The organism is Shewanella sp. SM71, from assembly GCF_025653905.1.
Lineage (GTDB): Bacteria > Pseudomonadota > Gammaproteobacteria > Enterobacterales > Shewanellaceae > Shewanella > Shewanella oncorhynchi.
Genome location: NZ_JAKKRW010000006.1, coordinates 173,014 through 230,684, shown reverse-complemented (window position 1 = coordinate 230,684; position 57,671 = coordinate 173,014). Strand labels below are relative to the sequence as shown.

Genomic DNA, 57,671 nt, shown 5'->3' with positions numbered 1-57,671 from the left:
ATACAGACACTCTCGATGTCACAATTAAATCGCCAAGAAACCATGCAAGTTCAGTTGTCATTGCGTCAAGGAGTAGAACAGCAAAACCAAATGCAGGAGATGATCCAACGATTTTCACCTGTGATGAAGCAGCAATTGATTACTATGGTGAGTCAAGGCATCCAACATGCGGAAATCCGGCTCGATCCCCCTGAGCTTGGGCATATGTTGGTAAAGATCCAAGTGCATGGCGACCAAACCCAAGTACAGTTCCATGTTACTCAGCCGCAAACGCGTGATCTGGTTGAACAAGCTATGCCAAGATTACGTGAGTTATTGCAAGAGCAAGGGATGCAGTTGGCTGACAGCCATGTTTCTCAAGGCGATCAAGGTGAGCGTCGTGAAGGTAGTTTCGGTGATGGCGGCAGTTCAAATGCGGCTGATATGGATGAAATCTCGGCAGAAGAGTTACATTTAGGTTTAAATCAAGCGATTAGTGTAACTTCAGGTATAGATTATTACGCTTAAGCAGGTAACCTATAGCAATGACTGACATAATTACGTTTCAAATAAAACAGTAATGAGTTTCCGCCTAAATTAAAGAGAATAGTGATGGCTAAGGAAGAATCGTTAGAACTTGAAAGTACTGCAGAGCCTAAGAGTAAGAAGAAACTATTTATTTTTGCTGGTGTAGGCGTTTTAGTCGCGCTGTTAATCGGTGGCGGCGTCTGGTTCTTTATGGGAAGCAGTACCGAAGAGGTTCCCGCCGTAGCAGCAGATAGTGCTGTTCAGGCTGAAGTACCAGCATCAGGAGAAGTAGCTACCGCATCATATGTGCCTATGCCGCGTCCTTTCTTATTCAACTTACCTGGGCCTGATAGGGCTCGTTTAGTTGAGATTAAAGTGCAGCTGATGGTGCGTGGTACCGATGATGATGTGCTAACACAAAAACATATTCCGCTGATTGAAGATGCGCTTTTAACGACCTTTAGTGGTGCAGATGTGCAAAAGCTCAGCACGCAAGCGGGGAAAGATGAGTTACGGCAGTTAGCACTTTTGAGTGTGCAAAATACTCTACAGTCAGTAACTGGGCGTAAGGTTGTCGAGAAAGTACTATTTACCGGTTTTGTAATGCAATAATCCTTTAACTTCAGCACCAAAAGAGGCGAAGGCAATATAGTGAGTGATTTATTAAGCCAAGACGAAATTGATGCGCTATTGCACGGGGTTGATGACGTCGATGATGACGAAATTGACGCTGTTGGAGAAGATGCCCGTTCCTACGATTTCTCTTCCCAAGATCGAATAGTTCGTGGGCGTATGCCGACGCTGGAAATCGTGAATGAGCGTTTTGCGCGCCATTTGCGCATTAGTATGTTTAATATGATGCGCCGAGCGGCCGAAGTGTCGATCAACGGTGTACAGATGCTCAAGTTTGGTGAGTACGTACATACGCTTTTTGTTCCTACTAGCTTGAATATGGTGCGTTTTAGCCCACTCAAAGGCACAGCATTGATCACCATGGAAGCGCGACTGGTATTTATCCTAGTGGATAACTTCTTTGGTGGCGATGGGCGTTTCCATGCCAAGATTGAAGGGCGAGAATTTACGCCGACAGAAAGACGAATAGTGCAGTTACTGCTTAAGATTATATTTGAAGATTATAAAGATGCTTGGGCGCCCGTAATGGATGTTGAGTTTGATTATTTGGACTCTGAAGTCAATCCCGCCATGGCGAACATTGTTAGTCCTACCGAAGTTGTGGTGATTAATTCATTCCATATTGAAGTCGATGGAGGCGGTGGTGATTTTCATATCACTATGCCTTACTCCATGATTGAACCTATCCGAGAGTTACTCGATGCGGGTGTGCAAAGTGACAAGCAAGATACTGATATGCGTTGGTCACAGGCATTGCACGATGAAATCATGGATGTGAAGGTTGGGTTCGATGCCAATATTGTTGAACATGAATTAACGCTCAAAGAGGTCATGAATTTTAAAGCGGGCGATATTATTCCGATTGAGTTACCCGAGTTTATCATGATGAAAATCGAGGATTTACCGACATATCGTTGTAAAATGGGCCGTTCTAGAGATAACCTAGCGCTTAAAATATGTGAGAAAATCCCTCGGCCAGAGACAGTTAAATCTGAGCTGCAATTGGTGACGCGTAAGGGTAAATCTCGTGATATATCAGAATTATAAGGTGAAGTAAGATGAGCACAGACGATACGGATGATTGGGCTGCAGCAATGGCAGAACAAGCGTTAGAAGAAGCCAACGCAATTGAACTCGATGAGCTGGTTGATGATTCAAGACCTATTTCTAAGGCTGAAGCGGCTAAGTTAGATACAATTTTAGATATTCCTGTCACCATTTCGATGGAAGTGGGCCGTAGCTATATTAGTATTCGAAACTTATTACAACTTAACCAAGGTTCTGTGGTTGAGTTAGATAGAGTCGCAGGTGAACCGTTAGATGTGATGGTCAATGGCACGCTTATCGCTCACGGTGAAGTGGTGGTGGTAAACGATAAATTCGGTATTCGCTTAACGGATGTGATCAGTCAAACTGAGCGAATTAAAAAGCTTAAATAATTCGAGATGTAAAAGTCGTTGGAACTTTAAATGAGCACATCGGTAATACAGAGTTTAGTGGTAGCGGTTCAAGCGAGCGCCGATAGCCTCGGTGGGGAAGGCGCAGCTAATATTGCTTCAATAGCGCCTGCTGCTACAAAAATGGCAGAACCTTCTCAAGTTGCGACCTTAGCAAGTATGTTAGGCGGCTTGATTCTGGTTTTATTATTAATTTTCGCGTTAGCTTATTTACTGAGAAGGTTTAATTTAGTCCCCACGACCAATGGCGTGCTAAAGACTATTGCTGTGACTTCCCTCGGTCAAAAAGAGCGTTTAGTCTTGGTTCAGGTGGGAGAACAACAATATTTACTTGGGGTTAGCTCGCAGCAGGTGAGTTTGATTGATAAGTTAGCTGAACCTATCCATCTAGAAGCTGATTCGTTTGCGAGTCGATTACGCCAGGCGAAATTAAAACAATGACAACACGTATCCTCGCGTTAGTTGGGTTCGTTATGCTGCTATTGATGCCGTCAGCATGGGCCGCAGATGGCGTCTTACCTGCTGTAACAGTAACAACGGCGCCAGACGGCTCAACGGAATATTCGGTCACAATGCAGATTTTACTGCTGATGACATCGCTGAGTTTTTTACCTGCGATGCTCATCATGTTGACCTCTTTCACGCGGATTATCATTGTCCTGTCGATATTACGCCAAGCCATTGGATTACAACAGACTCCATCTAATCAAGTCTTAATTGGCATGAGTTTGTTCATGACTTTTTTTATCATGGCACCGGTATTCGACCGGATTTATGATGAAGGGGTGAAGCCTTATATCGATGAGCAATTAACCTTGCAGCAAGCGTTTGATAAAGGGAAAGAGCCGCTGAGAGGCTTTATGTTGGGCCAAGTAAGAACGACGGATTTAAAGACCTTTATTGAGATTTCTGGCTATAAGGATATTAAGTCTCCCGAAGAAGCACCCATGAGTGTGTTAGTGCCCGCTTTCATTACCAGTGAGTTAAAAACCGCATTTCAGATTGGCTTTATGCTATTTGTGCCTTTTTTAGTACTCGATTTAGTGGTGGCGAGTATCTTGATGGCTATGGGTATGATGATGTTATCTCCCATGATAGTGTCGCTGCCGTTTAAGATCATGTTGTTTGTGCTCGTAGATGGTTGGAGCTTAGTCCTCGGGACATTAGCGAATAGTTTCGGATAGCCAAGGGAGAGTAAACACATGAGTCCTGAGGCGCTAATTGATATTTTTCGTGAAGCTCTCGCTGTTATCGTCATGATGGTGTCTGCTATTGTGTTGCCTGGGCTGGGAATTGGGTTAATTGTTGCTGTGTTTCAAGCGGCTACTTCTATTAACGAGCAGACCTTAAGTTTCCTTCCGCGTTTGTTAGTGACACTTTTTGGCCTAATGTTTATGGGGCACTGGTTAGTTGAAACCCTGATGGACTTTTTCATCGAGATGGTGAATCGCATTCCTCAAGTGATAGGCTAACGCGATGGAGCTGCTGCTCGATACCTTAATGCAAACCATTGCTGCTTATATTTGGCCAATGTTTCGCGTCGCGAGCATGTTGATGGTCATGGTAGTATTTGGGGCGGCAACGACACCAACTCGAGTGCGTTTATTATTGGCGATGGCAATTACCTTTGCGATAGCACCCGTTCTTCCTCCAACTAAAAATGTGGATTTATTTTCGTTAAGCGCAGTGTTCATCACGGCGCAGCAAATTATTATCGGTGTTGCCATGGGATTTGTGACTCAAATGGTGATGCAAGTCTTTGTGCTCACCGGACAGATCATTGGTATGCAGACTAGTTTAGGCTTTGCCTCTATGGTTGATCCCGGTTCTGGCCAACAAACACCCGTTATTGGTAACTTTTTCCTTTTATTGGCGACATTGATTTTCTTAGCTGTGGACGGCCATCTTTTGATGATCCGTATGCTAGTGGCGAGCTTTGAAACTTTGCCGATTTCTAATCAAGGCTTAACACTGACAAGTTATCGATCGCTGGCTGATTGGGGGTCGTATATGTTTGGTGCGGCACTCACTATGTCGATATCTGCGATTATCGCCTTGTTATTAGTCAACTTGTCCTTCGGGGTCATGACCCGCGCCGCGCCGCAATTGAATATTTTCTCTATTGGTTTTCCGATCACTATGATTGGTGGACTGTTTATTCTGTGGTTAACCCTAACACCGGTAATGGCACACTTCGATGAAGTATGGTCGACGGCTCAAGTGCTGCTTTGCGATATGTTAGCGCTCCAATGTAACGCTGATGGCTTGATATGATGGGATTAGGAGAAGCCCATGGCTGAAGAATCAAGTGGCGAACGTACAGAGGAACCCACGGGGAGGCGTCTAGAACAGGCGCGGGAAAAAGGACAGATTGCACGTTCGAAAGAACTCGGGACTGCAGCGGTATTGATTTCGGCGGCATGTGGGTTTTATATGCTAGGCCCGAGTTTGGCCATTAGCCTAACTCGGGTGTTTGAAATTGTATTTACCATGGATAGGGCGCAAATTTTTGATACTAATGAAATGTTCAACGTGTGGGGTGTTGTTGCGAGTGAAATAGCCTGGCCCATGGCTAAAATTATGCTACTGATTGTGGTTGTTGCGTTTATCGGTAACGTCTCTCTTGGAGGGATCAATTTTTCGACCCAAGCTATGATGCCAAAAGCCAGTAAAATGAGTCCCCTTGCTGGTTTTAAACGCATGTTTGGCGTACAGGCTCTGGTTGAACTCACCAAAGGCATTGCAAAATTTTCGGTAGTAGCGTTTTCTGCTTATTTTTTATTAAGCTTCTACTTCAATGACATCATGTTGCTGTCTAGCGACCATCTTCCTGGTAATGTTTACCATGCATTAGATTTGTTGGTTTGGATGTTTATCCTGTTATGTTCCTCGATTTTGTTTATTGTCGTCATCGATGTGCCGTTCCAAATTTGGAATCACAACAAGCAACTTAAGATGACCAAACAAGAAGTAAAAGATGAATATAAAGACACTGAGGGTAAACCTGAGGTGAAAGGGCATATACGGCAGATGCAACGTGAACTAGCACAAAGGCGTATGATGGCTGAAGTGCCAAATGCCGATGTGATTGTCGTTAACCCTGAGCATTTTGCTGTTGCGATTAAATACGATGTGCAGCGCTCTGCGGCTCCCTTTGTGATAGCGAAAGGTGTTGATGATGTGGCCTTTAAAATACGTGAGATTGCCCGCGCGCACAATATTGCGATTGTCTCGGCCCCACCACTTGCAAGGGCTATTTATCATACGACTAAGTTAGACCAGCAGATCCCTGAAGGTTTGTTTACTGCTGTCGCACAGATTTTGGCTTATGTATTCCAGCTGCGCCAGTACCAAAAAGGTCGAGGTCGCAAGCCTATCCCAATACCACTTAATCAACCCATTCCCGATGAGTTAAAATATTAAGATCTAAGCTAAAAATTCTTTGAAGTCGTGATATTATTGGCGCCAATACGCTATTGGCGTATTTTTTGCTTTCATGCTGTCATACGTCAAAGTTTAGGTAAATATGAATGGATGTTAGAGCGACCTTAGGTCAAGTAAAACAAATGCGCTTGAGCACGTTTAAAGGTATAGGCACTCCTATACTCGTACTCGCAGCATTGGCCATGATAGTTTTACCTATCCCTCCATTTCTATTAGACATACTCTTTTCATTCAACATAGCCTTAGCGCTCATCGTATTATTAGTCGCAATTTATACTGATAGACCGTTGGATTTTGCTGCTTTCCCAAGTGTCCTGCTAGTGGCGACATTATTACGTCTTGCGCTTAACGTTGCCTCTACTCGTGTGGTTTTACTCGAGGGTCATAATGGCGGTGATGCCGCAGGTAAGGTGATTGAAGCCTTCGGTTCTGTGGTGATCGGTGGTAACTATGCCGTTGGTCTAGTGGTATTTATCATTTTGATTATCATCAACTTTGCGGTGGTGACTAAAGGTGCTGGTCGTATCGCTGAAGTTAGCGCCCGCTTCACCTTGGATGCTATGCCTGGTAAGCAAATGGCAATTGATGCTGACTTAAATGCTGGAACCTTAAATCAAGACCAAGCGAGAATACGCCGTGCCGAAGTGACCCGTGAAGCCGATTTCTATGGTGCGATGGACGGTGCGTCCAAATTCGTTAAAGGGGATGCGATTGCCGGTATCATGATCTTAGTGATCAATATCGTAGGTGGTTTCATCATAGGGATTGTGCAGCATGGCTTAAGTTTCTCTGAAGCGGTTGAAATTTATACCTTACTGACTATCGGTGATGGTTTAGTAGCGCAGATCCCTGGTCTATTATTGTCAATCGCCGCAGCCTTGATGGTGACCCGTCAAAATGAGTCAGGTGATATGGGCCAAATGATGATGAGTCAGATGTTTGACAGTCATAAGTCATTGGGTATCGCCGCCGGAGTCCTGTTTGTCATGGGTATTGTTCCTGGTATGCCACACATGGCGTTTTTAAGCTTTGCCTTTATGACTGCTGGTGCAGCTTATTTTGTTTATAAACGAAATGAAAACAAACGTCTTAAAGCGCTAGAACAAGTGAAATCGGGTCCAATAGAAAGACAAGATAAAGAGCCTAAAGAGCTAGGTTGGGACGATGTACATCATGTTGATACTATTGGTCTTGAGGTCGGATATCGTTTGATCCCTCTGGTAGACAAGGGCCAAGGTGGCGAGTTACTAAGCCGCATTAAAGGCGTGCGTAAAAAGTTGTCTCAGGAACTAGGCTTCTTAGTGCCCGCGGTGCATATTCGCGATAACTTAGATTTATCACCTAATGCTTATCGCATTTCATTAATGGGCGTCGTCGTCGGAGAGGCAGATATTCGTCATGATTGCGAATTGGCGATCAACCCTGGTCAAGTCTATGGCAAACTCGATGGTATCGAAACGCGCGATCCCGCCTTTGGCCTTGAAGCCGTATGGATCGCCCCTGAGTTACGTGAGCACGCACAAACATTAGGTTATACCGTCGTCGATGCCGCCACTGTTGTTGCAACTCATATTAGTCAATTACTCACAAATAATGCCGCTAAGTTGTTAGGCTACGAAGAAGTGCAACAACTGATGGATATGCTTGCGAAACACTCACCTAAGCTGGTTGATGGCTTTATTCCAGATATCATGCCACTAGGACATGTCGTAAAAGTGATGCAGAACCTATTAAATGAAGGGGTTTCAGTTAGAGACTTGCGTACTATAGTGCAAACTTTGTTAGAATATGGCACTAAGAGTAATGACACTGAAGTCTTGACTGCCGCTGTGCGTATCGCTTTGAAACGTATGATAGTTCAGGAAATCTCAGGCCCAGAGCTCGAAATCCCCGTCATTACTTTGGCGCCAGAGTTGGAACAGATGTTGCATCAGTCAATGCAAGCAACCGGTGGTGATGGTCCTAATATTGAACCCGGTCTTGCAGAACGCATGCAGCAGTCCCTTGCCGATGCGGCTCAGAAGCAAGAAATGGTCGGACAACCCGCCATATTGTTGACGTCAGGTATGTTACGCGCGACGCTGTCACGCTTTGTTAAACATACTATTCCTAATCTCAGAGTCATTTCATATCAAGAAATACCTGATGAGAAGCAAATACGTATCGTATCTGCAGTCGGCCAGTAGAGGACGCATAAGTGAAGATTAAACGATTTTTTGCCAAAGACATGCGCGCCGCACTGGCCCAAGTGAAAGAAACACTCGGCTCAGATGCCGTCATTATGTCAAATAAAAAAGTGAACGGTGGCATCGAAATTGTCGCTGCCGTTGACTATGACGAACCTAAAGCGAAAACTGCAGCCACTGCGCCAGCACCGACCTTTATGGACGTGAGCGACGATCTCGTGTCCCTGGGTGCTAAGCAGCCAGTTCGTGTAGAAACTCGCGCTAAGCCAGCCGCACCTGCAGACTCATTACAAGCCTTACTTGAGAAGCAGCAAAGCCGTTTGAATCAACAAATGTCACATCAGCAAGTTGATGCCGAGTTACCAGCATGGGCTAAGGGCTTACAAGCCCCTACTGCTGTGAAACCAGAACGTCGTGAAGCACCTTCCTCGTTTGATAAAAAACCACAAACATCACAGAAACAAAGTGCTGATATTGAGGCTATGCGGGATGAATTAGCATCACTTCGTAATTTACTGACACATCAAGTATCCTCCTTGATGACGGAACATAAAAAACGCATCGATCCCGTCGGTGCTATGCTCGAAGCCAAATTGCTTGAGGCTGAATTCTCCCCTGCGGTTGCGAATAAATTAGCCGCGCTGAGCCAGCATTATACGCCGGCTGAATTAGTCAGAGCATTACCACAAAGTCTCGCTAATATGCTTGACAATCAGGGTGATGACATTGTGAAACAGGGCGGGGTGGTTGCATTAGTTGGTCCTACTGGCGTTGGTAAAACAACGTCATTAGCTAAACTTGCTGCCCGTTTTGCGGCACATCATGGTGCTGAACATGTTGCTTTAATTACCACAGATCATTATCGCATCGGAGCCTATGAGCAATTAGCAACTTATGGCAAAATAATGGGCTGCCCAGTAAAGCAAGCTCATGATCTAAATGAATTAGAGCAAATTCTCTATCAGTTTAGGAATCGCAAGCTAGTATTGATAGATACGGCTGGCATGGGACAGCGAGATATGCGCCTTTACCAGCAACTTGATAATTTAACTGCAAATAGCAGGATACCTATCCGCAGTTATCTGGTACTGTCTGCGACAGGGCAGCGCCGTGTGCTGCAAGATGCAGTCAATCATTTTAAACGCATTCCCCTATCTGGTGTCGTTCTCACAAAACTCGATGAATCTGTGTCGTTAGCAGGGGCATTAAGTGTGTTGATCCAAAACGGATTACCATTAAGTTATATTACTGATGGACAAAGAGTTCCTGAAGATATGAAAGTTGCGGATACCCTAGATTTAGCCCAGCAGGCACTCGCAGCGTTAGATAGTACAGAACAACAATCATTACAAGACACAGCGTGGTCAGATAATATGGCCTGTGCATTTGAGTAGATTTATGACCCTGGATCAAGCAAGTGGTTTACGTATGATGAATCAACCCTATAACGAAAAAGTGAAAGTAATCGCGGTCACTGGTGGTAAAGGAGGCGTGGGTAAAACCAGCGTTTCTATTAATACTGCTGTGGCATTAGCCGAAAAAGGCAAGCGTGTCTTGGTACTTGACGCTGACCTTGGCTTAGCAAACGTCGACGTCATGCTGGGTATTCGTGCCGAGCGTAACCTCTCCCATGTTCTCTCTGGTGATGCAGAGCTTGACGATATTATCGTTCGTGGTCCAAAGGGGATAGGCATAGTACCAGCCACCTCTGGAACACAGGGGATGGTGGAATTAAGCCCGGCGCAACATGCTGGATTAATCCGTGCATTTAGTGAGATGCGGACTCAGTTTGATATTCTAGTCGTAGATACTGCTGCTGGGATCTCAGATATGGTGCTCAGTTTCTCACGTGCTTCGCAGGATGTGCTAGTAGTTGTTTGTGATGAACCCACTTCGATTACCGATGCCTACGCCCTGATTAAAATTCTCAGCCGTGAGCATGGCGTGTTCCGTTTTAAAATAGTTGCCAATATGGTGCGTAGTTTACGCGAAGGTATGGAATTATTTGCTAAACTCAGTAAAGTGACCGACAGATTTTTAGATGTTGCACTTGAATTAGTCGCCACGATTCCATTTGACGAAAACTTACGTAAATCTGTTCGTAAACAAAAATTGGTGGTTGAAGCTTATCCTAAATCACCAGCGGCAATTGCTTATCAAGGATTGGCAAATAAAATTTTGAGCTGGCCTGTGCCGCAGCAACCTGGTGGGCATTTGGAGTTTTTCGTTGAGCGTTTAGTACAACGACCAGATTTTCAAGAGGAAAAAACGAGTGAATAAAGCCGCTGCGTATACTTGTTTAGACAATAAATCGTCGATCGTTGAACAGTATGCTCCGTTGGTTAAAAGAATTGCGCATCATTTACTCGCCAGACTACCTGCATCTGTGCAGTTAGATGATTTACTCCAAGCTGGGATGATGGGGTTACTAGAAGCATCATCCAAGTTTGATGGTGGCAAGGGTGCGAAATTTGAAACCTTCGCCGGCATACGCATACGTGGAGCCATGTTAGATGAAATTCGTCGTGGCGACTGGGTCCCTCGTTCCGTTCATCGTAACAATCGTAAGGTTGCACACGCTATTGATGAGTTAGAGCAAGAACTGGGCCGTGATGCACGCGACACAGAAATTGCAGAAAAACTTGATATGACGCTCGATGAGTACCATCATATTCTTAACGATGTTTCTGTCGGAAAAATCATAGGGATAGAAGATTTAGGCGTATCTCAGGATATACTTACAGTGAGTGATCGGTCCGATGATGATTCATTTGAAGCATTAGCTGAGAACCAATTTCATTCTGCTCTGGTTGAGGCAATTAAATTATTGCCTGAAAGAGATGCATTAGTGTTATCCCTGTACTACGATGAAGCATTGAATTTAAAAGAGATTGGCGCCATTCTTGAAGTCAGTGAATCGCGGGTTAGCCAGATATTAAGTCAGGCAATGTTGCGATTGAAAGCTAAACTCAAGCACTGGACATAAGTATAATTATTAATCGAGCACAGAATGTCAGCTCACCGGAGGAAACCTTGGACAAGAATATGAAGATTCTCATTGTTGACGATTTTTCGACAATGAGGCGTATCATCAAGAACTTGTTGCGAGACTTGGGGTTTAATAACACCCAAGAAGCAGACGATGGCTCAACAGCCCTGCCGATGTTGCAAAAGGGGGATTTTGATTTTGTTGTTACAGATTGGAATATGCCTGGTATGCAAGGAATCGATCTGTTAAAAGCAATTCGCGCTGATGATTCGCTAAAGCATTTACCCGTATTAATGGTAACTGCTGAAGCAAAACGTGAACAGATTATTGCTGCCGCTCAAGCGGGAGTGAATGGTTATGTGGTTAAGCCTTTTACCGCTGCAACGCTGAAAGAGAAGTTAGATAAAATATTCGAACGACTCGCTTGAGCAAGGATGAGCTATGAAGTCACAAACATCAGGGCTCATCACGCTCGAGCAAGCTCAGCATTTAGTTGAATTATTAAGTGCAGGTGAGCAAAGTCAGGCAGATGATTTATTTCGGGAGCTTGCTGCTCCACTGCAACGAGAATTATTCGAAGAAGTAGGTAAATTAACTCGGCAACTTCATAGTGCGCTGATGGATTTTCAAGTTGATAATCGTCTTGCTGAATTAGCCAATACAGAGATCCCCGATGCCAAGCAACGTTTAAATTACGTTATTGACATGACCGAACAAGCTGCAAATAAAACCATGGATGCGGTTGAAGAATGTTTACCTTTGGCTAATGCCGTGACCGTAAATATTCAAAATGTCATGCCATCTTGGGACAGATTAATGCGACGCGAGATAGCGCTGACTGAATTTAAGGGCCTTTGTCACGATGTACAAGACCTTATGTCTCGTAGTGCAAATGACTCGACTCGATTACGTGAATTGCTTAATCAAATTTTGATGGCGCAAGATTTTCAAGACTTAACAGGACAAATAATACGTCGTGTTATTGATCTAGTAATGGAAGTAGAAAGTAATCTGGTTTCTATGCTGACGGTATTTGGTGAGCAACCTATGATTGAAAGTCAGATTGCTCAGAAAAATAATATTGAAGCAGAAGGCCCGATAATGAATGCCGAGCTTCGTCAAGATGTGGTAACGGGTCAAGACGAAGTGGATGATCTTCTATCGAGTCTGGGTTTCTAACTGGGAGTCAATTTGATGGCCTTTGATGTAGATGAAGAGATACTCCAGGACTTTTTAATCGAAGCCGGTGAAATTTTAGAGCTTCTGCAAGAGCAACTCGTTGCGCTTGAAAATAATCCTGATGATACTAACTTGCTGAACGCCATTTTCCGTGGTTTTCATACCGTTAAAGGTGGTGCTGGCTTTCTTAGCTTAACTCCCATGGTTGATGTTTGTCATGAGGCTGAGAATACCTTCGATTTATTGCGGACAGGCAAGCGTAGCGTTAACGCAGAGTTGATGGATATTATTTTGCAGGCTGTTGATGCAATTAATACCATGTTTGCGCAAACCCAGCAGGGCGAGCAACAAGATCCCGCCGATTCAAGTTTGTTAGCGAGACTTAAAATGCTCAGTTCAGGTGCGCCTTTGCCATCTGAAGTCGCTTCTGCCAAGGTTGCAGAGCCAGAACCTGTTGTTGAAGTCATTATTGATACTCCTACCCCTCAAGAAATCCCTGCTGATATAAGTGATAACTCATCTTCCATTGAAAATACGTCTTCAAGTATCGATGATATCAATGATGCTGAATTTGAAGCTTTATTGGATGCGCTTCATGGTTCAGGAAAGGGACCTGCGGTCGCTGCTACCACATTTGTATCTGAACCAGTTGCTGCAAAGCCTGCTGCACCAATTAAAACACCTTCAACATCAGGTGATGACATCACTGATGATGAGTTCGAGGCGTTACTGGATGAACTTCATGGCTCAGGTAAATTTAAAGCTGAGGCTGAAGTGCCTGTTAAGCCTAAGGTTGTGGCAACACCTGCGCCTCAACCGATTGTAGATGCTGATGAAATTACCGATGATGAGTTTGAACGATTACTCGATGAACTCCATGGGAAAGGCGGAGCACCTGCGAAAGCCGAAGTTAAAACGCCTACGACACCCATTTCGACTGTAGCACCTACTGCTGCACCACATGCTCCTGCGCCAGTTAAAGCCGCAGTACCAGCTCCTGCTCCAGTCGTTGCTGCAAAACCTAAGGTGGAAATTGCGGTTGTCGATAAAGCACCTGCTAAGGCTAGCTCTGCGAATGTGCCTCAGGGTGAAACAACAGTACGTGTAGATACCGCACGACTCGACCAGATCATGAATATGGTGGGTGAGTTAGTGTTAGTGCGTAATCGATTGGTGAGCTTAGGCATCAGCCGTGATGATGAGGAGATGTCGAAAGCTCTCGCGAACTTAGATCTCGTTACTGCCGATTTGCAAGGCGCTGTGATGAAAACCCGTATGCAACCGATCAAGAAAGTGTTTGGTCGTTTCCCTCGGGTGGTACGTGATCTTGCTCGTACACTAAACAAAGAAATTGATTTGATCATGGTCGGTGAAGAAACTGACTTAGATAAAAACCTCGTTGAAGCGCTTGCCGATCCACTCGTCCACTTAGTGCGTAACTCTGTGGACCATGGTATCGAGATGCCAAATGAGCGTGAAGCTAGTGGTAAGCCAAGAACGGGAACGATTACCTTATCTGCAAGTCAGGAAGGCGACCATATACTGCTGAAAATCGAAGACGATGGCGCAGGCATGGATCCTGAAAAACTCAAAAAAATTGCCATAAACCGTGGTGTGCTCGATGAAGATTCTGCTTCGCGGATGACAGACAGCGAAGCCTATAATTTGATTTTTGCACCAGGTTTTTCAACTAAAGTTGAGATTTCAGATATTTCAGGCCGTGGTGTTGGGATGGACGTGGTAAAAACTCGTATCACCCAGCTGAATGGCACTGTACATATTGATTCCATGAAAGGTAAGGGAACGATACTTGAGATTAAAGTACCGCTAACACTGGCGATTATGCCAACCTTAATGGTCGATGTCGCTAAACAAGTGTTCGCATTACCTCTATCTAGCGTGAATGAGATTTTCCATCTCGATCTCACAAAAACCAATATTGTTGATGGGCAATTGACTGTCATAGTGCGTAATAAGGCCGTACCTTTGTTCTATTTGGAACACTGGCTACATAGAAACAAAACGACCTTTAAACATGGCGATAAAAAGCATGGTCATGTGGTTATCGTGCAATTAGGCATGATGCAAATTGGTTTTGTAGTGGATGCCTTAATAGGACAAGAAGAGGTCGTTATTAAGCCTCTTGGCGCTATGTTACATGGCACACCTGGGATGGCTGGTGCGACAATTACATCGGATGGTGGTATTGCACTGATCTTAGATGTTCCTGGATTGCTAAAGCATTATGCGAAAAGTAAGAATTAGTTTCCAAGCTAAGGAATGGAATGGCCATTAAAGTATTAGTCGTTGATGACTCAAGTTTTTTCAGACGACGTGTTAGTGAAATAGTCAATCAAGATCCTGAACTGGAAGTTATCGCGACGGCCTCAAATGGGGCCGAAGCGGTGAAGTTGGCTGCTGAGCTTAATCCCCAAGTTATCACTATGGATATTGAGATGCCTGTAATGGATGGTATTACTGCTGTTCGTGAAATCATGGCTAAGTGTCCGACTCCGATCTTGATGTTTTCTTCTTTAACCCATGATGGCGCTAAAGCAACGTTAGACGCTTTAGATGCTGGTGCATTAGATTTTCTACCTAAACGTTTTGAAGATATTGCGACCAACAAAGATGATGCCATTTTATTGTTGCAACAAAGAGTTAAGGCATTGGGACGACGCAGAATGTTTCGTCCGATTGCACGTCCTGTGGTTGCGCCAACACCTAGTGTGCGTCCAACAGGTAGCGTTTTAGGTACAACCAGTATATCGGCTCATACGCCTGTCGCAGCTCCTGTTAGAACCTCAACGGCAACGACGATTCGTGCAAGTGGTAAGCAGTATAAATTATTGCTGATCGGTACATCTACTGGTGGTCCGGTTGCGCTGCAAAAAATACTCACGCAGTTTCCAGCAAACTATCCGCATCCTATTTTATTAATCCAGCATATGCCTGCTGCCTTTACCCCTGCATTTGCGAGTCGTTTAAATGGCTTATGTAAGATTGAAGTAAAAGAGGCCGCTAATGGCGATCTGCTTAAACCGGGTTGTGCATATTTAGCGCCGGGTGGTATGCAAATGATGGTTGAACGTACTGGAACAAGTGGCCGATTAAAAGTTATCGCTGGCAGTGCTGATATGAATTATAAGCCCTGTGTGGATATCACCTTTGCTTCTGCTTCTAAAGCCTTTAGTGGTGATGTGCTTGCTGTTGTATTAACTGGCATGGGGGCGGATGGCAGAGAAGGCGCACGGATGTTGAAAGCTGTAGGCGCTACCATTTGGGCGCAAGATGAAGCCAGTTGTGTGGTTTATGGTATGCCACAAGCCGTTGCGAGTGCAGGGATTGCCACCCAGTCGATAGCCTTAGACAACATGGCCGAATGTATTTTAAAAGAGTCTGTTCGTGTCTAAAAATCAATATCCGATGAGCACAAATAGTGTGCTCATCATCTTGTTGATGGGCATAGCCATTTTGGTTCTTGGTGCCTTAAGCCTTGATTACAAGCGTAAGAATAGTTTGCTGCAGGCGGATATAAAACGTTTGGAATCGACTCAGGTGCTGTTAATGGTACCTGACGAACAGGCTGAAGCCATTGCAACTTGGTTAGCGTCTCATCCCGATCAGACTAAAGCAATGTTGCAATTAGCGGCTCCTGGTGAGCAGAAGGCTGTAGCGATTGGTCCTGAGCCGGTACAAAATAGCATTCCGCCTTTGCTGGGCAAACCAGATACTGAAATAGATACGGCGAAGGAAAAAACTAATCTGGAATCCTCTATTCCTAAACAGCTTCAAGCGCCAGAAAAAGAGGTTAAAGTTGTTTCTCAGACAATTGCCCCCCAAAATGCAGAGATGCTGCCCGTGGTGATATCTGAGAATGCCGATGGTGTCAAAGTGATTAGTTTGCCCAATGGCGGCATTCGTGTCACGACCAGAAAAGATCAGTAATTTTTAGAATTTGTGAACTCACAATTTTCTAGTTCATTAGCATATTAACCAGTATAGGTAGGGGTCACTTCTTGAAAGTCTGGACCATAGCGAATCAAAAAGGTGGCGTAGGTAAAACCACGACGGTAGCGAGTTTAGCGGGAACATTAGCTAAGCGTGGCAAGCGTGTTCTTATGATAGATACCGATCCACATGCTTCGTTAGGTTATTACTTAGGTATTGATTCTGAAGAGGTTCCAGGCTCGTTGTTTGATGTTTTTCTTGCCCATAAAAACCTTTCTAAGGAACTCGTTTTATCCCATGTTGTGCCAACCTTAGTCGATGGTTTGGATTTATTGCCTGCAACTATGGCATTGGCTACCTTAGACAGAGCCTTAGGTCATCAAGAAGGAATGGGATTAGTACTACGTAATTTATTAGCACTGGTTGCTGATGATTATGATGTTGCTATCGTTGATTGCCCACCCGTACTCGGGGTATTAATGGTCAATGCGCTTGCGGCAAGTCAGCATATCATTATTCCTGTGCAGACGGAGTTTCTTGCCATTAAAGGGCTAGAGCGGATGATTAAAACAATGGAGTTAATGGGGCGATCTAAGAAGACGCGCTACAGTTACACTGTTGTGCCAACCATGTACGATAAACGCACCAAAGCATCACCTGCGGCTTTGCAAGTTCTTGGTGCCGAATACAGTGATACTTTGTGGAAAGACGTTATTCCAGTAGACACTAAGTTTAGAGATGCCAGTTTGGCACATTTACCAGCATCGCATTATGCGAGTGGTTGCCGCGGCGTTAAAGCCTATGAAAGATTATTAGATTTCTTATTAGTTGGGGAGTTTGGCCATGTCAAAATCGGTTGATGAAACTGTTTTTGATTTTTTCGCATTATTGCTGCAGGAAGACGACAGTCCAAACCAGATTGTTTCCCCTCAAAGCATTGTAAAAGCAGACTCAAATCAAAATGTTGCCGTTAATCAAACGGAGGCAGCATTGCTCGATGCGGCTATTTTGGCTGAAAATGGTCGCACTGCCGCACCGCAGAATGTAGAGAAGGCCATAACGCCTACTGCGCAGTTGCAGCCAAAAGCTGTGCCGAGACAACATGAGTTTGTTGCTCCGGTAAGCCAGGTTGTAGCTCAAGTGAATAAGCAAGCGTTAGAGAAATTACTAGCGCCAGTACTAAAGACTGCAAGGTTAGAACCGATACCACCTTCAGTAGAGATAGCGCCACCTATTGATGTTCAACCTGTTGTGGTAGAAGTACCACAAGCTCAGCCTGTTGTTAATGAAACCGTTGCTGATGAAATCGTTGAGCCAGTGGTTGTGCCAGAAACACAAGTCGGCATTACGCCTCCTAGTGTGACAAAAGATTTGCAAGAAGTGCTCGATGATGAGTTTCAGGTACTATTCTTTAAAGTAGCAGGGCTGACATTGGCTGTGCCTTTGGTGAGTTTAGGCGGAATAGTAAAAGTTGAGCGGATAAACCACATCTTTGGTCGACCCGCATGGTTTCTTGGTGTACAGACGCATAGGGAGGAGCAATTGAACATTGTTGATACTTGTGCGTGGGTTATGCCAGAAAAATACACAGATAAACTGGCGCAATCAGTAAATTATCAATATCTTGTATTATTAGAAGGCAGTAACTGGGGATTGACTTGTGAGTCCTTGGTCAATGCGGTAAAAATTAATAAGTCGCAAGTCAACTGGCGTAGTCAAGCGGGTAAACGCCCTTGGTTAGCGGGTGTAGTGAAAGAACAGATGTGTGGCATTTTGCACGTACAAGCCTTAGTTGAAATGCTTAATGCGGGTTTAGGTTGTCAGGACTCAATTGGTTGAGGTAAACATGAAAGATACAAGAAATGTAGCAGCAGTCGCTGCAAGTAAAGATGATGCAGTATTACAATGGGTTACCTTTAAGTTGGACCATGAAACTTACGGTATCAACGTAATGCAAGTGCAGGAAGTGCTGCGTTATACTGAAATAGCTCCTGTACCCGGTGCCCCCTATTATGTACTAGGCATCATTAACTTACGTGGTAATGTCGTTACTGTAATTGATACCCGCTCACGTTTTGGATTGCAGTCTGCTGAAGTTGATGATTCAACTCGAATCGTTATCATCGAAGCTGAAAAGCAGGTCATTGGTATCTTAGTTGATAGTGTTGCAGAAGTGGTTTATTTGCGCCGCTCTGAAATTGACAATGCGCCTAATGTTGGAACGGAAGAGAGTGCTAAGTTTATTCAAGGCGTGAGCAACCGCGACAATGAATTACTTATCTTAGTTGATCTCGACAAATTATTGTCCGATGAAGAATGGGCTGAGTTGACTCAGATCTAATCAATGAGTGTGATAAGGCTGAATGATTAGAATTCATTCAGCCATTTTGTTTATTTGCGAATAAATCGATGATGTTGAGTATTTACGATTTATGGATAGACGAAGTCTTTTTTTATCATAGTTTGAACAATGGCCAATGATATTGGTGACGTCAAGTGAAGCACTTTGGAATAGATAACTTAATTGTAAGCCAGCTCCTAATCTATGGCTTTGAGTGAGTATAAGGATTTTTGATGGGCGATGAATTTTTGATCGCAGCGTTAGTCTATGTCATCGCATGCTTAGGGTTAGTACTCTTTTTACAAAAGCAATTGAGTAAATTAAGAAGCAAAGTTGATGCATTGACTGTGTTAGTTAAAGAGGGCGATCGGCAGCGAGAGTCTTTTAAACGTGAATTGCAAGAATTACGCAGTGGCACAATCGGTGTAGGCCGTCGTGTTATTGAATTAGAAAAACGCATACTGCAACAGTCTGAACGGATTGAAGAGACGACTCAACAGGATCCACAGGCAAAACTTTATACTCGAGCCATGAAGATGGTCGCGCTTGGTGCTGGCGTCGACGAATTGATTAAGGAATGCGAATTACCTAAAGCTGAAGCCGAGCTGTTGATCCGTCTGCATCGTAAGTAATCGGTAGCCAATTGAACACTAAAAGCTAATTTTTCTGAATTAGCTTTTTTATTTTATGCTTTCTCGACAATTTTTTTATGCATATTATTCCATTGCTCAGGAAATTTACCGTCGAGCATATACACAAATGCAATCAGTTCGGCGATAAGCAGGTAAAGCTCCTTGGGAATTTCCTCTCCTAACTCTAGCAATTGCAAAAAATGGCTCAGATGGGGATCTTGATGGATATAAACGCCGTTAGCCTTAGCTAAGGCAATAATTTCTTCTGCGATAAGCCCTTCACCAGTCGCGACTATTTTAGGAGCGTTACGGCCATCGTAGCTCAGTGCGACAGCTTGTTTAGGTTCACTCTCTTCGCTCATATCGTTATTTCCAATGTTTTGTATAATGAACTCAATATTAGTGTTGGAACATTGTCACTCATTAAGCTTTTGTCTTTACGAGGAAATGATCACCAGGTAATAAGGTTGCTGGTACTTGCGCTATTTGAGTTGATAGTTCACCAGGCGTAAAACCCAGTTGTGATAGTTTTTGGCTTAAGGGCGTTAAAAAGTTATTAACCTTATTAAGTAGTATCTGACTATTGCCTTTAAACTGGATATCTAATTGTTGATTGTGGTTTTGGGCTGAAATCAGCAGAGGTCCTTGTGCTAGATTAAACTTCAGTTGTAAACGCCATCCCATTTTTTTATCTGGGTCATCAGGATCGGCTTCTTGCTCAAATTTCCCTTCCAGTTGCTCCTGTCGTTGGTTAATGCCATAGGGCAGGGCGAAGAACCACACCAAATTGCCAGCGCTCTCATTACTTGCCTGTTGGTATAAATGCAGGTTAGAGGCTAATAGTCCCATGCTATCAAGGCCTCCTGCTTTGCTCAGTTGCCCAAGTAGTTTAGTGGAGAAGCCCACTTTAGCTTGTAACTGATCAAGGTAGTCGGCAAGCTTTTTGCTAACGGAATTCGAATTGTTATTGGCTTTAAAGCCAAGTAGCAGCTGAAAAAGTGAGGTAATTGCACTCCCATTCATGAGCATTGAGGCTTGATTTGATTGAGGTGTAGCAAGATTTAGACTCGCTAGACCGAGAATATTGGCTTTGAGTTCATCGATATCATTCAATTGGCTCAGTGGTGGTAGCCCTAAATGCGGTAGGTGTTTCAATAACTCAGATGCTAAATTCGAGCTGCTATTAGAACGAGATAGCTCAATAGGAAGTGCCCCCGCTTTATTGAACGCTTTTTGTAAGACATCAGCCACTTTTACCGAAGTGTCAGTCTTAGCATCATTGCCTTGTTGTTCACTCTTTTGGCTACTGGATCCTAAAATATTATTAAGTTTGTTTATGTCTGTAGGACTCACACTTAGGATTTCTTGTGACGTTTTTGAGCCTTGAGATAATCCGTTTTTGCTATTTACGTTTTCACCCATTTGTGATGTTGGTGATTGACCCACAAGCCGATTTTCAAGGGCTGAGTTTTGGGTGCTGATCTGACCTAAGTCTTTAGTTGTTGGCGTTATGACTTGCGCGTTAGAGATATTCTGTGAGCCAGTCGCATTAGGCGATGATGGAACATCTACTTTATTTTGAAGCTGCATAATACCGACTTTAGCCGTGACAATTTGTTTTGTGGGCTCAGGTAGAAAGTTGATATTTTCGAGTTTTTTTAGAAAGGAGGCAATGATCTGGGCTGGTTCAATTTTCGCGATCACAAGATCAGAAGATGGTTTATTTGTGGGAACCTGAGTTTCATTTACTGGCGCCCCAATCATGATTTCGAGTTTGCTCTGTATTGGGGTGAGTAATAAAATAGGGCGCCCTTGTTGAAAGGCTATTTTCGCGATGAATTCACCTTGATTCAGCTGGGGTCCAGGATCTTGTGCTACAACGGTACCATTAGCAAATTGAAGCTCCTTGTTAACTATAGTGACGTTGGGTAATGGATAGCCCTGTGTGCGAGCCGCAAGCGCTGAAAGCTGCGTCTGAGATATGCCATTTTGTTGTGCCAGATTGATCACTGCCTCAGGAATTTTCAGTACGAGAGGTGTAGCTAAGGCAAGCAGTTGGCTAGTGGAGTTTTGCACTATCGTAGTTGGAGTTGAGCTGTTCTGCGCATTGGGCGTGACTAAAAAGCTATTAGCAGTCAACAATATTTGCCGCTGTTGAGCATTAACTAGCTTTAAATTATATTCTGTACCGTTTAGAATAATACTATCTCCCTCAGGTGATGTTTGCACCTGAGCTGGAATGGGGCGTGGAGTAGCATTGAGGGCATCAGTGTTAGCCATCGCAGTGTGTAACTGCGAATTTTGACTGCTGACAAGTGGAATCGACTCCATTTAATGACCTTATATAGTTTATCCTGCGATACATTCGTTTAGTAAAATTAACAATTGACCAATTTTTTTTGCCAAGTAAGCTTATGCGCCTTGTGACAAAGGAACTGTCATACTGGATAGTATGCCACTAAGACGAATTATCTTTATATCGTCATTTTTGTATTGTCACTTTAGCGAAAATTTGATGTCTAAACTGTACATTTATATTAAGAGAGCGATATGAAGTTAAAATGGATGGGATTATCTTTGGGGTTAATGCTGTTGCCTAAAGTGCAATCGGCTGAAGTATCCCTATCAGATACCATTCAGCAGGAAACACCTGCTAAGGTACAAATTACCTATGATGATCCCCGCGATCCGTTCGAAGGCTTTAACCGAGCTATGTGGGACTTCAACTATCTCTACCTAGATAGATATTTATATCGTCCTGTAGCCCATGGTTATAACGATTATATTCCTACGCCTGCTAAAACAGGTATCAATAACTTTGTACAGAATTTAGAGGAACCTAGCAGCTTAGTAAACAATGTGCTGCAGGGTAAGTGGGGCTGGGCAGCTAATGCCGGTGGACGCTTTACAATCAATTCTACTGTCGGCTTATTAGGTGTCATTGATGTTGCTGACATGATGGGTATGAGCCGCAAGCAAGATGAGTTTAATGAAGTGCTGGGTTATTATGGGGTGCCTAATGGACCTTACTTCATGGCGCCATTTGCGGGTCCTTATGTTGTGCGAGAACTCGCGTCTGATTGGGTTGATGGTCTATACTTTCCATTGTCTGAGTTAACAATGTGGCAATCCATTGTTAAATGGGGACTTAAAAACCTTCATTCTAGAGCATCAGCAATCGATCAAGAGCGACTTGTTGATAATGCACTCGATCCCTATGCCTTTGTCAAAGATGCATATTTACAGCACATGGACTATAAAGTCTATGATGGTAATGTCCCTCAAAAGCAAGATGATGATGAGTTGCTCGATCAGTATATGCAGGAGCTTGAGTAACCCTATTGGCCGTACTTGACAGCATTTGTCTTTAGTCATCAAATGCTAGCCTTGTTAAATTTTGTTATTGGCATATTCACTTGAGTAATGGCTATGCGATGAACTTTATTCGGGAACCTTTATGGCGTTAAATGGTGTTGCGGTTCTTTTAGTTGAAGATGACCCCGTGTTTAGGCAGATTGTTGCAAGCTTTCTCTATAGCAGAGGTGCGCAAGTCACACAAGCCTGTGATGGTGAACAAGGATTGTCAGTTTTTAAATCGCAGCGCTTCGATATTGTTCTTGCAGACTTGAGTATGCCTAAGCTCGGTGGGCTCGATATGCTTAAGGAAATGACAAGGTTAGCACCTTTAGTGCCTTCTATCGTGATCTCGGGTAATAATGTCATGGCTGACGTCGTAGAAGCCTTACGCATTGGCGCAAGTGATTATCTCGTTAAGCCAGTATCTGATTTATTTATTATTGAACAAGCCATTAAACAAAGCCTTCATAGTTCCTACATTGATGATACTCAAGCCGCAGATTTTGACGCGCTATCCCACCAAGAATTAAGTGATAATCTAGCATTGCTTGAGCAAAGTGTTGCTGCAGCAAAACAAGTTCAGCAACAACTCTTTCCCGCTTCAAATATTAGTTATCCGGCAGCCAAGGTTGACTATAGCCTTTATAAAAATAGCGATATAAGCAGTTATTTCATTGATTCAACTATGGTTGGTAGTGATCACCTGATTATGTACATGGCCCATTTGTATCCAGAGGATAATCGAGCCGCGTTTGCTTGCGTTCTGCTGAGAAGTTTTGTTAATCAAAAGCTTAAAGATTTTAGGAATGGTCAGAGTCAAAGCATTATTGAACCCTTTAACATGATGAGCTATTTGAACGAGCGTTTAGTGAAATCTGGTCTCGATATCAAAGCCGATATGATTTATGTTGCCATTGAGCTAACTAAGTACCGTGCTGCTATTGCACAGGCGGGTATGGGGTTGCGTTGTTATCTGCGTAATGACGAGGGATTAAGCCCGTTAGCACTGTCTGAGAGTCTTCAGCTTGGCGTGTTAGACTGGGGTAAACCGAGCATTCAGTTCCGCAGTATTTTACCGCAAGAACAGTTATGTATTGCGACAAGTGAGCCTGAGCATAAACAAGCTTTACTTGATAACAAGTTTAAGGGCTTAGTCTATGATGCAACGCTACCTGCTGGTGGTTTTCTACAGTTAAGCCTTTAGTTTTTTGACGCTTTGGCGAAATTGAGTATGTAACCGAATAGCTGACTTAACAAAAACGCCTTACTCTTGCGAGTAAGGCGTTTTGTTTTAACAGTCAAAAACAGTCGAACAGGATAATTAACGTTTTATCGCTTCATGTTCAGCCGTCACTGCAATTTCACTTTCTAAGGCTTCAGCCTCAGTGTGATGCTTGGTTTCTGCGCCATGCATCCAATCGACTAATTTGTCAGCCATAAAATACAGGATCACGCCAGACAGAGCCGCTGTAATCGCGATACCAGCAAAAATTGACATAGCATTAGCAAGTTGTTCCTCTTTGCCACCACCGTGACCAATCAAAGAGCCTACGACCCCTGCAACCTTGTTCGCCATCGCAATAAACAGGAACCAAGCGCCCATCATCAAAGAGGCAATACGCAGTGGAGCAAGCTTAGTCACCATAGATAAGCCAATAGGTGACAAACATAATTCACCCATAGTATGGAAGAAATAAGCACCCACTAACCACCACATGCTTGATTTAGCAGTAGGATCGCTACCCATTTCAACCACAGCGCCAATCATGAACAAGAAGCCAATCGCCAATAAGAACAAACCTAAGGCAAATTTCACTGGCGAGTTAGGTTCATTTTTACCTAAACGGATCCAGATAGAAGCAATTACAGGGGCAAATAACACAATAAAAATAGCGTTTAGCGATTGGAAATAAGTCGTGGGTACTTCCCAAGTACCTATGTAACGGTCTGTAAACTCATTGGTAAATAAGTTCATTAACCCGCCCGCTTGTTCAAAGCCCGCCCAGAAAATAATCGTGAACAAACCCAGCACCATAATCACCTTGAGACGATCACGCTCAATTTTAGTAAGTGGTTCTTTACGGGTATTGCCTAGCTTAGCTTGGCGTTCACGTTCAAGCTTGGCCGCTGGCACGGTGCCAATATTACCTAACAGTTTTTGAGCAAATAAAAATTGAATCACCAGCGACAGCAGCATACCAATACCAGCACAGAAAAAACCTGCCTGCCAGTTATTAACAAAAACCTCTTGGCCATTAACCATTTCAGTGTGGCCAAAGCTAGTATAAGCCCAAGCAACAATAAAGCCGGATAATGCCGCACCTAAATTGATTCCCATATAGAAAATAGTAAATGCACCATCGCGACGGTGATCACCTTCCTCGTAGAGATCGCCGACCATAGTGGAAATGTTCGGCTTAAACAAACCATTACCCAGAATGAGTGTACCTAGACCGATATAAAAAATAGTCGTTTCAATACCAGGAAACCAAGCATGAGGCGCAGCTAGCATAAATTGGCCAGCCGCCATTAACGCACCACCAAAATAAATGGCTTTGCGCTGACCCAGAAAATTATCAGCTAACCAACCACCAATCAGCGGTGTTAAATACACTAACGCAGTAAAAGTACCATACAAGGATAAAGCGTCAGCTTGGCTAAATCCTAAGCCGCCACCGCCTTGTTTACCCACCTGATCAACTAAATACAGTACCAAAATGGCACGCATTGCATAATAACTAAATCGTTCCCAAAGTTCTGTTGTAAACAGCAGGAACAATCCCTTGGGATGCCCAAGCATCGTTCCTTGTGGTTTTGCTACGCTCATGAAGTCTTCCACCTTAAGCTCGTGATTGCCTGTGGGCCCCTGAAACAGGATGATGTCACCACAGAAAAATGGTTGTTGCTCGTCCCAATATCGCCTGCAGGTTTAATCAACCATTAATTCCCGCTATAGCATTCATTAATTGTTGAATAACCGCTAGTTACGTATGGGTTATTGTTACGTTCTTATAATAAAAGTAATGTGTTTAGCAGTAAAATGAGTATTTTCGCTAAAATCCCACCTTATATACCCCTTAAAAGCAACCAAAGTCAATTTTGGTAAGCTAAGTGGTGACATTATCAGCAGTATAGTGTTGTGATTTTAATTATGAATTAGTTAATGTGAGCGTCATTGTATGCATACCGAGCGAGAGACTGGAATAGTCGAAAAATTACTTCCACCGACTTGAGCATCTTTGCTATGATTGCGACCCGTGAATGGACGTCACTTATTTATAGGGTAGTGAGATTAGCTTATGAAGGCATGGTACCTTTTGTATTGTAAACCTCGTAGTGAAGCGAGAGCACAACAGAACTTAGCACTTCAAAATTTAGAGACGTATTTGCCTATGGTTTCTGAAGAGAAATCTCAGCGCGGGCGCAAACAAGTCTGTCGTGTACCACTCTTTCCTAATTATTTATTCATCAATTTTGACCCAAATCAGACAAGTGTCAGGCAGGTCCATTCTACTCGTGGTGTGAATCGAATCGTTAATTGTCAAGAGAAAATGACGCCCATTGACGACAGAATTATCCATGCCATTCGCATGAAAGAACTAACGCCTTCCCAAACATTATTAGACGAAGCATTAGAGCTAAAAACGGGGGAAAAAATTCGTTTTACAGATGGCCCCTTTGTCGATCTAGAAGGCATTTTTCAAGAAAAATGCCCAAACAAACGTTGCCATGTTCTTTTTAACATTATGGGGCAGATAAAGACGGTTACTGTACCTGAGCAAAGTGTGGAACGAATTTGTGTTTAAGTGCACAAGTACAAACCTGTTTGTAGGAGTAATGCTGAGTATTCTGTAAGATATTAGCTATTCTTGAAGTTAATAAAATATTTACCAAAGTGACAAGGTGTTTAATATTTACTTAAAAATCAATTCTTTGGCTTTGTTTAGGGTTTGTTATTACATTTTTCAAAATGTAACCAGTTAAGCTGTGACCTTAAAAACGGCTGTTTGAACACTAAGTGTTCTGTGGGTAGTGAATCTTTGAAGTAAGATTCTGTAATCATAAAGTTAGAATATAAGCTCTTATCTTAAGTGTTTACATCCTATGGTTAAGGTATTTTACTAGCGAAACTGAATGAGTCTAGAGCTTAACTATTTCTTGTAACACTGTTTTATGTTAATGAAAAATATGAATTTTCGCATCGCGAAGGGCAATATAGAAGCCGCAATCTATGGGCGGTAGCGTGTCTGAAAGACATCGAATGAATAGTTTCATTCGTTAAGCGGACGCCGAAGGCCTCGGGCCGCCACGCGGATCGGTAGCGTGTCTGAAAGCAAAAAAGGATGGCCTTCGGTCTGCTAGAACGCCACTTCGTGGCTCTAGGTCGCTTCGCTCTAGGTCGCTTCGCTCTAGAACGCTCGCAGGCTTGCTTTAGAATCTAGAAGGAGCTAGCGACGCTCTGTTTTTTCTAGCAACTCTGCTTTTTATCATTTTAAATCCAATCGGAGATATCTGGTGTTACAACAAATCAAAAAATTCATCATAGTAGGCCTTGGCGCCACAATATTGATGGGCGCTCAGGTTCATGCCGTTACGCCATCTCCACAAATGATTGAGCAGTTCAAGCAATTACCTAAATCTGAACAGGCAAGGCTTGCTAAGCAATACGGTATTGATCCTAATATGCTTTCAGGCTCTCAGGCCCAAACTCAGGTTACAAATCCTGAAGTCGTAGGGGCAAGAGACACCAATACTCGAGTTTCCGATGCCGATAAAAAAGCGGCTAAAGCTGAGTTAGATTTTTCTGAAGATCCCAGCAAAATAAAATTGCGTCGTTTCGGTTATGAGATGTTTGCTGGTGAACCTAGCACATTTGCACCTGTGTCAGATGTACCGGTTCCGGGAGAGTACCTCGTTGGTCCAGGTGATAACATTAAAGTTCAGCTTTATGGTAAAGAAAATAAAGAGTATGACCTCGTCATTAACCGTGAGGGGGTTATCCAGTTCCCTGAGCTAGGTCCAATACCAGTCATGGGGCTTAGTTTCTCTGAGCTCAGAGACTCTTTATCCCAGCGTATTAGTGAGCAAATGATAGGTATTGAGTCCAACATCACTATGGGTGAGTTGCGCTCGATACGCATTTTTGTGGCCGGTGATGCCTATAAACCTGGTTCGTATACGGTTTCAAGTTTATCAACTATTACTCAGGCTCTGTTTGTCGCTGGTGGTGTTAACGAGATCGGTTCATTACGTAATGTACAGCTGAAACGTAATGGCAAACTAGTTGGTACTTTAGATCTTTATGACCTGTTAATGCGAGGTGATGCGTCGGGGGATTTAAGACTCCATTCTGGTGATGTGGTGTTTATTCCTTCTATCGGCGGCCTTGTAAGCGTAACCGGCGAAGTAAGACGCCCAGCCATTTACGAGCTAAAACACAATGAGAGCATGGCTGACGTTATCGCAATGGCCGCCGGGTTAAATACAGGAGCATATCCTAAAAGCAGTTCAATAGAGCGTTATAATAGTAAATCTTTGAAAACCATAGTTAACGTAGACTTAACCTCTGAGCAAGGTAGAAACACACCGGCCAAAGCAGGTGACATTGTTCGTGTAAAAAGTGCGTCGGAGCAATACGAAAGTGCCATCACTATAGCCGGGGCTGTTGTTCGTCCGGGTAAATATCAATGGTTTGCCGGTCAAAAAGTGAGTGACGTATTACCTTCTCTATGGGGAGATTTAGCGGCTTCTGCTGATCTCGATTACGCAATCGTGATCCGTGAAGTAAATCAGTACGGTGATATTGAAGTGCATCAATTCTCACCAGGGAAAGCAATTAGTGCTAAAGAAAGTGGCCAAGATCTTAGCTTAAATGCGCGTGATAAAATAATCCTGTTTAATTTTTCAGATGATATACAGAATCGCTATGAGTTAAATAAATTAGTAAAAGAGCGTGTTGAAAAAGTCACTTCTTTAAATACAAGTAATCTTTTAGGTTCAGATTTATTTAAAGCCGGTTTTGTTCAACTCGATAAAACTAAGTTATCGCAACGTACCGACCTTGCTGGTGTAATACTAACAGATAAGAAAGAGTCGGAAGAAGCTGAGGTTGTTAAAGGCGTTGTCAATAAAATGTTGGCAAATTTATTTGACGATACAGAACTACTTAAACTCAGTAATCAGATGGGCCGTCAAGAGTTACTCTACCCTGTAATGGTTAAATTAAATAGCCAAGGGCGAGCAGGCTCGGGTATTCAAGTTGTTGCTATTGATGGGCAGGTAAGAGAGCCTGGAGTATATCCGCTGACCGTGGGTGCTCGGGTGAATGATTTAGTGATCGCTGCGGGTGGTTTAAAAGAAGGTGCTTATACCGCTAGAGCTGAATTAACCACTACCTCAACCGATATCAATGGTTCGAGAATTAAGCATAATAATCTTGATTTAACACAAGCTTTGCAAGGAATCGAAAGTGCCAATATCCGTTTAACTGGGCGTGACATGCTAACAGTGATGACGACTCCGGATTGGCAAGAATCTAAAGTTGTTGAAATCCGAGGCGAAGTAAAATTCCCTGGACGCTACAATATCCGCCGCGGTGAAACACTAAATGATTTAATCGCTCGTGTGGGTGGGTTTACTGAATATGCTTATTTGCCATCAGCTGTATTTGTGCGCGAGTCTGTTCGTAAGCAAGAGCAAATAGAGATTAAAAAGTTAGCCGATCAATTGCGTCGAGATATAGCCACACGAGGTGTATCGCAGGATGGCACTATGGTCAATTATGCTGATGCACAATTGATGTTGGCCGATTTAGAAAATATCAAAGCGGTAGGGCGCCTTGTTGTCGATTTAGCGGCAATTTCATTAGGGATTGAACAAGCGAATATACAGCTTGAAGATGCTGATATCCTCTATGTTCCCTCGACCAAGCAAACCATTGCAGTGATGGGAGAGGTTCAGCACCCCGCAACTCACAGATTTAAAGATGGCTTAACTTTGGACCAATATTTAGCTATGTCTGGTGGTGCGCGTAAACGTGCTGATGAAGACCGCACTTACGTTATCCAAGCAAATGGCTCAGTGCTAATGCCTGGCCGTTCGAGTTGGTTTAGTAGCGAAGATCAGTTACAACCGGGTGATACCATTATTGTGCCATTAGATACGGAATATAAAGATAACCTAAGTCTCTGGACACAGATCACGGGTATTATCTATAACACCGCCGTAGCTGTATCAGTTATCGCAGGGCTTTAAAACGAAGATGCTAGGACGCTTGCAAGCTCGCTCTAGGACCTAGAACCTAGGACCTAGGACCTAGGACCTAGGACCTAGAATCTAGAACGGCCTTCGGCCTCTAGGACCTTCTCTAATTAAGGAACATCATGCGATTCGAACAATTGGATGTTTGGAAACGCGCTTGTCGCCTTTCATGTGATGTTTATAAGGAACTTAAAAATTGCCGAGATTATGGGCTCAGAGATCAAATGACCAGAGCGGCAGTTTCTATTCCCTCAAACATTGCAGAGGGGGAAGAACGTGAATCAACCGCTGAATCTGCAAGGTTTCTTTATTTTGCAAAAGGCTCATCAGGCGAACTGATAACGCAAATATATATTGCGATAGAAATTGGTGTGATAGACAAGCAAAACGGAATGACTCTTATCAAAGAGGCTAAAGAAATTTCAGCAATGATTGCTTCTTTGATAAAAATACGAAAAGGCAGTGTCCGAGAAGAGTTCGCAGATTATAAAAGTACATAGAATCTAGGACCTTCTTTAAATATCTTTAAGCTTTCCTAGGGTCTAGCACCTAGGATCTAGGACCTATAACCTAAAAAAATGAACACACAAATTACTCAAAATCCAAATACATATAAAACAGACGCGCAATTCCCTCAAACCACAAGCGATGACGAAATTGATCTTCGTGAATTGTTCTCTGTCATCTGGCAAGGCAAATGGTTGATTATTGCTATTACAGCTGTATTCGCGATTGGTGCGGTTATTTTTGCTATAAAACAACCCAATATCTATAAATCCGAAGCTTTATTAGCTCCCGCATCTGAAGAGCAAGGCGGTGGTTTAAGTGCATTAGCATCGCAGTTTGGTGGCTTAGCAAGCTTAGCTGGGGTAAATTTAGGTGCTAAGGGCGGTACGGATAAAACAGAGCTCGCCATTGAGGTATTGAAATCCCGCCAATTTACCAGTGATTTTATTCAAAGACACAATATCCTCGCCGATTTAATGGCCGTCGAAAAATGGGATAGGGATGCCGATAAAATTATCTATAACCCTGAACTTTATAACGAGCAGACCACCACCTGGGTACGTGAAGCTAAAGCGCCATTTAAACCAGAGCCTTCAATGCAGGAAGCCTATAAAGTCTTTAGCAAAATGATTGCTGTTAATAAAGCGAAAGAAACTAGCATGGTCACTATTTCAGTTGAGCATTTATCACCATCTGTTGCGCAGCAGTGGGTTGCTTGGTTAATCCAAGATATTAACAAAGTAATGAAAGACCGCGATGTAGCTGAGGCGAATCGTAGTAGTGAGTTTTTAAATAAACAAATTGCTTTAACTAATGTGGCAGACATCAGAACCATTTTGTATAAGTTAGTAGAAGAACAAGCTAAAACCATTATGTTTGCCGAAGTGCGTGATGAATACGTTTTTAAAACGATTGACCCTGCTCTAGTGCCTGAAGAAAAAGCAAAGCCTAAACGTGCTCTAATTTGCGTATTAGGTACTCTCCTTGGCTGTATGTTAGGGGTAATGCTAGTGCTAGTAAGGCATTTTGTAAGAAAAGACGCTTAGGACGCAGTAAAAAGCGCTGCGCTAGACTCTAGAAGAAGTGAACGACTGCATGGTCAATTTTGTTCCATACAAAATCTGACATTTCCACCATCCATGGTGGTCAGATGCAGGAGGTAGCACGCTTTTTAATAAGAGCGCAGGAGCAGTTATCGAGCGACGCTCTGCTTTTTCTAACTGGGCGTAGCCCCCGCTCTAGCCGAGAAGCGTTCCGTTAACCGCTTTCTAATTCTTGCAAGCGTTACATTTTATATTTTATCGAGGTATTTTTAGTGAAAATTCTGGTTACAGGTGGTGCTGGCTTTATCGGCTCTGCAGTCGTTCGTTATATCATCAACAATACTCAAAATAGCGTGATTAATGTTGATAAGTTAACTTATGCTGGCAATCTTGAATCACTACTTAGTGTTGAAAAAGATGAAAGATACACTTTTGAGCAAGTAGATATTTGTGATCGAGTAGAGCTAGATAGAGTTTTTAATAAGCACCAACCTGATGCAGTAATGCATTTAGCGGCAGAATCTCACGTAGATCGTTCTATTACTGGTCCATCAGATTTCATTCAGACCAATATCGTTGGTACATATACGCTCCTTGAAGCAACGCGTTCATATTGGAGCGAGTTACCGACAGAAGCAAAGAAAGCTTTTCGCTTTCATCATATTTCTACTGATGAAGTTTATGGCGATTTACCTCATCCAGATGAAGTTAAAACTCCAGAAGAGTTAACCCTTTTCACCGAAACAACGCCCTATGCACCTAGTAGTCCTTATTCTGCATCTAAAGCCTCAAGTGACCATTTAGTGCGAGCATGGCTGCGAACCTATGGCTTACCTACTATAGTCACAAACTGCTCCAATAATTATGGTCCGTATCACTTTCCTGAAAAGTTGATCCCATTGGTAATCCTTAATGCACTCGAAGGCAAGCCATTACCTATTTACGGTAAAGGCGACCAGATCCGCGATTGGTTATATGTCGAAGATCATGCTCGCGCATTATACAAAGTGGTTACTGAGGGCAAAATTGGTGAAACCTACAATATTGGTGGTCATAACGAAAAACAGAACTTAGAAGTGGTGCAAAGCATCTGTAGCATCTTAGATTCATTAGTGCCTAAAGCCACGCCTTATGCTGAGCAAATTACCTATGTAACTGATAGACCAGGTCATGATCGTCGTTATGCCATTGATGCCACAAAGATGAGCATCGAGCTCAATTGGCAACCACAAGAAACTTTTGAGACAGGTCTACGTAAAACCGTTGAATGGTATTTAGCAAACCAAAAATGGTGTCAGCATGTACAAGATGGTACCTATCAACGTGAGCGATTAGGTATCTAAAGTTATTTAACTTGTTTTTGACCGTTGACCATTGACCGTTATCGATTTAGAGGATTTATGAAAGGAATTATTTTAGCGGGTGGTTCTGGTACTCGACTCCATCCAATAACCAAAGGTGTATCTAAGCAGTTACTGCCTATCTATGACAAACCAATGATTTACTATCCATTGTCAGTCCTTATGCTAGCGGGTATTAATGAAATCCTCATTATTACCACGCCTGAGGAGCAAGAGGGTTTCATTCGTTTACTCGGTGATGGAGAGCAGTTTGGTATTAAGTTAAGTTATGAAGTTCAACCGTCTCCTGATGGTCTGGCGCAGGCCTTTATTATCGGTGAGAAATTTATCGGCACAGATAACGTCTGTTTAGCTTTAGGTGATAACATATTTTTTGGCCAAGCATTTGGTAAACAACTTAAACATGCAGTGCAAAATTTATCTGGTGCAACTGTGTTTGGTTATCAAGTTATGGACCCTGAACGATTTGGTGTTGTTGAGTTTGACACAGAGTTTAAAGCACTGTCGATTGAAGAGAAACCAGAGCAACCAAAGTCGAATTGGGCAGTAACTGGGTTGTATTTTTATAACAATTCAGTTGTTAATATTGCTAAACAGGTCAAACCTTCTGAACGAGGAGAACTTGAAATTACAAGTATAAATCAAGCTTATTTAGAACTGGGAATCCTTAACGTTGAACAATTAGGTCGCGGTTTTGCTTGGTTAGATACCGGAACACATGACTCTCTGCTTGAGGCTTCTCAGTTTGTACAAACAGTTGAAAAAAGACAGGGGTTTAAAATAGCCTGCCTTGAGGAAATTGCTTTGCTACAAGGGTGGTTAACAAAACAACAAGTAAGAATAACAGCAGAAACATTGTCTAAAACGGGTTACGGTCAGTACTTACTCAACATCACAAAATAATTGATAAAGAAGTTAACTATGAATGTTATTAAAACAAAAATTACAGATCTATTAATTATTGAGCCTAAAGTTTTCGGCGATGATCGCGGTTTTTTTTATGAAACATTCCAAAAGGAGAGATATAAAGCTGCCGGAATAATTGATGATTTTGTGCAGGATAATCGTTCACGCTCTACTAAAGGTGTACTAAGAGGTTTACATTTCCAAAAAACAAAACCTCAAGGTAAATTAGTTACAGTAACGGATGGTGAAGTTTTCGATGTCGCAGTCGATCTACGCCCAAACTCTGAAACGTTTGGCCAATATGAAGCCATCATTCTTACCGGCTCTAATAAGTTACAATTTTATGTACCACCAGGGTTTGGCCATGGATTTTGCGTGTTGAGTGACACTGCAGATTTCCAATATAAATGTACCGACTATTATGACCCTGCGGATGAAAGTGGCTTGTTATGGAATGATCCACAGCTAAATATTCAATGGCCAATTAATGCGCCCTTATTATCCGAAAAAGATGCTCAACTTCCAACATTAACTGATATAAAAGACAAATTAGTGAAGGGATGGTTATGACATTACAGACTTTTACTATTATTGGTGGTAACGGCTTCATTGGCAGTGAAATTGCTAAAAAATTATCTTTAAGAGGACATAATGTATTTATTCCTCAAAAGGAAGATGACAGTCTATGGAGAAAAGACCTCGGCATTATTATTTATTGTGCAGGTCATGGTGACTGTATAAATAATCCTCTCAAAGTTATTGATTCAAATACGACTCTAGTCGCAAGACTATTGGCAGGGTCAAATTTTGCACGTTTTATATATATATCATCTACTCGTGTGTATATGGGTAATGAAACTGCTTTTGAAAACGATAATTTAAGAGTATTAAGTAATGATAACAGACGTTTATTTAATTTAACTAAGTTAGTAACCGAAGAGTTATTACTTCGAAGTAATAAAGATATAGTCATTTTAAGGCCGAGTAATGTATACGGCGTTGCTTTAGATAGCCCTTTGTTTTTGCCAGCGATCACTCGCAATGCCATAACCACGGGTAAAATAGACATGTATGTATCTCCTGATTATGCTAAAGATTATGTCTCAGTTGATAGTGTGGCTGAAATGACAATAGCAATAGCACTGAAGGATGTGATAGAGAGTAAAATATTCAACTTGGCTGCAGGATATAATGTGAAGGCAAGTGAGATAGCAAGTGTATTACAGGCCGAAACTGGATGCATAGTTAATTGGCATTCTGTAAATAATTCCATTGAGATTTTTCCAGAAACATCTATATCCCTTATTCAACAAAATATTAGATTTTATCCATCTGATGTACTAAATGATTTACAATTGATGATAACACGATTCAGAGAAGTGATGGCTCTGTGATATGAGAACATTAAAAAAGAGAATGTTAGATTTTTTTTATATAATTCGTTCTGAATTTTATAAATTAAAATGTAAAAATGTAAAATTTAGTGAAAAGGTAATTCTATTTTCTAAGGCATCGATAGTTAATTCTAAGGTTGGAAGGTATACTTATTTTGCTGGATTTGCAGATGTATCTAATGCAGAGATAGGCTCATTTTGCTCTATTGCAAAGGATGTGATTATTGGGATGGGTAAACATCCAATATCATACTTCAGTACATCACCAGCCTTATTTTCAGATAAAACTATTTTACCTCACCGTTTACTCCCTTTTGATTCAAATTATAAAGATTTTGAAACAGTAATAATTAAGGATGATGTTTGGTGTGGTAGAGGCTGTATGATTCTAGATGGAGTCACTATTGGACAAGGTGCAATTATAGCAGCTGGAGCTGTTGTAACTAAAGATGTTATGCCATATACGATCGTCGCTGGATGTCCTGCAAGAGTAATATCATCAAGATTTTCTGATGAAAATATTCAGTACTTAATGAGTATTGATTACAGCATATTATCAGTTGATGAAATTATAATTTTAGCTAATAAATTTAATGTCCAGGATAATAAAAGTGTTTGAATTATTTGAAAAAGGTTGCAGGCGTTTTCAAATTGCAATATGGATTATTTTAAATTGTTATAGATTTAAACATCTCGGAATACGTAGTTACGTTTATAGTTCTACTCGCATTAGTGGACATGCAAATATCTCAATTGGTAGTAGAACTGGCATATCTGAGTTTGCTTGGCTTATGGTTGACACCTCTGTAAATAAGAGTCCCCAATTAATTGTCGGTGATGATGTTTATATTGGTCGATTACTTCATCTCGTTTGCTTTGATGAAATCATTATTGGAAATTCAGTATTGATTGCTGATAAGGTTTATATTTCAGATAATCTCCATGATTATAATGATATTTCAAAACCAATTAAAGAACAGCCCATCATAGTGAAAAATAAAGTAAAAATTGGTAGTGGTTCTTGGATTGGTGAAAATGTTTCTATAATCGGCGCCAATGTCGGTAAAAACTCTGTTATTGCTGCACATTCTGTTGTAACTAAAGATATTCCAGATTATTGTGTTGCAGCAGGTATTCCAGCTAAAATAATTAAGAGGTACGATTTCGATCGTGCAGAATGGATAAAGGTTGATTAGATGAACCCAAGTAAATTGAAAATTGGCGTCGTGACTGTTACTTACAATGGCGCCGAAGTTCTAGATGATTTTTTTCAATCTGTGCAGCTACAAACAAGTTCCAATTATCATCTATATGTAGTAGATAATGCTTCATCAGATCAAACCCTTGAAAAAATTGCTTTTGCCCAGTCACAAAATAATGCCATCAGCTTAATTAATAATCAGGTTAATGTAGGTGTCGCAGAAGGTAATAATCAAGGGATCAAGCAGGCACTTGAAGACGGCTGTGATGCAGTTTTGTTGCTTAATAATGATACAACATTTGAGTCAACGTTCTTTTCTTCACTAGCTGACAGTATGGCTAAACATAATGACCAAATACTTGTGCCTAAAATCTATTATCATGACAAACCCAATATTATTTGGTGCGCTGGCGGTGAGTTACAATTATGGCGTGGTTATGGTGCTAAACACCTTGGCCTTAATGAGACTAATAATAATCAAAATAATACTCGTAAAATTATTGATTATTCACCAACATGTGCCATGTTAATTAAATCTTCTGTTTTTGAAAAAATTGGCTTTATGGATGAGAAATATTTTGTCTATTGTGATGATACCGATTTTTGCATTCGAGCCAAATTAGCCGGCGTACCGCTTATATATGACCCGGATATGTCTTTATGGCACAAAGTTAGTAGTATTTGCGGACTTAACTCGCCTTTTTCAATTCAGATGAGTACCAGAAATCGTATTTATATGATAAAAAAGTTTGCTCCTGTGTATACTCGTTTATATCATTATCTTGTTAATCAAGCGGAATATATTTTAAGGTTATTTCTAAAAGGCGAAGGTAAAGCTGAATATAGGCTTCGTCAGAAATCATTTTTTGCCGGATTAAGAATGAAACCATAGAATGCATTTTATATTAGTGATCTCCATATTTTATTGCTTTCTATTAGCAGTATTAAAACCCAAGTTATATTATATCCCTTGGGCTATTATTACGTTCGTCGCTGCTTTTCGTTTTTTTGTAGGACCAGATTTTTATAATTATTACTATATATTTGATATATTAAATGCGGCCAATGGGAAACCAATATATATCGAGCAAAACGGGGAGATTTTATATGTCTATCTTGCTAAATTCATTATGGCTATTGGCGGCCAAGCCCAGTTACAATTTGCTATATCAGCATTGTTAACAAGCTATTTTTTTTATCAGGGATTTAAATATCTTTGTCGAAATAACGGACTGTTATTTTTTACTGTATCCTTGCTTTATTTACCTTTCCTCTATGTTGCATCGTTAAACATTGTTAGGCAATTAATTGCCACTGCGATATTTGTTTTTGCTATTCGATATATTATTGAAAATCGATTGTACTCCTACTTTTTAGCGGTATTTTTAGCATCTCTTTTTCATATGAGTGCAGTGATTTTATTTCCTCTTTATTGGTTACTAAAGTGGAATGTTCCCAAGAATGTTGTGTTTGTCATTTTTTTAGGAATATTTGTACTCATTTTTTTCAATCCGTTGTCATATATTTCTTTTTTAGTAGCGAACCCTGCCTATGCTTATTACTTAACAGACCCAGATTATGCAGCGGATCTAGGTGGTTTAGATAGGATATTCGCTTTGTGTATAATTTTCTTTAGCTTTCTGTGTAATTTAAAGTTAGATAAAAATAATTTAATTAATAGAGTAATGGCAAATTCATTAATTATATTTTCCTTCATTACGGTTTGTGCACTTCACGTTTATATATTTAACCGTATTGGGACTTACTTTAAGCCAGCCTTAATTATGATATTATCACTTGCAATTATCACGGTAGTTGAAGAGTTTAAATTTGATCGAACATTAAGAAAAATGACTGCTGCAATTGTATTTATGCTTTTATTCACGTTAGTTAGTGTTAAAAAAGCGATGGATTATCCTAGTTATGCACAGTTTACTTTTAATTTCGCTTTATTCTCAGATCCTGTGCCTTTGGTTGTATATGGAGATCTTGCTGCTGCGCAAGTAAATTAGATGATGAAAAAAAGATTTGGTTTAGTATTTGAGTACATGTTTGATATCCATAATGAAAGAGATGTCGCACAAGTCTCTAAGGCATTATCAGAAACTACTGGTAAAGCCCTCTGGGTTTATACTCGTAATAGTGATTATAGGCTTGCTGATCGCACCGTTTCTTACCCAAAAGGTATTAATGCTACCTCAAAGGCATTGATAAAAAATGAACTGTATATGAGCTTGAAACCTTCTGTTTTTTTTAGTTTGTGGGGAGGCTATCGCTCAGCCCAAGATTGTGACGCTATCATGGTGATGTACTATGGTATCGGTGCCTTTGTTACTGCGACAACATTTAAATTTTTTAAAATGTTGCAGGGAAAAAAAGGTGTTGTATATTCAAAAGCCGATTTAGGTAGCAGAAAGATTGAGAGAGATAATTTTTTACTTCAAGATAGTCGTCTAAAATTTTTCTTTAGATTTCTCTACCACTACCTTATGCCATGGGCTATTGATTACCTTTCTGTAGAAACAGTAGAGGGCAAAAAATGGCTAGTTAATAAACTAAAACGAAGCGAAGATAAAACTTTTGTTACTTATAATTGTCCGGCTTTATATCCGATAGAAAAGATAAGTTTTTTCGATAGAAAAAAGCAAATAATCTTTGTTGGCAGAGTTTCAGCGCCAGAAAAAGGTGTTAAGTATCTAATTCAGGCATTTATAAAACTTGTTAAACAACATTCAGACTACAACTTGATTATTGTTGGTCCATATGATGAAAGTTGGTTACAGTTGATGGAGAGTGATTTTTCTATTAGTTCTTATCCAATATCTTTTTTGGGTAATGTTGAAAGTAAAGAAAAATTATTTCAATTATACTCGGAGTCACAATATTTCGTATTACCAAGTTTATTTGAAGGTAGTCCTCTTTCATTTGTTGAAGCTATATGTTGCAATGTTATTCCTGTTTGTTCTGATGTGTCCTTTGTTTATAAGGAAGTCCTTGAAGAAAATGCTAAATATTGTTTATTTGACTCTGAAGACACAGAACATCTGGCAGAAAAACTTAGATTTCTTATTGATAATGTTTCAATATCTGAAAAAATATATAGCGATATAGAAGTTATTTCTTCTAATTTCAGTTGGAATACACAGTTGGCTAGTGTGTCTAAGGTTTTAAGTGACTAAATCAATCTTTTTTTGGGTGCTTCGCTCTGGTTTAAATATTGGCATACCTTATTTTATTGTATTGTTAGCACAACAAAGTAAAGCAATTGATGTTTTGCATTTAATGCCAGTGATTTTTTTTTGTAATGTACTGCTTGGGGTTGGTAGAAGTGCAACTTTAGTTAGTGTTTTAAATAAATATTCAGAATGGGCCAGATTGAAAGTTTTTACATATCAATACTTCGTTTTAATATTGATTTTCTTGCCTATTAGCGTTATGGATATGCTTGACTATAGTTTTTTCGTCATAACTACAATGTTATTTAGCCTCGGCTTTTCAAGTATATCTTCTTCTGTTGGACTGTCCATTGAGAAAAGTAAGGGGCTTGCCCATAATTCATTAGCAGAATCAATAATTTCATTATTTGTTTTTATATCGATTCTCTTAGCTTTTTTACTTGAACATTTAAGTGTGTATGTTATCTATACAATCTTTATACTAAGGGAAGTGTTTTATCTCTTACTGATGATTGTTAGTAGTAGATCAACATCTGCAGTACAAGAAATTGCAATCTCTACTGTAGCAGAGGTAAAATCAATACCAGTTTTTGAATTAGTTTTATTTTCTTTTTATTGGGGATTCCCAATTCTAAAAGATACTGTCTTGAATAGTTTTATTAGTAATATGATAGACAGTCATTCTTACGGAAATATTTTTTCATATCAAATAGTTTTAGGTGTTCCTTCATTATTCATGGCTATGCTTATTAGACCTTTTATATCTAATGCAAATTTTTCGTGGAAAGATATAGATAAACGACTATTTATAGTCTACTACATTGCTGTTTTTATTTATCCTTTGTGTTACTGGTTTTATTTAGGGGATGAATCTATTTCTCTGGCTAATTTTTACTTGTTGTCAATGTCAAACTTCATTGCTCCTTTTGTCGCATTTTTTACTGCTATTTTATTATTGAATGGTAAGTCACATTATGCATTATTTCAAAATGCTTTATGGTTGGTTATTCCAATCGCTACGCTTATTTTGTTCAAGGAACTATCACCTTGGCAATCAATGATTTCTGTAACTATATCGTCTAATTTAGCTACATTATTTACTTTTTTCTATTTTTACTTTTATTTTGCGAAAAAAAATACAATATGAAGAAAAAAATGTTATTTATCTGCTCACGTATTCCATACCCGCCAGTTGGAGGGGATAGAGCAAAGAATTTTAATTTATTGAATAAACTTAAAAACACTTATGATATTCATCTTGTTGTTATAACTTCAGAGCCTGTATCAATTGAAGCCCAATCTTACCTTGACTCTGTAGGTGAAAATAAAGTTTTTACAAAAAATAAATGGGACTTTATTAAGTCATTTTTGTTTGGTATTTTAAATTTACCTAAACCACTACAAGTTAGCTTGTATTATTTCAAGGATGTAAAAGAGTATGTTAATACACAAAGCTTAGGGTGTGATATTCTTTTTTCTACTCTTGTTCGTACATCTGAGTATGTAAGGATGTTAGAAAAGCCTAAGGTTTGTGATATGGCAGATAGTATAGGGCAAAATTACGCACGCTCTTACAAGCATGTAAAATCAAAAATAATGGCCGCTTATTACTACGTTGAATCTAAGTTTTTAATTAAGTATGAGGAAGTAATTGCTGAAGAGTTTGATGCAGTATTCTTATTTAATAAGCAGGAGTTAAATAATTTTAAGTGTAAGAGCAATCTTGTATGGATTCCTCATGGTGTAAATGAAAGTCTAATTGACTATACCATTCAATCTACTAAAGAGAAAGCGGTTGGATTTATTGGAAAAATGGACTATCAGCCCAATATTGATGCTGTTTTATGGTTTGTTCATAATGTCATTCCTTTACTCCCTAATGATGTGAAGTTTTATATTATAGGCGCCAAGCCTACTCCGCAAATTTTGAATTTAGCATCAGAAAGCATTATTGTTACAGGATTTATGGATGACCCTTTTCTATTGTTGTCTGGATTGAAAGTAGCTATTGCACCTATGGTGACAGGTGGTGGTATTCAGAATAAGGTTTTAGAAGCTATGGCTTTAGGGGTCGCAAATATTGTTAGTCCTCTTGCTGCGAAACCAATGAATGATTTACACTATGGCAGTGATTTGATTGTTGCGGATACTCCAGAACAATGGAGTGAAGAAATAATTAGAATAATTGGCGATGAAGATTTAAGAGTGAAACTTGAAAGAAATGCAAGAGACTATATAGTGAAATCTTATACATGGTCTGCATCTGCTAATATTTATATAAATACTATTAATAAATTTTTGAGGTAATAATGAGAGTAGTGCATAGTAAAGCACCATTAAGGTTAGGGCTTGCAGGAGGTGGGACGGATGTTAGCCCTTATAGTGATCAATTTGGAGGATTAGTCCTAAATGCTACAATCTCATTATCTACTCATGTTCATATTAGACTTTTGAATGAAGAACAAGTTGTCTTTGAGGCAACTGATTTTAATGTTAAAGAGGTTTTGCCTTTAAGTCGTGAGTTTGAATTATCTGGTTCATTAATTTTGCATAGAGCTGTATATAACAAAATTATAGATCAATTTAATAATGGAAAGCCTCTGTCGATACATGTTGTTTCTTATTCTGACGCTCCACCGGGTAGCGGCGTTGGTTCATCATCTGCTTTAGTTGTTGCACTTGTACAGGCTTATCAAGAGCTATTGTCACTTCCTCTTGGTGAATATGATATTGCACACTTAGCTTATGAAATCGAACGTATTGACTGTAATATGTCTGGTGGTAAACAAGATCAATATGCAGCGGCATTTGGTGGTTTTAATTTCATGGAGTTTCATGAGAATGATAATGTAATTGTTAATCCATTGAGAATAAAAGAAGATATAAAGTTAGAATTAGAAAGTCGATTGCTTCTATATCATACTGGAAAATCAAGAGAGTCAGCTAAAATTATTGAACAGCAAATTGAAGCCACAAAACATATTGATGGTGTTGCATTGAATGCAATGCATGAGATACGAACAATTGCTGTTAAAATGAAAGAGTTGCTACTGAAAGGCGATGTTATTACTTTTTTAGAAGTGTTAGGTCAATCATGGAATGCTAAAAAAAGTGCTGCATCTGGAATTAGTAATCAATATATAGATGAGATTGCTTCAGCTGCAGTTTTAGCAGGGGCGTCTTCACTTAAAATTTCTGGTGCTGGAGGTGGCGGATTTATGATGATCGCTGTGTCTCCAGAAAATAGAAATAATGTTGTTAGAGCATTAAGTCATTTTAGTGGTCAGTTTTTTTCATTTAAATTTGTAGAGAGCGGAGTTAAATCATGGAAAAGCAATTAGAAAGATTGAAAAAGGGAATTTTAGATTCAATTAGAGTTAAAGAGTCCGTTCTGAATGATGAGATTCTATTGTCTGCAATAGTGACTGTTGGTGAGTTGATGGTTGAGACTGTGAAGCGAGGCAACAGAGTTATTTTTGCTGGTAATGGCGGTAGTGCTGCTGATGCACAACATTTGGCGGCTGAATTTGTTAGTAGATTTGAGTTTGATCGCCCTGGTTTACCTTCGTTATCTTTATCTACCGATACCTCAATGATCACTGCTATTGGAAATGACTATGGTTATGAGAATCTTTTTAAGCGTCAACTAGAGGCTCAAGCAAGAGCTGGTGATATGTTTGTCGGTATCACTACATCTGGTACTTCAAAGAATGTCCTCGCTGCATTTAACGTTTGTAAATCATTAAACGTTACTTCCGTGGCTCTTTGTGGTTCAGGTGGTGAATTAGAGAATTTGGTTGATGTTGCTATTAAAGTTCCTTCACTACATACAGCTCGGATTCAAGAGGTTCATATCACGGTTGGACATATGTTGTGTCAGCATGTTGAATTGGAGATGTTTTCGCACCTTAAGCCGGAATAATATAAATGAATAGTAAGACTTGTATTGTTTTAGCTGGCGGGTTAGGTACTCGACTTCGAAGTGTTTTAGCTGATGTTCCAAAATGTATGGCTCCAGTAGGCGATAAGCCTTTTTTACAAATACTACTAGAGAGCCTAGTCGCTAAAGGTTTTGAACATTTTATTTTATCTCTTGGTTATAAGGCTGAAGTAGTCATTAGCTATTTGGCTTCAAGTTCATGTAGTCAAAATTTTACATATCAGTGCATTGTTGAAAATGAACAGTTAGGAACTGGCGGGGCTATTCGCTATGCTATGGACATGTGTAATATAGACCAAGCAGCAGTAGTCAATGGTGACACTTTAATTACTGGTGATTTTTTTAACGACACTCTTGATTTTCTACATGTCGAATCAAAAGTGAAAATGCTCGCAATTGAAGTCGATGATAGAGCTAGATTTGGTGGTGTCACCTTTAAAGGTGATAAGCTTATTTCTTTTCTTGAGAAAGGGAATACTGGGCCTGGTGTTATAAATGCAGGGATTTACAATGTGAAACGTAGCTCCTTTGATGTAATTCCACCTAATTTAAAAAGCTTTTCTTTTGAAGTGGATGTTTTACCAGCTTTAATTTCTTCCTTACAAGTGGAGGTTACTACTGTTTCTGCGGCTTTTATCGATATTGGTGTTCCTGACGATTACTATAAATTAGTTAGTGACTACTCATGAAAGTAGTATTTTTAGACCGAGATGGAGTAATTAATGTTGAAAAGAACTATTTATATAAGACTGAGGATTTTCAGTTTATTGATGGTACTTTTGAAGCGTTAAAAAAATTTATTTCACAGGGTTATGCTATTGTGATTGTGACGAATCAGGCAGGTATAGGTAGAGGTTTCTATACTGAGGAACAATATTATTTATTGACTCAACACTATCTAGATTTATTAGCAATTCAAGATATTCATGTTGCAGCTGTTTATTATTGTCCTCACCACCCTCTACATGGTATTGGTATATATTTAACTGACTGTACCTGTCGTAAACCTCATCCCGGTATGTTGCTAAAGGCTAAAGAATCTTTAAATATTGATATGAATAAAAGTCTTTTATTTGGAGATAAAATTTCAGATATTATAGCCGGGAAAAGGGCTGGTGTTGGGAAGTGTTATTTAGTTAGATCTGGACATGCTTTTTCTGATCTTGATTCTGAGCAAGCTGATGGAGTATACAACCTATTATTGGATTATTTAAAATAAGTTTAGAAAGTACTGCTTTTCTATTGTTATCCTATAGTCAGTTCTGTTGTTGATTGTTGAATCGCCCCTTCTTGGGGCAAATCAAGCTGTCTTCCCAGAAAGGGGATTCTTTGCAATCGTAATTTATTGTTGTAAGTGTGTTACCTGTAATCTCCTAAATTTTTATAAAGTTTGAAATAAAAATATTTTAGGTGAGGAATAAGTGAGGAACTATCAATCTTCCTTGTGTTTTTTGTAGGTATTATAGGGTGTTCCTAGGCTTCTTTGTATGCTACCGACCTTAAGTTGTTGTTTTTTTTGGTGTAAAATTTTTTCATTGATTACTTATGGCTTGAAGTCAATACTGCTATAATCTGTTGTCATATTTTTAAAGTCATCTGAATAATTCTGTATTTGGCTTAAGGAAGAGATTTATGGAATACCTCATACCGTTTTTAACTGTTTTTTGCTTAACGTGTGTTGCGATTAAAGTGTTTAACCCTATTGCTCAACGGGTCGGTTTGGTTGATTTGCCTAATGAACGTAAGTTACATGTTGGTGCTATCCCTTTGATTGGCGGCATTTCTATCTATTGTAGCGTTCTGCTTGTTTCTAGTATTTTTATAGAACAGAGTCAAATTTTAAACCTATATCTGATTTCTGCGGCACTAATCCTCTTTCTTGGTGTTCTTGACGATAAGTATGATCTTTCAGTTAGGATTAGGATGGCTGCACAAGTAATTACTGCATCAATTTTGATTTTTGGTGCGGGATTATATTTAACATCATTTGGTCATATTCTACATTTTTTTGAGCTTAAATTAGGCTATGTCGGTGTTGTTATCACTATTTTAGCCGTAATTGGTGCTATTAATGCTTTTAACATGGTTGATGGTATTGATGGTTTAGCGGGTATGCTGAGTTTAGTGACTTTTTCATCTTTAGCTTTTTTGTTTTACTGGGCTGGTAATAGCTGGTTTATGCTACCTTTACTGTTTATTGGCGCAATTTTGGGGTACTTACTATTTAATTTGCGTTGGCCTTTTGGTTCGTTGCAAAAGATTTTTATGGGTGATGCTGGCAGTATGTTAATTGGTTTAACTGTAGTTTGGATGCTGGTTATAGGCACTCAACCTAACATTTCAGTATTTTCACCTGTCACTGCTTTATATTTGATTGCGATACCCTTAATGGATATGACTGCAATTATGTATAGAAGAGTGAAAAAGGGGATGTCTCCCTTTAAGCCAGACCGGGATCACTTACACCATATTTTTGAGCGTGCAGGGTACAACCGTAAACAGACTTTAATTCGTATTTCATTAGCTTCTTTATTTCTTGCTGTTTTGGGTATTGCTGCCGAAATTATACATATTCCCGAATGGATTATGTTTGTAACCTTTTTAGCTATTTTCGTAGCGTACAATTGGGCTTTATCAAATGTATGGCAACTTTTAACTTGGATCCGTAAGTGATGATAGTTTTATAGATAGTTAGTTTTCTAATGCCAATTCAGTTGAATTGGCATTTTAGTTTTTAACATCTTATCTTGACGAGCAAGGCATCGGCGGAGCTTTTTATTAGCGCATGGCATTGCACCTATGGTATACCGATAGTTCTCACTAACTGCACCAATAATTATGAGCTTTTTAATATCCCGATAAGTGGGTCTAGTTAATTGTGCATAACGTACATACAGGCATGCCGTTGCTTATATAATATTGATATCTCTAATGAACTTTGTTATCTTGCGGTTGTACACTGGACTTGAGATTTACTTAGGAAGTTCGTAACCACTCCCTCGCTTTATGGCTTGCAGACAGTAATAGATACTTTAAGTAGTCTACTTGGTCTTGTTGTTTTTAACCTTATACCATCGCCTTGTTGTAAAACGAGAATATCATAGGGCATGATCTCGATAAGCTTTCTATTGTGCTCCCATGTCATGGTATCTAAGCAGCAAAGTATTTGGATGATAGGGACGTAAGCTCCAGTTTTTTGCAGTTCATTTGGATAGTTGTTTGAGGTTGTAATCTGTTCTTCGATAAATATGTCATCAAAGCTAAGCCTTTGCGTATGCGCTTTAAATGCGCCGCGTTTGGTCATGACATTGAAATCAATAACATCACTGCCTAATAATTGACTTGTTATTGAGGTTTCACCTGTAAAGCAGAATGGGCTATCTGTGGGTGTGAGTCGCTTATACTCAGTTGTATCTGTATTTCCTGATGTCTTTTCTCCAGCTCCAAGGCCATTTATCTGTTTTGTCCTTTCATGACTATTGATGCTGAGTTCAACACCATCACCTTTCAGAATGACCAGTTGCCTGTCTATGCCAATAAATGATGAAAAAGGTCCGTTGCTGCTAATACTTGCAATGCTGATCCGATAATCAAATTCAGTAAGTTCGGCATTGATGGGGGAAATGAGTAGCTGTTTTGTGCTTCCACCACCATTTTTCCATGGCGTTGATGGGCAATCTTGATAGCGGATCAGTTGTATGCTGTTATTCAAAATCACCTCTTTATTGGTTAAGAAGGTTTTCTTAGCTTCACAACTTCTAAAGCATGGCTTTGCGATTGCAGAACATTTCTGTGTGACTTATGGATAACGGTACGGAGGCTTTGCTCTTACGTTAAGTACAAAGCCGCCGTTATTCATAATCTAATACCGCAGCTGAGTGCTAGCTGCCAGCTCTGCTTTTATAGACCTTTCTTTTTTAACACATAATTTGCAGCAAGTTCGCCGGTGATCCGTTTGCCTTCAGTGTCTAACATGATCAACTGATTTTCACCGACCAAATATTGTGTACCATCTTCTAGGGTGATTTTCTGGCCCAGTTCGTCCCATGTCACTTTGCCCATCAGTTTTAAAATCTTTTCATCTTTACCTAAATAAACTGTTTCTTGAACAAAGCTATTATCAGCTTGCAAAGTGATTAGGGTTTGCATTCCTTCACAACTGGCGCAAGGCAATACGCCTTCATAACTACCAGCCCAATCGAGCGAGTTTTGGCTGGTATCACCTACTGGGATGGATTTTGCCGCTTCTGTTTGAGCTTGGGCTGTATTGACTGCCGTTTCTTCTTTTGGGGCTTCTGAGCAAGCAGTGGTGAATAAAGCCAGCAGTGCGATGTAACATAGTGATTTTTTCATAGTAGCTCCAATAGAAATTTTGGGAATTATGCATTAAGTGCACTCATCATACCCGCCAAGGCTAGGTTAGGCTAACTTTTGCTATTTCTATTTTTATAACAATAGCTTAAGTTGTTTTTGTGTGGGTTTTAAGTGGCCACTATGTTAGTTGTTAGTCCTAAGCGGTAATTAATGGGATGATAATTTATCCTTTGAAACTAGTCACTTTCAAGATTGAATCTATACTAAAACGTAACTATTCATCGTAAACGGTGGTTTTGTGGCGTTATTTAAGAAAAGTGCTGATGTTATCGAAGATACATCCCATAAGCCTAAACAAGGCATTTGGAAGGTGGCCATTATTGATGATGAACCTGGGATCCATGATGTAACTCGATTTGCGCTAAAAAATCTGACCTTAGATAATCGAGTCTTGCAGTTCTACTCCTGTTACAGCGCTACTGAAGGTTTAACATTATTTCAAACTGAATCAGATATCGCCTTGGCCTTTATTGATGTCGTCATGGAAACCGATCATGCAGGCTTAGAGTTAGTCCAAAAAATTCGCACTGAATTAAATAACCACAGTACCCGCATCATTTTACGTACGGGCCAGCCAGGGCAAGCACCTGAAGAGCAAGTTATTCGGGATTTTGACATTAATGATTATAAAGCTAAAACAGAGCTCACCGCGGCTCGGCTTAAGTCTTGTGTGTACACCTCATTGCGCTCCTATCGCGATATAAAAATTATCGAGCAAAGCCAAAAGGGGATGGAGAAAGTGATTGCTGCTTCCACCTCTGTACTTAAGAGCCATACATTGCATAACTTTGGTAGTGCAGTGCTCGAACAGACCTTGCAGCTGCTCAATCTTGAAAGCTCGGCTCTTTATCTCACGAGTTATCATCAAGACCTTTACCTCGATACTCAAATGAATCTGCTGGCCGCCACGGGAGATATGATCAGTTACTTTGAAGGTGGCAGCGTTGAGACTCTGCCAGGGGATGTGCGGGAGCATATTATTGAAGCGATAGCGCTAAAAACCTCGCTGATCCGTGACAATATTTATGTTGGATTTTATGAGCTTAGTGGACATGTCACCAGTATTTTATATTTACAACACAACACTAAGTTAACGGATTTTCAAGTCAGCATTCTTGAGCTATTTGCGGCAAATGTGAGCTTAACCTTTGAGAACTTGTCGGGCCGTGAAAATGTGCAGCAGACACAAAGGGAGCTAATTTTAATCATTGGAGATGCCATTGAGCAGCGCAGTAAGGAAACTGGAGCCCATGTGCGCCGCGTAGCGCGCATGACAGAAATGCTCGCGATTGCCATTGGTATGAAAGCAGACTTTATCGAAACTATTCGTTATGCGGCGCCACTTCATGATGTAGGCAAAATCGGTATCCCTGAGAGTATTTTACATAAACCCGGTAAACTCGACGCCGAGGAATGGGCGATTATGCAAACCCACGCAGAGAAGGGTTATAACCTGTTGGTTGGCTCAAATCGTATCATTGCCAAAATGGGCGCTAGAATTGCTTATACTCACCATGAACGTTGGGATGGGCAAGGTTATCCCCGTGGGCTATCGCAGGAAGACATTCCTATTGAAGGTCGCCTGATGGCGATTGTTGATGTGATTGATGCTTTGCTTTCCAAGCGAAGTTACAAAGAAGCATGGTCTGTTGAGGCGGTGCGCGAGTACATCTTAGCGCAATCTGGTAAACAGTTTGATCCCATGTTATGTGAAGCCAGCCTTGATTTGTTAGATGTGTTTGCCTCCCTACATATTCATATTCCGGACGAGCCGCTATGACCCGAATGCTTGATCGAATTTTATTTGATGTCAGTAAGTCTCAGGTTATTGATGAGGGTGATCTCATTCAAGCATCACAACTTATCGTGAGCTCAATTTGTAAGGGATTACTGATCTCTCGGGCGGGCATTTGGTTGTTGAGTCCGGATAATCAGAGCATCACTTGTTATTATTCACTCGACAATCAGCAACCACAAGAAGCGTTAGTGCTCACTCGCGCGCAGTTTCCCCATTACTTTAGCCTGCTCGACAATGAGCGCACAATTGTCGCCAATAAGGCGCAAACGGATCCCGCCACTAAAGAATTTGTCGAAACCTATCTTAAACCGAATCAGATCAGCTCTTTGTTGGATAGTCCTATTCGTCACCACGGCAAAATGGTGGGGATTATTTGTTCTGAACATCAGGGCGAGGCGAGGGAATGGACTCGGGATGAGAAGGCCTTTGCCTCGGCACTGGCCGACCTTTTTGGTCGAGCCATGAGTGCTAAAGAGATCATTGAATATCAACAACAGCTCAAGCTCATTAATACCGATCTTGAGCATCAAGTTGAGCTGCGTACCGCAGAGCTAGAAACTGCATTATCGACTTTGAAATCAACCCAAAAACACTTAATTGAAAATGAAAAAATGGCTGCCTTAGGCAGCTTAGTCGCAGGTGTTGCCCATGAAGTGAACACCCCCCTTGGCATAGCTGTCACATCCGTGACCCATTGTTTGGATGAGTTATCCCTATTGAAAGGACTCTTTGAGAAAAACGAGCTCGATGAGGATAAATTTGTCAGCTTTATCAATACAATGCAGGATGGTTTATGTTTAATTGAGCGTAATCTTTCCCGTGCTGCAGAACTGGTGCATAACTTTAAGCGCACTGCAGCAGACCAATCGATACTGGAACGCGAGCGCTTTAATCTGAAGAATTACATTTTTCAAATATTTAGTTCATTAAAACCCTTGATGCGTAAGAAAAATATCACTTTAAAAGTTGAACTTGACGATAATATTTTTATTGATTCTTACCCCGGTGCGATAGCACAAATTTTCACTAACTTAGTCGCGAACAGTTTTCGCCATGCTTTTCCCGATGATTTTGTCGGTGATAAGCAAATTGTGATAGTGGTTGAAAAAGTGGCTTCGCAGATCAAGATGATTTATGAAGATAATGGCGTAGGCATGTCCGATGAAGTGAAAGCCAAAGCATTTGAGCCTTTTTTCACCACCGCAAGGCAGAGTGGCGGAACAGGTTTGGGGATGTCGATTATTTATAATCTGATCACACAAAAACTGAATGGTAATGTGTCACTCTTCTCTGTGCCTAATCAGGGATTACGTATTGAGATGCTGATCCCTGAAAGTAGTAAGGGTTGAGATAGGTTAGCGTCTTCTTATATGTTTATTAAGTAAAAGACGAATTGAAATCTTACTGAGCCAAGATGGTATTTAGCTTTTGCGGTTTACTATTCTGTAGCGTTGTTTTTCTTGCATTAACAGCCAACAGCCCTGTTATCCATTCTTCCTGCTCGCGACATTTTGTATGCTACAATCTTGGCACTTCAACATGGTTTATCAATTCTAAATATTTCAATGAGAAAAGGCATTTTACTGGCGGGCGGTACTGGCTCGCGTCTTTATCCTATGACGCAGGTTGTCTGTAAGCAATTACTGCCCATTTATGATAAACCAATGATTTATTACCCACTTGTCACCCTGATGCAGGCTGATATACGGCATATCTTGATCATTTGTACTCCCCACGATTTACCACTATTCCATGCATTACTTGGTGATGGCAGTCATTGGGGGCTTAAGCTGCAATATGCCGAACAAGCCTCTCCGAAGGGGTTGGCTGAAGCACTCATTATCGCCGAGCCATTTTTAGCGGGTGATGCCTGTGCGCTTATTCTTGGGGATAACCTATTCTATGGTCAGCACTTAACGGTAAATTTGCAACATGCTTGGCAAGACCAATCTGGGGCGACCGTTTTTGGTTACCATGTGGCGAACCCTAACGCTTATGGTGTCGTTGAGTTCGATGACACAGGTAAAGTGCTTTCTATCGAAGAGAAACCTCTGCAGCCTCGTTCACGTTACGCTATGCCTGGCTTGTACTTTTTTGACGGCAGAGCTGCAACATTTGCAAAAACGGTTTTACCTTCGGCAAGGGGCGAGTTAGAGATTGTCGATGTTATCACTCGTTACTTAGCTTTGGGAGAGTTACAGGTCGATATTCTAGGGCGTGGGACGGCTTGGTTAGATACTGGTACGCCTGATGCCATGGCCGAGGCGACACAATTTGTTGCTGCCATTGAGAAACGACAAGGGCTAAAAATCAATTGTCCTGAAGAGATTGCATTTCGCTGCGGTTGGATCAATGAGCAGCAGTTAGCGCAATTGGCTCAGCCTTTACTCAAGAGTGGCTATGGTGAGTATTTGCTCGGTTTACTCGATAAGCAGGTATTTGATGAAATGTAATGAAACTGAATTAGCCGAAGTATTGGTGTTTGAACCTCAAGTATTTGGTGATGAGCGTGGTTTTTTTAAGGAAACGTTCAGGCAATCCTATTTTGATGCTTGTTTTACTGCAAGAGGACTTGAGCCTCCCGTATTTGTGCAGGAAAACCAGAGTCGTTCGCAACACAATGTTCTGCGAGGCTTGCATTTCCAACGGCGAAAACCGCAGGGTAAATTGGTGCGGGTCTGTGCTGGGAGCATTTTTGATGTTGCCGTCGATATACGGGCTGACTCGGCCACCTATGGAAAATGGGTTGGGCGAGTGCTATCGGCAGAGAATCATCTGCAAATGTGGATCCCACCTGGCTTTGCGCACGGTTTTTATGTTCTTAGTGATTATGCTGATGTTATTTATCAATGTACCCAATATTATGATCCTGAAGATGAAAGCGTTTTAGCTTGGAACAGTGCTGAGTTTGCCATTGATTGGCCATTAATTGCCGCACCGATTTTATCCACCAGAGATAGCCTCGCCAGTACACCTTCATAAAGCTAATCACTACTTGTATTAAATAAATGGCCAATAGAGTCGTGAGCTAATTTGGCAGTGCAGATTTTACTATTGTAAGTTAGCCCTAATGGCAGAAAACAAAACGGGCAAGAATTATCTTGCCCGTTTTGAGGTTTAGCTGCGTACTAACTAATTAATGGGGTCTACACTGGGTCTGGTATACCAAGGTGACCGCGCATCAGTCATATCAAATAAATTGTATTTACGACCAAGCATTTGGCCACCGTCACGGGTCAACGGCATCCAAGAGAGGAAGCCACGGCTTTGAGTCGGTCTAATTGTCATTAAATCGAATGGGATCGAAATATAGAATCCCTTGGTAAAGCTACCTTCACCGTATTCTTCTGCTGACAAGTTAGTCTTAGTCGCAAATGCACCGACGATAACGCCACTATCAAACTGTTTTGAGAAATCGACCGTTATGCCTTTGTCCTCGGTAAGATATTGGCCTGCACTGACTTTTAGCAAGGTATTCGGGAACCACTTTGGCTGGTAATAAGCGGTCGCATGTCCTGTCACTACGCCTGTCTGCACTCGATAGGCGCGATTGGTCAGTGGGTCAAACTGATTTTCATCCTCGAAGAAACCAAACATGCTGTCAGGATCTCTTTGTTTCGCATAGTTAACATCAAAACCGAATGCCCATTCACTGTTTAGCGGTCGATAAAGGAATTCGGTACCTACTCCGCCATACATCATCTCTAAATAACCACCATAGGCTTGATAGGAGATGTTATCGCTCAGATTATCCATCCAAGTTAGCTGTAAGTTAGTCGCTCTGACCGTTGAGTCATGGACATATTGACGAATAAGCGTTCTTACGCGTTTTAAGTCGGTACCATCAGGTGGAACATCGTACAAAAATTTATCGTAGTTATCATAGAGATTCAAATAAAGTGATCCCGAAAGTTCCAAGCGATCATTAAATCGATACGCTGCACTGCCAGTAACACCTATGTTGAACATATAGAAACCTTCTGAACCACCGAAGGATTGCACCATAGTGGGGGCAATATCAAAACTTAATTTATCCAACCAATCCTCATGGGATTGGGTTACTAATGTTCCTTGAGGCGACCTTGGTACACTGATTTCTGTGCTATCCGCCATATCTGCATTGATATAACCATAGGTAGCTACTTGAGCGAATTTATCAGCGTCGATATGTGTCTCTGTTATCGGCTGCTTATAACGGGTTTCAATAAGACGATATTCAGTAATTATCTGCTTGTTCGTGTTATTTGCCAGTATCGTCGCCGCTCTATGGTGGGCTTCTTTACGGTCCATATACTTTACTTGATCTGCAACCACGGTCACGATGTGATTATCAAGATAGATTTTTGGATTGTCGTAACCAGCGATAGTACTAAGCTCAGTCGCTACTCTGTCCCAATCAGTTTGGCTGGGCATTTCAGCGTTGATAGTCGTGTTTGTAACCGGTTCTGACTTTGATGACTCAGTTGTTACTAATGGCTGAGTTGTTACCGTTGGAATAGCCGTATCGGTAGAGGATTGTGCTGTTTCTTCTGTACCTTCATGCGTTACTCTTTTACCCGACATAGGTACTGCTGCTATAGGTTTATATTTCTCTGCAGGAGTATCACGTTTAATTTGTCGTAAGTCATTGAAGTTAGTTTGCAGGCTAACACCTAACGTCCAAGTATTACCACGCTCATAGCTTAGGTGGAAATCACTCCAGCTCGTTGCACGGTAGAGTAAGCCATAGTTAAACTTACTGTCTTGTGGCATATCGACGCCACCGAAAGTGACTGGGAAATCTGCAAGATAATCATTGCCATCATATTCTACTTTTACTCGTAAAGGTTCCCACGGCGTTTGATATTCAATACCGCCATATAATGCAGCACAGCCTTTAAACCAACGTTGATAGTCGACAGTTCCGCCTTTTCCTCCATATGATGTATCTCGATCACAATTGTCATTAAGATCTTTTTTATCTGAAGTCAGGTTACCGCTATTTCCTATATAGCCCCAGCCTATCCCTAAGGTAAAGTCGACTGGACCAACACGTTTAGTAGCCGCAATAAATTCGCCATCAAATAAGCCTGTACCACCAAAATCTCTTATACCAATAGAAGTTTCTGGTAACCAGTAACTTTCTTCCACTAGACGGACTTTAAAGTCGATACCTTTATCAGTGTACTTGGTGTTACCGCTGAAACTCGGATCGTTACTGTAGAGTAGATCTTGTACTTGGGTATAACGAACCGTAGTTTCAAACCAAGGGAATAATTGCACTGAAGCTGAAAAATGCTGGTATTCAGAGTTATAAGTTGTTGCAAAATTAAACTCACCTTCAGGAGCCATACGTCCTGTAGGCATTTGCATTAATCCTACACCACCAAAGTCCGATTGTGAGGCTAAGAGTGGAGGATAGCTAAATTCATCGGCTTGGATATGGAATAAAGGGAAAAGAGCCAGAGCAATAGCTGAAAGGTTACTTAACGTAAGATTAGAATGGGTAGCGTTATTCATTACAGAGCCCGATTCCTTAATAATTCAATAATATTGGCGTTCAATGTGCTGTAGTCTTCAACTAAGTCTGAAAATTCAACATAAAGCACGGCTCCTGGAGCAATATCTTGCGCTTGAGCATTCCAATAGGCTATTGGTTGTTTTAGTGCTTTACCATCTGGTTGAACTATCCATACGAAGCTATTATCAGCGTTTTCTAATGGAATCGCTTTCGCTAAATAGTCTTTACTATTCTTATTGACTTGCCATTCAAAACTTCCCGCTTTAGCTACCGCACCCATGACAAGTACTGTCGTAGGTCTCTGAGGTAAGATAAGTTCGAAACGGCCATCAATTAGAGGGTTGTATGAGTCATTTATCCTAATTAGATCAGGATGTAATGGCTGCATTACGCGCTGTCCAAGCTTGATTTGTCGTAAAAACTGCGCAAATTTTGCAAGCTTTGCTGTATAGATACTGTCATCTGCAGCTTGACCCATTTGTGCTAGTTGAGACAGGGTTTCTTTGCGCTTAGCTTCTAAAGCGGCAGTGTTTTGGATATCGAGTAGTGCTGCACCCAACCAATAAATAGGGGTTATCTCTTTATGATTGTTTTTATTATATATTTGAAGTTGTTGTAAGCCGTCCAGTACTACTTTATCAAGACGAATCGATGTTGGATAAAGTAATTCAACTTGTGCATCTTGGTTTGACGACGTTGTAACTAACAATTGGGTTTCAGCCTGAGCTACTGTCGCTAAAACAGAACTGAGCAGTAGCGCTAAGGGCATTAAATAGGATCTCATTGGGACTCCACTAAGACGCAAATGGCTTGAGTAATGTAATTTCGATAAAAGGCTGATTAGGGGCAATTTTTTGACGACTCTTAATCACATGACCTGTTTCTGGTGTGAGCCAAAATTCATTTTGATACTGAATATTGAGATTATCTACCGAAACTGATTCAAGGTAATGTAGCGCTTGGGTTGGAGTATCGTTGATGAGAATGTTTTCTTTAGCAATAAAACTAAAATGTGAATTTACGCGGTAGCCAAAGTGATATCCGGGTTGCCAATCAATCGTTCGAGTCCATGTTTTGGGAGTGCTATCTAAATGTAAGCCTAAGAGTATAGGATCTGGCTCATTGCTTTCTACTGCAATTAAATCACCTGTTAATAGGTTGCTCGTCCTAACCAATCGTCCATTTATTGTTACTAACATGGCTTTATCTGCAGAGAGCCATTTTAACTCTGTTATTGCAGGAGTCAGTGGCAGCGTTAAGGTGAACTTAGGCTCTGCAAGTGCAAGTACAATGAACGCTTGAGGTATACCATCGATTCGAGCATAGATACTGGCATAGGGGATATTATTAACTTGCTGTTCCGACAATTGAGTATCTTTGTCACCGATAAAGGCTAACTTCAAAGTATCGTTAAGTGCGCTGATTCTTTGGCTACAAGCGGTTGTGTTTACTAACACAATCGAGATTGTCAGTAGTGACAGTAATTTTTTATATATACGCATCCGAGTTGCTTATTCTCAATTAGGATTAAATAGCGAATTTAAAGAGGTATCAGACAGATTTCAAGTTATGAAATTAACTTTGTAAACACTCAAAAAAAACAACCGCCCATAAGGCGGCTGTTTAGAAGCATACTAACAATAGCTTAGTTACCAGTGCCTGTAGTTGTACCTGTGCCAGTACCTGTGTTGGTAATTGGGTTACCATCAGAACTGTTAGAGATAACAACTGCGCCAGCAATTGCAGCAGCAGCAGCTACGCTACCAGCAACGATAACACCAGTACTAGTGCTTGCAGCAGTACCAGTACCGGCAGCTTCGCCTTCAACTGCATTTGCAGCCATAGAGCTGAATGCTGTCATTGCAACGATAAGTGCTAGTGAAGTTTTTTTCATCGTGATTCCCTTTTTGAAAAAATGTGCATGATTTTTTGATAATCTAGTACAGCATAGTAAGCGATGCAAACAAAATTATCAATGTTAAATCCATCTTCTTGCTCATGCGAAAGTTTGAATTTCGGCACTAATATTCAAGCTATATCTATCCATTTGGCATGATTTTTAGTGAAGAAACTGATTAAGTCGTTAGCTTATTTTAAACAAAAGAAATCTTTAAGTTCATCGATTTGTTCCATGGCATCTTTATAGCCTAAGTCGATTAAAGCGCTGGTATACGTTTTTTCGAAGAGTAGGTAGGACACAATACTTGAGTCTGATTGCCTGTCTATGCCGATGAAGCCGAGTAAGGTTTTGACGGCCCATGGCATGTCATCATAGAAGCGGGCAGCAATTTTGCTGAGATCTTCGCTAGGTTTGATGACTAGGGCCTTAATCGGATGCAAGGCGAGTTTGTTACGGCTTGACTCAGGAATCAGGCTTAAAGTGTTATTGATCCTTTCTAGTCTCTCAAGGTCGCTATTTAAGGTATCTGAAAAGATGGTATCGAGCAGATGACCCGCTATGGTCGCCGTTTTTGGGTGATATTCTAGTTCCATAGGAAAGTGCTTGTGCGGGCTCTCTAAGTTAATAACTAAGAG

At 40.9% G+C, this 57,671-nt stretch carries 58 protein-coding genes (2 of these 58 only partly in view); 48 read left to right on the top strand and 10 right to left on the bottom strand.

The annotated features are described in order from the left end of the window. The 22 genes from L5L97_RS08255 to L5L97_RS08150 all read left to right on the top strand — a co-directional run. Positions 1–507, top strand: the 3' end of a protein-coding gene (locus L5L97_RS08255; RefSeq protein WP_263148451.1) for a flagellar hook-length control protein FliK. The gene continues 1,092 nt to the left of window position 1, outside the view; the window shows 507 of its 1,599 coding nt (coding positions 1,093–1,599); the start codon falls outside the window, past its left edge; its stop codon occupies positions 505–507. Positions 508–591: 84 nt separating this feature from the next. Continuing rightward, entirely contained in the window at positions 592–1,119 is a 528-nt protein-coding gene (gene fliL / locus L5L97_RS08250; protein WP_263162256.1) for a flagellar basal body-associated protein FliL, read from the top strand. 39 nt (positions 1,120–1,158) lie between these two features. Then, positions 1,159–2,187 carry a flagellar motor switch protein FliM gene (fliM, locus tag L5L97_RS08245; protein WP_105251943.1) on the top strand — a complete coding sequence of 343 codons (1,029 nt, stop codon included), beginning with the start codon at positions 1,159–1,161 and terminating at the stop codon, positions 2,185–2,187. Positions 2,188–2,198: 11 nt separating this feature from the next. Continuing rightward, positions 2,199–2,579, top strand: coding sequence for a flagellar motor switch protein FliN (gene fliN, locus L5L97_RS08240; protein ID WP_028761182.1), 381 nt, complete (start codon positions 2,199–2,201; stop codon positions 2,577–2,579). Between the two features lie 30 nt (positions 2,580–2,609). Then, complete coding sequence (fliO, locus tag L5L97_RS08235; RefSeq protein WP_105251944.1) at positions 2,610–3,038, top strand: flagellar biosynthetic protein FliO; 429 nt, start codon at positions 2,610–2,612, stop codon at positions 3,036–3,038. Next, positions 3,035–3,781: a flagellar type III secretion system pore protein FliP gene (fliP, locus tag L5L97_RS08230; protein WP_263181638.1), complete on the top strand. Its 747-nt coding sequence runs from the start codon at positions 3,035–3,037 to the stop codon at positions 3,779–3,781. Before fliO ends, fliP begins: the two co-directional genes overlap by 4 nt. Before the next feature lie 18 nt (positions 3,782–3,799). After that, entirely contained in the window at positions 3,800–4,069 is a 270-nt protein-coding gene (fliQ, locus tag L5L97_RS08225) for a flagellar biosynthesis protein FliQ (protein WP_012587225.1), read from the top strand. Positions 4,070–4,073: 4 nt separating this feature from the next. Beyond that, entirely contained in the window at positions 4,074–4,871 is a 798-nt protein-coding gene (gene fliR, locus L5L97_RS08220) for a flagellar biosynthetic protein FliR (RefSeq protein WP_263181637.1), read from the top strand. A gap of 18 nt (positions 4,872–4,889) precedes the next feature. Continuing rightward, positions 4,890–6,020, top strand: a complete 1,131-nt coding sequence (flhB, locus tag L5L97_RS08215; RefSeq protein ID WP_263181636.1) for a flagellar biosynthesis protein FlhB — start codon at positions 4,890–4,892, stop codon at positions 6,018–6,020. 107 nt (positions 6,021–6,127) lie between these two features. Further along, entirely contained in the window at positions 6,128–8,227 is a 2,100-nt protein-coding gene (gene flhA / locus L5L97_RS08210; protein ID WP_263148458.1) for a flagellar biosynthesis protein FlhA, read from the top strand. Positions 8,228–8,238: 11 nt separating this feature from the next. After that, positions 8,239–9,621: a flagellar biosynthesis protein FlhF gene (flhF, locus tag L5L97_RS08205; protein WP_131523092.1), complete on the top strand. Its 1,383-nt coding sequence runs from the start codon at positions 8,239–8,241 to the stop codon at positions 9,619–9,621. 4 nt (positions 9,622–9,625) lie between these two features. Further along, the gene (locus tag L5L97_RS08200; RefSeq protein WP_006082389.1) at positions 9,626–10,507 is read left to right on the top strand and encodes a MinD/ParA family protein; all 882 of its coding nucleotides are present in this window, start codon (positions 9,626–9,628) and stop codon (positions 10,505–10,507) included. Continuing rightward, positions 10,500–11,213 carry an RNA polymerase sigma factor FliA gene (locus L5L97_RS08195; RefSeq protein WP_028761175.1) on the top strand — a complete coding sequence of 238 codons (714 nt, stop codon included), beginning with the start codon at positions 10,500–10,502 and terminating at the stop codon, positions 11,211–11,213. The genes L5L97_RS08200 and L5L97_RS08195 overlap by 8 nt, the downstream gene beginning before the upstream one ends. 47 nt (positions 11,214–11,260) lie before the next feature. Beyond that, positions 11,261–11,644, top strand: coding sequence for a chemotaxis response regulator CheY (gene cheY, locus L5L97_RS08190; RefSeq protein WP_007649667.1), 384 nt, complete (start codon positions 11,261–11,263; stop codon positions 11,642–11,644). 13 nt (positions 11,645–11,657) lie between these two features. Further along, positions 11,658–12,395: a protein phosphatase CheZ gene (locus L5L97_RS08185; protein WP_028761174.1), complete on the top strand. Its 738-nt coding sequence runs from the start codon at positions 11,658–11,660 to the stop codon at positions 12,393–12,395. Between the two features lie 15 nt (positions 12,396–12,410). Continuing rightward, positions 12,411–14,660 carry a chemotaxis protein CheA gene (locus L5L97_RS08180; RefSeq protein ID WP_263162258.1) on the top strand — a complete coding sequence of 750 codons (2,250 nt, stop codon included), beginning with the start codon at positions 12,411–12,413 and terminating at the stop codon, positions 14,658–14,660. A 20-nt stretch (positions 14,661–14,680) separates the two neighbouring features. Beyond that, positions 14,681–15,808 (top strand): chemotaxis response regulator protein-glutamate methylesterase, encoded by a 1,128-nt coding sequence (locus L5L97_RS08175; RefSeq protein ID WP_263181635.1) that lies wholly within the window; start codon positions 14,681–14,683, stop codon positions 15,806–15,808. Between the two features lie 13 nt (positions 15,809–15,821). Next, the gene (locus L5L97_RS08170) at positions 15,822–16,343 is read left to right on the top strand and encodes a membrane anchored protein in chemotaxis locus (RefSeq protein ID WP_263181644.1); all 522 of its coding nucleotides are present in this window, start codon (positions 15,822–15,824) and stop codon (positions 16,341–16,343) included. A gap of 71 nt (positions 16,344–16,414) precedes the next feature. Continuing rightward, the gene (locus L5L97_RS08165; protein WP_028761170.1) at positions 16,415–17,206 is read left to right on the top strand and encodes a ParA family protein; all 792 of its coding nucleotides are present in this window, start codon (positions 16,415–16,417) and stop codon (positions 17,204–17,206) included. Continuing rightward, on the top strand, positions 17,190–18,185 hold the full coding sequence (locus tag L5L97_RS08160; protein ID WP_263181634.1) for a chemotaxis protein CheW: 996 nt from the start codon (positions 17,190–17,192) through the stop codon (positions 18,183–18,185). The genes L5L97_RS08165 and L5L97_RS08160 overlap by 17 nt, the downstream gene beginning before the upstream one ends. A 7-nt stretch (positions 18,186–18,192) precedes the next feature. Continuing rightward, positions 18,193–18,687: a chemotaxis protein CheW gene (locus tag L5L97_RS08155; RefSeq protein WP_006082380.1), complete on the top strand. Its 495-nt coding sequence runs from the start codon at positions 18,193–18,195 to the stop codon at positions 18,685–18,687. A 233-nt stretch (positions 18,688–18,920) separates the two neighbouring features. Beyond that, positions 18,921–19,319, top strand: a complete 399-nt coding sequence (locus tag L5L97_RS08150) for a DUF2802 domain-containing protein (protein WP_173243810.1) — start codon at positions 18,921–18,923, stop codon at positions 19,317–19,319. Between the two features lie 53 nt (positions 19,320–19,372). On the opposite strand, the gene L5L97_RS08145 is transcribed toward L5L97_RS08150, so the two are convergent. Together L5L97_RS08145 and L5L97_RS08140 are read right to left on the bottom strand one after the other, a co-directional pair. Continuing rightward, entirely contained in the window at positions 19,373–19,681 is a 309-nt protein-coding gene (locus L5L97_RS08145; protein WP_028761167.1) for an EscU/YscU/HrcU family type III secretion system export apparatus switch protein, read from the bottom strand. A gap of 61 nt (positions 19,682–19,742) precedes the next feature. Beyond that, the gene (locus L5L97_RS08140) at positions 19,743–21,650 is read right to left on the bottom strand and encodes a hypothetical protein (RefSeq protein ID WP_028761166.1); all 1,908 of its coding nucleotides are present in this window, start codon (positions 21,648–21,650) and stop codon (positions 19,743–19,745) included. A 219-nt stretch (positions 21,651–21,869) separates the two neighbouring features. Here L5L97_RS08140 and L5L97_RS08135 point away from each other — a divergent pair, with 219 nt between their 5' ends. Next, entirely contained in the window at positions 21,870–22,655 is a 786-nt protein-coding gene (locus tag L5L97_RS08135; protein ID WP_028761165.1) for a VacJ family lipoprotein, read from the top strand. A 121-nt stretch (positions 22,656–22,776) separates the two neighbouring features. After that, complete coding sequence (locus tag L5L97_RS08130; RefSeq protein ID WP_263181633.1) at positions 22,777–23,880, top strand: response regulator; 1,104 nt, start codon at positions 22,777–22,779, stop codon at positions 23,878–23,880. A gap of 117 nt (positions 23,881–23,997) precedes the next feature. Here the strand turns inward: L5L97_RS08130 and L5L97_RS08125 are convergent, their stop codons facing one another. After that, a complete protein-coding gene (locus L5L97_RS08125; RefSeq protein WP_028761163.1) occupies positions 23,998–25,503 on the bottom strand; it encodes a peptide MFS transporter in 1,506 nt (501 codons plus the stop codon). A 472-nt stretch (positions 25,504–25,975) separates the two neighbouring features. Here L5L97_RS08125 and rfaH point away from each other — a divergent pair, with 472 nt between their 5' ends. The 20 genes from rfaH to wecA all read left to right on the top strand — a co-directional run bounded on the left by rfaH (position 25,976) and on the right by wecA (position 46,137). Beyond that, a complete protein-coding gene (gene rfaH, locus L5L97_RS08120) occupies positions 25,976–26,482 on the top strand; it encodes a transcription/translation regulatory transformer protein RfaH (RefSeq protein WP_263181632.1) in 507 nt (168 codons plus the stop codon). Between the two features lie 709 nt (positions 26,483–27,191). Then, on the top strand, positions 27,192–29,930 hold the full coding sequence (locus L5L97_RS08115; RefSeq protein ID WP_263181631.1) for an SLBB domain-containing protein: 2,739 nt from the start codon (positions 27,192–27,194) through the stop codon (positions 29,928–29,930). Between the two features lie 128 nt (positions 29,931–30,058). Continuing rightward, positions 30,059–30,436: a four helix bundle protein gene (locus L5L97_RS08110; RefSeq protein WP_263181630.1), complete on the top strand. Its 378-nt coding sequence runs from the start codon at positions 30,059–30,061 to the stop codon at positions 30,434–30,436. 78 nt (positions 30,437–30,514) lie between these two features. Next, positions 30,515–31,489 (top strand): Wzz/FepE/Etk N-terminal domain-containing protein, encoded by a 975-nt coding sequence (locus L5L97_RS08105; protein ID WP_263181629.1) that lies wholly within the window; start codon positions 30,515–30,517, stop codon positions 31,487–31,489. A gap of 269 nt (positions 31,490–31,758) precedes the next feature. Further along, a complete protein-coding gene (gene rfbB / locus L5L97_RS08100) occupies positions 31,759–32,829 on the top strand; it encodes a dTDP-glucose 4,6-dehydratase (protein WP_263181628.1) in 1,071 nt (356 codons plus the stop codon). 57 nt (positions 32,830–32,886) lie between these two features. After that, positions 32,887–33,750, top strand: coding sequence for a glucose-1-phosphate thymidylyltransferase RfbA (gene rfbA, locus L5L97_RS08095; protein WP_263181627.1), 864 nt, complete (start codon positions 32,887–32,889; stop codon positions 33,748–33,750). 18 nt (positions 33,751–33,768) lie between these two features. Continuing rightward, positions 33,769–34,323: a dTDP-4-dehydrorhamnose 3,5-epimerase gene (gene rfbC / locus L5L97_RS08090; RefSeq protein WP_028761156.1), complete on the top strand. Its 555-nt coding sequence runs from the start codon at positions 33,769–33,771 to the stop codon at positions 34,321–34,323. Further along, positions 34,320–35,147 (top strand): NAD-dependent epimerase/dehydratase family protein, encoded by an 828-nt coding sequence (locus L5L97_RS08085; RefSeq protein WP_263181626.1) that lies wholly within the window; start codon positions 34,320–34,322, stop codon positions 35,145–35,147. Before rfbC (L5L97_RS08090) ends, L5L97_RS08085 begins: the two co-directional genes overlap by 4 nt. A gap of 1 nt (position 35,148) precedes the next feature. After that, positions 35,149–35,766 carry a CatB-related O-acetyltransferase gene (locus tag L5L97_RS08080; RefSeq protein ID WP_049821769.1) on the top strand — a complete coding sequence of 206 codons (618 nt, stop codon included), beginning with the start codon at positions 35,149–35,151 and terminating at the stop codon, positions 35,764–35,766. Further along, a complete protein-coding gene (locus tag L5L97_RS08075) occupies positions 35,759–36,343 on the top strand; it encodes an acyltransferase (RefSeq protein ID WP_263181625.1) in 585 nt (194 codons plus the stop codon). Before L5L97_RS08080 ends, L5L97_RS08075 begins: the two co-directional genes overlap by 8 nt. Then, positions 36,344–37,240 carry a glycosyltransferase family 2 protein gene (locus L5L97_RS08070; protein WP_028761153.1) on the top strand — a complete coding sequence of 299 codons (897 nt, stop codon included), beginning with the start codon at positions 36,344–36,346 and terminating at the stop codon, positions 37,238–37,240. A 1-nt stretch (position 37,241) separates the two neighbouring features. Continuing rightward, positions 37,242–38,360, top strand: coding sequence for an EpsG family protein (locus L5L97_RS08065; RefSeq protein ID WP_028761152.1), 1,119 nt, complete (start codon positions 37,242–37,244; stop codon positions 38,358–38,360). Next, positions 38,361–39,527, top strand: a complete 1,167-nt coding sequence (locus tag L5L97_RS08060) for a glycosyltransferase family 4 protein (RefSeq protein ID WP_263181624.1) — start codon at positions 38,361–38,363, stop codon at positions 39,525–39,527. Next, positions 39,520–40,671: a hypothetical protein gene (locus L5L97_RS08055; RefSeq protein ID WP_263181623.1), complete on the top strand. Its 1,152-nt coding sequence runs from the start codon at positions 39,520–39,522 to the stop codon at positions 40,669–40,671. Before L5L97_RS08060 ends, L5L97_RS08055 begins: the two co-directional genes overlap by 8 nt. Next, positions 40,668–41,831 carry a glycosyltransferase gene (locus L5L97_RS08050; protein ID WP_263181622.1) on the top strand — a complete coding sequence of 388 codons (1,164 nt, stop codon included), beginning with the start codon at positions 40,668–40,670 and terminating at the stop codon, positions 41,829–41,831. Before L5L97_RS08055 ends, L5L97_RS08050 begins: the two co-directional genes overlap by 4 nt. A 2-nt stretch (positions 41,832–41,833) precedes the next feature. After that, a complete protein-coding gene (locus L5L97_RS08045; RefSeq protein WP_028761148.1) occupies positions 41,834–42,865 on the top strand; it encodes a dehydrogenase in 1,032 nt (343 codons plus the stop codon). Continuing rightward, a complete protein-coding gene (locus L5L97_RS08040) occupies positions 42,850–43,446 on the top strand; it encodes an SIS domain-containing protein (protein ID WP_028761147.1) in 597 nt (198 codons plus the stop codon). The genes L5L97_RS08045 and L5L97_RS08040 overlap by 16 nt, the downstream gene beginning before the upstream one ends. 5 nt (positions 43,447–43,451) lie before the next feature. Next, complete coding sequence (locus L5L97_RS08035; RefSeq protein ID WP_263181620.1) at positions 43,452–44,153, top strand: sugar phosphate nucleotidyltransferase; 702 nt, start codon at positions 43,452–43,454, stop codon at positions 44,151–44,153. Continuing rightward, the gene (gene gmhB, locus L5L97_RS08030) at positions 44,150–44,683 is read left to right on the top strand and encodes a D-glycero-beta-D-manno-heptose 1,7-bisphosphate 7-phosphatase (protein WP_263181619.1); all 534 of its coding nucleotides are present in this window, start codon (positions 44,150–44,152) and stop codon (positions 44,681–44,683) included. Before L5L97_RS08035 ends, gmhB begins: the two co-directional genes overlap by 4 nt. A gap of 413 nt (positions 44,684–45,096) precedes the next feature. Continuing rightward, a complete protein-coding gene (wecA, locus tag L5L97_RS08025; RefSeq protein ID WP_263181618.1) occupies positions 45,097–46,137 on the top strand; it encodes a UDP-N-acetylglucosamine--undecaprenyl-phosphate N-acetylglucosaminephosphotransferase in 1,041 nt (346 codons plus the stop codon). Between the two features lie 331 nt (positions 46,138–46,468). Here wecA and L5L97_RS08020 read toward each other — a convergent pair whose 3' ends face one another. Both L5L97_RS08020 and L5L97_RS08015 read right to left on the bottom strand, forming a co-directional pair. Beyond that, positions 46,469–47,176: a HutD family protein gene (locus tag L5L97_RS08020; RefSeq protein WP_263181617.1), complete on the bottom strand. Its 708-nt coding sequence runs from the start codon at positions 47,174–47,176 to the stop codon at positions 46,469–46,471. A 188-nt stretch (positions 47,177–47,364) separates the two neighbouring features. Continuing rightward, positions 47,365–47,817, bottom strand: coding sequence for a copper resistance protein NlpE (locus tag L5L97_RS08015; protein WP_131523116.1), 453 nt, complete (start codon positions 47,815–47,817; stop codon positions 47,365–47,367). 259 nt (positions 47,818–48,076) lie between these two features. Here L5L97_RS08015 and L5L97_RS08010 point away from each other — a divergent pair, with 259 nt between their 5' ends. The 4 genes from L5L97_RS08010 to rfbC (L5L97_RS07995) all read left to right on the top strand — a co-directional run bounded on the left by L5L97_RS08010 (position 48,077) and on the right by rfbC (L5L97_RS07995) (position 52,618). Beyond that, positions 48,077–49,618, top strand: coding sequence for a DUF3369 domain-containing protein (locus L5L97_RS08010; protein WP_263181616.1), 1,542 nt, complete (start codon positions 48,077–48,079; stop codon positions 49,616–49,618). After that, positions 49,615–50,985, top strand: coding sequence for a GAF domain-containing sensor histidine kinase (locus L5L97_RS08005; RefSeq protein ID WP_263181615.1), 1,371 nt, complete (start codon positions 49,615–49,617; stop codon positions 50,983–50,985). The genes L5L97_RS08010 and L5L97_RS08005 overlap by 4 nt, the downstream gene beginning before the upstream one ends. A 216-nt stretch (positions 50,986–51,201) precedes the next feature. Next, entirely contained in the window at positions 51,202–52,089 is an 888-nt protein-coding gene (gene rfbA / locus L5L97_RS08000) for a glucose-1-phosphate thymidylyltransferase RfbA (protein ID WP_263181614.1), read from the top strand. Further along, positions 52,079–52,618: a dTDP-4-dehydrorhamnose 3,5-epimerase gene (gene rfbC / locus L5L97_RS07995; RefSeq protein ID WP_263181613.1), complete on the top strand. Its 540-nt coding sequence runs from the start codon at positions 52,079–52,081 to the stop codon at positions 52,616–52,618. Before rfbA (L5L97_RS08000) ends, rfbC (L5L97_RS07995) begins: the two co-directional genes overlap by 11 nt. A 150-nt stretch (positions 52,619–52,768) precedes the next feature. Here the strand turns inward: rfbC (L5L97_RS07995) and L5L97_RS07990 are convergent, their stop codons facing one another. The 5 genes from L5L97_RS07990 to L5L97_RS07970 form a co-directional block, all read right to left on the bottom strand. Next, positions 52,769–55,135 (bottom strand): YjbH domain-containing protein, encoded by a 2,367-nt coding sequence (locus L5L97_RS07990; protein ID WP_263181612.1) that lies wholly within the window; start codon positions 55,133–55,135, stop codon positions 52,769–52,771. After that, positions 55,135–55,920 (bottom strand): capsule biosynthesis GfcC family protein, encoded by a 786-nt coding sequence (locus L5L97_RS07985; RefSeq protein ID WP_263181611.1) that lies wholly within the window; start codon positions 55,918–55,920, stop codon positions 55,135–55,137. Before L5L97_RS07985 ends, L5L97_RS07990 begins: the two co-directional genes overlap by 1 nt. 10 nt (positions 55,921–55,930) lie before the next feature. Further along, a complete protein-coding gene (locus L5L97_RS07980; protein WP_263181610.1) occupies positions 55,931–56,638 on the bottom strand; it encodes a YjbF family lipoprotein in 708 nt (235 codons plus the stop codon). A 143-nt stretch (positions 56,639–56,781) separates the two neighbouring features. Next, entirely contained in the window at positions 56,782–57,030 is a 249-nt protein-coding gene (locus L5L97_RS07975; protein WP_028761135.1) for a hypothetical protein, read from the bottom strand. 194 nt (positions 57,031–57,224) lie between these two features. Continuing rightward, positions 57,225–57,671, bottom strand: partial view of a patatin-like phospholipase family protein gene (locus L5L97_RS07970; RefSeq protein WP_131523125.1) — the 3' portion only. 678 nt of this gene lie beyond the right edge of the window; the window shows 447 of its 1,125 coding nt (coding positions 679–1,125); its start codon lies off the right edge, out of view; it ends in the stop codon at positions 57,225–57,227.

Coding starts and splice junctions, on each gene's coding strand:
- rfbA (WP_263181627.1), top strand. CDS start 32,887: ATGAAAGGAATTATTTTAGCGGGTGGTTCTGGTACTCGACTCCATCCA.
- fliR (WP_263181637.1), top strand. CDS start 4,074: ATGGAGCTGCTGCTCGATACCTTAATGCAAACCATTGCTGCTTATATT.
- fliO (WP_105251944.1), top strand. CDS start 2,610: ATGAGCACATCGGTAATACAGAGTTTAGTGGTAGCGGTTCAAGCGAGC.
- L5L97_RS08170 (WP_263181644.1), top strand. CDS start 15,822: ATGAGCACAAATAGTGTGCTCATCATCTTGTTGATGGGCATAGCCATT.
- flhA (WP_263148458.1), top strand. CDS start 6,128: ATGGATGTTAGAGCGACCTTAGGTCAAGTAAAACAAATGCGCTTGAGC.
- gmhB (WP_263181619.1), top strand. CDS start 44,150: ATGAAAGTAGTATTTTTAGACCGAGATGGAGTAATTAATGTTGAAAAG.
- L5L97_RS08125 (WP_028761163.1), bottom strand. CDS start 25,503: ATGAGCGTAGCAAAACCACAAGGAACGATGCTTGGGCATCCCAAGGGA.
- L5L97_RS08005 (WP_263181615.1), top strand. CDS start 49,615: ATGACCCGAATGCTTGATCGAATTTTATTTGATGTCAGTAAGTCTCAG.
- rfbC (WP_263181613.1), top strand. CDS start 52,079: ATGAAATGTAATGAAACTGAATTAGCCGAAGTATTGGTGTTTGAACCT.
- L5L97_RS07975 (WP_028761135.1), bottom strand. CDS start 57,030: ATGAAAAAAACTTCACTAGCACTTATCGTTGCAATGACAGCATTCAGC.
- L5L97_RS08065 (WP_028761152.1), top strand. CDS start 37,242: ATGCATTTTATATTAGTGATCTCCATATTTTATTGCTTTCTATTAGCA.
- L5L97_RS07985 (WP_263181611.1), bottom strand. CDS start 55,920: ATGAGATCCTATTTAATGCCCTTAGCGCTACTGCTCAGTTCTGTTTTA.
- L5L97_RS08185 (WP_028761174.1), top strand. CDS start 11,658: ATGAAGTCACAAACATCAGGGCTCATCACGCTCGAGCAAGCTCAGCAT.
- fliN (WP_028761182.1), top strand. CDS start 2,199: ATGAGCACAGACGATACGGATGATTGGGCTGCAGCAATGGCAGAACAA.
- L5L97_RS08150 (WP_173243810.1), top strand. CDS start 18,921: ATGGGCGATGAATTTTTGATCGCAGCGTTAGTCTATGTCATCGCATGC.
- fliL (WP_263162256.1), top strand. CDS start 592: ATGGCTAAGGAAGAATCGTTAGAACTTGAAAGTACTGCAGAGCCTAAG.
- L5L97_RS08085 (WP_263181626.1), top strand. CDS start 34,320: ATGACATTACAGACTTTTACTATTATTGGTGGTAACGGCTTCATTGGC.
- L5L97_RS08060 (WP_263181624.1), top strand. CDS start 38,361: ATGATGAAAAAAAGATTTGGTTTAGTATTTGAGTACATGTTTGATATC.
- L5L97_RS08045 (WP_028761148.1), top strand. CDS start 41,834: ATGAGAGTAGTGCATAGTAAAGCACCATTAAGGTTAGGGCTTGCAGGA.
- L5L97_RS08110 (WP_263181630.1), top strand. CDS start 30,059: ATGCGATTCGAACAATTGGATGTTTGGAAACGCGCTTGTCGCCTTTCA.
- fliQ (WP_012587225.1), top strand. CDS start 3,800: ATGAGTCCTGAGGCGCTAATTGATATTTTTCGTGAAGCTCTCGCTGTT.
- L5L97_RS08180 (WP_263162258.1), top strand. CDS start 12,411: ATGGCCTTTGATGTAGATGAAGAGATACTCCAGGACTTTTTAATCGAA.
- L5L97_RS08040 (WP_028761147.1), top strand. CDS start 42,850: ATGGAAAAGCAATTAGAAAGATTGAAAAAGGGAATTTTAGATTCAATT.
- wecA (WP_263181618.1), top strand. CDS start 45,097: ATGGAATACCTCATACCGTTTTTAACTGTTTTTTGCTTAACGTGTGTT.
- flhB (WP_263181636.1), top strand. CDS start 4,890: ATGGCTGAAGAATCAAGTGGCGAACGTACAGAGGAACCCACGGGGAGG.
- L5L97_RS08015 (WP_131523116.1), bottom strand. CDS start 47,817: ATGAAAAAATCACTATGTTACATCGCACTGCTGGCTTTATTCACCACT.
- L5L97_RS07990 (WP_263181612.1), bottom strand. CDS start 55,135: ATGAATAACGCTACCCATTCTAATCTTACGTTAAGTAACCTTTCAGCT.
- L5L97_RS08135 (WP_028761165.1), top strand. CDS start 21,870: ATGAAGTTAAAATGGATGGGATTATCTTTGGGGTTAATGCTGTTGCCT.
- rfbC (WP_028761156.1), top strand. CDS start 33,769: ATGAATGTTATTAAAACAAAAATTACAGATCTATTAATTATTGAGCCT.
- L5L97_RS08050 (WP_263181622.1), top strand. CDS start 40,668: ATGAAGAAAAAAATGTTATTTATCTGCTCACGTATTCCATACCCGCCA.
- L5L97_RS08145 (WP_028761167.1), bottom strand. CDS start 19,681: ATGAGCGAAGAGAGTGAACCTAAACAAGCTGTCGCACTGAGCTACGAT.
- L5L97_RS08035 (WP_263181620.1), top strand. CDS start 43,452: ATGAATAGTAAGACTTGTATTGTTTTAGCTGGCGGGTTAGGTACTCGA.
- L5L97_RS08160 (WP_263181634.1), top strand. CDS start 17,190: ATGTCAAAATCGGTTGATGAAACTGTTTTTGATTTTTTCGCATTATTG.
- L5L97_RS08105 (WP_263181629.1), top strand. CDS start 30,515: ATGAACACACAAATTACTCAAAATCCAAATACATATAAAACAGACGCG.
- L5L97_RS07980 (WP_263181610.1), bottom strand. CDS start 56,638: ATGCGTATATATAAAAAATTACTGTCACTACTGACAATCTCGATTGTG.
- L5L97_RS08175 (WP_263181635.1), top strand. CDS start 14,681: ATGGCCATTAAAGTATTAGTCGTTGATGACTCAAGTTTTTTCAGACGA.
- L5L97_RS08080 (WP_049821769.1), top strand. CDS start 35,149: ATGAGAACATTAAAAAAGAGAATGTTAGATTTTTTTTATATAATTCGT.
- L5L97_RS08200 (WP_006082389.1), top strand. CDS start 9,626: ATGACCCTGGATCAAGCAAGTGGTTTACGTATGATGAATCAACCCTAT.
- fliP (WP_263181638.1), top strand. CDS start 3,035: ATGACAACACGTATCCTCGCGTTAGTTGGGTTCGTTATGCTGCTATTG.
- L5L97_RS08155 (WP_006082380.1), top strand. CDS start 18,193: ATGAAAGATACAAGAAATGTAGCAGCAGTCGCTGCAAGTAAAGATGAT.
- L5L97_RS08130 (WP_263181633.1), top strand. CDS start 22,777: ATGGCGTTAAATGGTGTTGCGGTTCTTTTAGTTGAAGATGACCCCGTG.
- rfbA (WP_263181614.1), top strand. CDS start 51,202: ATGAGAAAAGGCATTTTACTGGCGGGCGGTACTGGCTCGCGTCTTTAT.
- rfaH (WP_263181632.1), top strand. CDS start 25,976: ATGAAGGCATGGTACCTTTTGTATTGTAAACCTCGTAGTGAAGCGAGA.
- L5L97_RS08070 (WP_028761153.1), top strand. CDS start 36,344: ATGAACCCAAGTAAATTGAAAATTGGCGTCGTGACTGTTACTTACAAT.
- L5L97_RS08140 (WP_028761166.1), bottom strand. CDS start 21,650: ATGGAGTCGATTCCACTTGTCAGCAGTCAAAATTCGCAGTTACACACT.